This is a genomic window from Acinetobacter colistiniresistens (assembly GCF_024582815.1).
In the GTDB taxonomy this organism is placed as follows: Bacteria; Pseudomonadota; Gammaproteobacteria; order Pseudomonadales; family Moraxellaceae; genus Acinetobacter.
Window position 1 is genome coordinate 633,777 of sequence record NZ_CP102099.1, and the last position, 57,671, is coordinate 691,447.

Genomic DNA, 57,671 nt, shown 5'->3' on the forward strand with positions numbered 1-57,671 from the left:
TTAAATGCTTTCGATAAAGCTTCAGCATTTTGAATTGGAACGAGTTTCCCTGTTGTTCCCATAATTTCAGAACTTCCACCACAATCAGTTGCAATAACATAAGTTTCACATGCCATGGCCTCAATCACAACAGTTGGTAGACCTTCATATTTTGATGAAAGAACAAAAAAATCCGACATATTTAACAATGCAGGGATATCATCTCTTCGACCAAGTAATATAACATTAGATTGCAAATTCAAAGTATTAATTAATGCTTCAATTTCTTTGCGAAGCTCACCATCGCCAGCAATGACTAATTTAGGTTGTTTCTCTTTAAAAATGGAGGTCTCTTTAAATATTGAAAATGCTCTTAATAAATTTGGATAATCTTTAGCTTCATGAAAACGACCAACAGACAGAAACAATGGTGTAGATTCCGAAACATTAAGTCTATTTTTCAGCCAGTTATCTTTATTATTTTTTCAAATTTACTAAGGTCTATACCATTATATACCGTCACAATCCCATTTTCAGGTACAGCTCCTAATTTTTCAAAACTAAGAGAAGCATTTTTACTTACATTCGTTGTTATATCAGAAAGATTATGAGTGTATTTGTAAGCGAGCATTCTAAACTTCCCACCTTCATTATTACTATGAGCTGAGCAGATTAAACGTGGAACTGATAAAAATTTCCTAGAAATTCGAGCAAAAATATTGGCATGAACCATATGAGCATGAATAACATCCGGCTTAAAATCTAAAATTATTTTTTTATAGTTTTTATAAGCAACTTTAACTTTTGTTAAATTTTCCAAACCTAAATAGATAAGTTCAATTTCAGTATTTTTTGGCCGAACAACGACACTACCCTTTAGATAAGCTATTTTTACACAATGACCGAGTTGTGACATTTGATCTGCCAAATCCATGACTACTTTTTCAGCTCCACCACCACCTAACCCAGTGATTAAATATAAAATTTTCATAATCTTTTTAAAAACATCCAAATTAAAAGTGTTAAAATAAAACCTGATGAATAAATAAAGTTATTAAAATTTGTAGAAAGAGAAACCATGAAAATTGCGGAATAGGAGTATATTGCCAAATTGCTTGCTGTCTTTGCTCTCTTATATATATAAACACAACAAAAATAGATAATAGCAGCACACCAAATAGGAGCAACAATTACACCTAAAACACCAAAATTAGCCCAAGCCCCTTGTATAATAAAGCTATTTACATTTTTCCATAAATTATTACTATACAAATCTGGATAATAGTATTTAACCAACTCCTCAGACGTTTGCATTGTCGGAATATTTCCAAGCAAGCCATCCAACCGAAATAAAACAGCATCAAAATATTTAAATGATTGAACAGCCCCATAATACTCAACAGACAAATAGGACCCAGCAATTTGCGCAATAAATAATCGCCCAGACAATAACTCTAAAACCTCACTCAGCTCATTATTATAAAACAATAGAAACATCATGAATAAAATAAAAAATAAACCACCACCTATAGGAATTAATCGACCAAAAGACAAATTATAATCTTTAAAATTGTTTTTAAGAAAAAATACCGATAAAATCAAATATAGCAATGGAGCTTTCTCAGTACTATAACCCAGTATAATAATCGCGTTTATTACACTTAAAAATACCACCCAATTAGGAATACTAACATTCCGCTTTAAGGCCAAAACATACAATAAAAAAATAGGAAGAAAATAAACCAAAACCCTTCTAAAACCATAAACCCAACCTGGTAAATCAAAAGCAGATTCAATCCTTGAGTTCATAATAAACTCGCTTCCAGCCCCAATATGCAATATAGGAATAACTGGAAGCAAGGCTAAAAAAATCAACAACAGAACAGTGTTTAAAATAGATATTATTACAACATTATTAATAGTCGTTTTATAGCTATTATAATGAACAAAATCTTTTGTTTGTACTCCACAATTAAATCATAAATCTTCTGCTTAAATATCAAATCTAAAACCACAATAGTTGCAGGGAATGCAAATATACACCAAGCAATAAAATATGAGGTCAAATAAATTGTATTTTCAGAAACTGGCTGTAATGCAAGATCAGTTCTAATCCCAACAAGGATAGCTATAGCACCTGGCACAACTAAAAGAATACATTGACAGATGTATTGAAAAGACAATAAATTCCAATATTTAAAACCAATTGGTAAAGCACGGCTTAATAAAAAATCCCCGAGAAGCATGATGCCAATATAATTAATATTACAAAAACTACCATTTCAACGACCTTAAAATTAATTTCAGCATGTATTTAATAGAGCCTTTTGAAATCAACTGCTCCTTCATAAATATGAATTTCACATATAGACTCCAAGATTTTCTTAAATCCACATTTAAATACTCATTAGCTGAAACCAAATAAATACAGGCTAAAGCAGCATCAGAAAAATCACTCCTATCAAACATTTTAACTATATCCAGCCTACCTTGATGCATAAGCTCTAGCTGGTTTGATGTATTATTATCATGCCTTCTATATTTAACAAAAATCTCATCTATATAATCAAGAGAGTAACCAAGTTCTGTGATTTTCAACCACATAAACCAATCTTCAATAACAATTCCTTCTACATATCCGCCGATTCTATTTATCACGTCCATTCTTAATAACTGAGTAGGCGCTGGCAATTCGTGTTTATGTAAAAATATATCTTTAAAATTATACCTTTTATTGTTTTTCTTCTTACATTTCCCACAGAACCATTTTGATTAATGACTTCAAAAGCCCCAAATACTCCTGCACATTCAGAATTCTCTTTTAAATATTCTATTTGCTTTATAATTCTATCACTTATCATTATATCATCCGAAGCAAATGAACAATAATACTCCCCTCACACCATTCCAATGCTTCGTTCAATGTTGCACATAAACCTTTATTTGGCCTATATCTAAATTCAAAACGTGTAAACCTTTTTTACACGCTTCAAGCATTTCTTTTATTTTTAAAACAGAATTATCTTTTGAACCATCATCAATAATAATTAGTTCAATATTTTGGTAAGTTTGACTTATTACGCTTTGAATACAATCTTGAACGAAATCCCCATGATTATAACAAGGTATAACAACAGAAACTAAAGGCTGGCTGCCACTATTCATACTGCACCCCTTTCTTTTAAACTTTTAAAAACAAAAATACTCATAATTATCCAATATACTCCGTAGTTAACCAAATGGGCGATAGACACCCCTTCAAATCCAAAGAGATGGGTACACAGATAAGTTAATAATATTGAAGTTATTGCAAATAAAATTTCAGTTGTCACAAATAATTTAGTCATAGCCTTACTTAACATTAAATATGCAAGTATCCAACTACCAATTTTTAAAGAATCGCCGATCATCTGCCAAAGAAATAAGTCACGCATTGGCAAAAAATTTTTAGTAAAAAGAATAGCTATAATCCAGTCTCTAAAGAAATATACAACCAGACCTCCCATAACAGCCAAAGGAAAGATAAATTTATATCCTAAGTAAACTTCTGACTTAATTTTCTCAATTTTCGATAATTCTGAAAGCCTTGGCAAATAATATACACCCAGTGTTGTAGTGACTAACATTAGATATGCTGCACTTAAGCGTATCATCGCCTCCCAGTAGCCTGCATAAACCACACCATACTCATGTGTTAGATAACCACGAATAATCATTTGAGAAAGAGGAACACAGACTGCGCTAACTAACGCCATCAAAGCAAAAGCTGCAAATTTTTTAGCAATCGCTTTATCTATTTTTCCAAATAGATAAGACAACTTAAACCAGTTAGCTTTGTAACATAAAAATAGCGTTATTAAGAAAGCTAAAGACTGATAAATTGAAAGTGCAACCAAGGCACCATATAAACCGTATTTTATTGCCAAAAGGCTTGTTACAGCTAAAGAAAAAATACTACCTACAATATTTGCGGCTACCAACCTCAGAACTTCTTTTTTCCCATTTAAAATAGCCAAAAAAAGAGCATTGAAAGTAAAAAAGGTCAAAAATAAAGCAAACCAAACAAAAATACTTTGATAAAGATCAGTATGGAAGATATAAACTGAAAGTTGTTTTTGAAAAATTAATATAATTAATGAAAAAACAAGCTAAAAAGTAAGATGACACTTCCCGCTGTTTTCCATATATTTCGCTGTTTAGTTTCATCCTCATAATACTCAGCTGTATACTTAATAACCGCAGTATTAATTGCACTTCCAGCAAAAGTTGTCACCATTTGTATAAAATTTTGAAACTGACCAATTGCTGCATAACCAGCAGGGCCAACATAAACAGCCAAAATTTTATTAAGTAGAAACATAGTTGCTGTTTTAATTAAAACAGCAACTCCATTTAACTACACTTGTTTTAAGTAAATTCATTTAAACTTTAAAACTATTGCAAAGCTGAATTACTTTCTCAGCCTCTTCCACACTTAAAGTAGGGCTAATAGGTAAGCTCATTACCTCAGCATGAATCTGTTCAGATATAGGGTAGTTTAAATCATTCCATTCTTTATAAGCCTGCTGTTTATGCGGCGGAATAGGATAATGAATTAATGTTTGTACAGCTTGTTCTGCCAAGTACTTTTGTAAAGCCTCACGATGCTCAGTACGAATCACAAATAAATGCCAAACATGCTGTTGATATTTCTCAGCATCTTTATGTTCCAATGGCAGCTTAATTAAAGGATTTACTATATTCTGTAAATACAATTGTGCAATTTTACGGCGATGAGCTACTTCATGATCCAAATATTTCAATTTAATATCTAGCATGGCAGCCTGCATCTCATCAAGGCGGCTATTTACGCCAGGCACTAAATTTTTATATTTTTCGTGGGAACCATAATTTCGAAGTGCGCGTAACATCTGCGCAAGCTCTTCATTATTCGTCGTTACAGCACCTGCATCTCCTAGCGCCCCCAGGTTTTTGCCAGGGTAAAAGCTAAAGCCTGAAGCATCCCCCCAATTTCCAGCTCTTGTTCCGTTGATTTCAGCGCCATGAGACTGTGCTGAATCTTCTAAAACAAGCAAATTATGTTGATTTGCAATTGTCATAATTTCAGGCATTTCTGCCAATTGTCCGTATAGATGGACGGGTAAAATGACTTTTGTTTTTGGAGTGATTGCCGCTTCAATCTTTTTAGGATCGATATTATAAGTATTAATATCTGGCTCAACCAAAATCGGGGTCAGATTGTTTGCAGTAATCGCCAAAATACTCGCAATATAAGTATTTGATGGGACAATCACCTCATCACCATCTTTCAGTTTCCCCAACTCTTTCCATGCACGAAGGGTCAGAATCAAGGCATCTAAACCATTTGCCACACCAATTGCAAATTTCACTCCACAATAATCCGCAAAGTTTTGCTCAAATTGGGCTAACTCATTACCACCTATATACCATCCAGAGTCTATAACACGAGTACAAGCTTCAATTAACTCTGCACGATATTGGCCATTGATATTTTTTAAATCTAAGAAGGGAATCATTATTTCACATAGCCTTTAATAATCGCAGGATTTCCTACCACAATTGCTTTTTCTGGGACATCTTTGGTTACGACTGCACCAGCACCAACCAATGCATTCTGACCAATTCTTATCCCTGGCAAAATAGTAGCATTGGCGCCTATACTTGCACCTTGTTCAACTACAGTCTTTAAGAATTCATCAGGATATTGTTTTGAGCGAGGAGTTTTATCATTTGTAAAAGTAACGCTAGGGCCAATAAAGACATTATCTTCTAATGTAATCCCATCCCAAACGTAAACACCAGATTTGATTGTAACGTTATCGCCGATTTGTACATCATTTTCGATCATCGTATGTGCACATATATTACAATTTTCGCCAATAACTGCTTGTGGGAAAATCACACTATATTGCCAAACTTTTGTTTTTTGACCAATGTTCTTAGATTTAACATCTGATAATGGATGAATATAAGGCTGATTTACAACCTGAAGAAATTCATTATAATTTCGAATATAATCTTGTTCTGTAAAATGTTCACTCGCCAGCACCAACAACACACAATCTTCTGAAAAATCATGCATTTCACGCCAGATTAGCCCTTCAATAACAAGGCCTTGAGTGGGGTTATCTAAAATAACGTCTTCTTTGACAAACCCATTATCCAAAATGAATCTGCAACTGCCTTTCAAACATATTGCAACTTGTCTTAGATCAATATGGGCATGAAAACCACGCGGTTTTGTTGAGGTTTTAAAGATGTAATACAAACGTTTTACATCAAAAGGAATTGATTGATTAGATTCAATCGCAACCAAGCCACCTCTTTCATCGCCAAAGCTTGGCAAGTCAATTAATTTTACAAGGCTCATTTTATTCAGTTACCAACGAAATCAAATACTGTCCATAGTCATTTTTACTCATACTTTGGCCAATTTCTAACACCTGAGCTTTCGTCAACCAACCATTATTTAAAGCAATTTCTTCGAGACAAGCGACCTTATAACCCTGACGCTTTTCAATGGTTTCAACAAACTGTGCTGCTTCAAGCAGACTGGCATGTGTACCTGTGTCTAACCAAGCAAAACCACGTCCAAGTAACTCAACATTAAGATCACCACGGTCTAGATACATTTGGTTCACTGTCGTAATTTCCAGTTCACCACGATCTGAAGGTTTCACTTGTTTAGCAATTTTTACGACGTCATTATCGTAAAAATAAAGACCTGTAACCGCAAAGTTTGATTTTGGCTGTTTTGGTTTTTCTTCTAATGAAATAGCTCGTTTTTGCTCATCAAACTCAACAACACCAAATCGCTCAGGGTCTTTTACTTGATAACCAAAGACAGTTGCACCTTTTTGGCGTGCCACGGCTTGACGTAGCATTGGTGTAAAACCTTGTCCATAGAAAATGTTGTCGCCAAGCACTAGACAGACATTACTTTCGCCAATAAATTCTTCACCAAGAATAAATGCTTGAGCCAAACCATCTGGGCTTGGTTGAATCGCATAGCTTAGCTCAACACCGAACTGTGAGCCATCACCCAGTAGGCGCTTAAAACCCTCTATATCTTCTGGGGTACTAATGATGAGAACCTCACGAATACCAGCCAACATCAACACAGACAGTGGATAATAAACCATTGGTTTATCATAAATGGGTAACAGTTGTTTTGAAACGCCTTTTGTGATGGGGTACAAACGTGTCCCTGAACCACCAGCTAAAATTATACCCTTTGTATTCATTATGCTCTTACACCTAATCTTTCTCTTTGGTAACTGCCATCTTGTACCCGACGACACCATTCCAAGTTATTTAAATACCACTCAACAGTCTTTCTAATACCTGTTTCAAATGTTTCCTCTGGCTTCCAGCCTAAATCTTTTGCAATTTTTGAAGCATCAATTGCATAACGTAAATCATGTCCTGGGCGATCCTTTACGAAAGTAATTAATGTCTCATAAGATTGGTGATTATGTTGTGGTTTTAATTGATCTAAAATTTTACAAATTGTTTTTACAACTTCTATATTTTGCTTCTCATTGTGACCACCGATGTTATAAGTTTCTCCGACTTTTCCTTCAGTCACAACTTTATACAACGCCTTGGCGTGATCTTCGACGTATAGCCAATCACGAATCTGATCACCCTTACCATAAATAGGTAAAGCCTTGCCGTCCAGCGCATTTAAGATCACTAGCGGTATCAGCTTTTCAGGGAAATGGTACGGCCCATAATTGTTTGAACAATTCGTTACCACTGTTGGTAAGCCATACGTTCTATACCAAGCACGCACTAAATGATCAGAGCTTGCTTTACTCGCTGAATAAGGTGAACTTGGCGCATATGAGGTTGTTTCAGTAAATAAGTCCGTTGTACCCTCTAGATCACCATAAACTTCATCTGTTGAGATATGATGAAATTTAAAAGAAGTTTTCTTCTCTTCATTTAATTGTAACCAGTACTTACGTGCAACCTCTAATAGCGTATAAGTTCCAACAATATTAGTTGTAATAAACTCAGCAGGGCCATCAATAGATCGATCAACATGTGACTCAGCAGCAAGATGCATAACAGCATCCGGTCTAAAATCTTCAAAAATTTCTGTTAAACGGTCACCATCACAAATATCAACTTGTCGAAAATGATAACGTGGATCCTGATCAATTTCTTTTAATGATTCCAAATTCCCAGCATAGGTGAGCTTATCTACATTGAGTACTTCATCACCCGTATTTTTTATAATGTGACGTACCACAGCAGAACCAATGAATCCAGCCCCACCAGTTAATAATATTCGCATACTTCTACCATATCTTAAAATTTGACCGCATCTTAAGCTTTAAACATTAAATTATTGAGACATTAAAGTTGCACAGTTTTAGCAGTCGAGCCCTATTTTGCTGCATCATATAACAAATTTTGTCACTTTGTTAAGATAACTTTTTATAGTTTTATTAGATTCAGTCATTAGGGTCTTCTAGGAGTCCGTACTGCACAGTTTCACTTTCTGATACTAACTAATTATATAAATTAAAGATAAAGCTAATTTCTATAAAAGAAGACCATTTTTCGTATCATGTACAGCAACTACTTCATACATGATTGGCACCACAACAATTATACAAACCAACTCTCTAAATAATTCTAGACAAACGCTGTAAACAGCAAAAATTAAAAGAATACAGATAACGGAATAGCTTATATAAAATTAAAACCTACTTTTCAGATACTTATATTAAAACGACATTAAGAACTTCTGTAAAAATACCACCATATACTGTTTTATCAACTGTTTAGAAGCCCTAGAATCTTTAAATACATTGAACATTTTTATAACTTTTACTAACGAAAAGAGTGTTATGATTTTCGCTGCTTTTCAGCTAAAATCGGGACACTTTGTGTTCTCTGATGATTGGCAATAAAGAATCAGGGTTTAACAGATAAAATATAATTAAGGGTTTCATGTGAAGTACAAACAGCTTTTCTCAATTCTTGCAATCAGTCTTAGTACTGTGAGTTGCGCAATAACTTCTGGTCTCCAAACCTATGATTTACCAAGTGAGGGAAGCTATAAGACCGACCAAGGTGCCAATATTGCCGTTGTTCAACTTACGCAAGAAAACTTACTCAATCAAATTAATGAGAATAATTCTCCTCAAAAAAATCTCGGCCCCTTATTTAATACACAGCATTATCAATATCGTTTAAGTGCCGGCGATGTGCTTTCTATTCAATTATGGGCTTATCCAGAAATTACTCCGCCAGTCAATAATATTAATAATACTGAATCGGCTCAAGCAAGCGGATACCCAATTGATACCAATGGAAATGTGCAGCTTCCATTAGTCGGCCAAGTGCATGTCGCAGGAAAAACACTCCCTGAGATTAATCGCTTTTTACATAGTCAATTCGCAAAATATTTAAAAGCACCAGATATTGTAGTTCGTGTTCTATCCTACGAGGGCAATCGCTATTTTGTGAATGGTCAGGTGATGCGTAGTGGTCAATATACGTTAAAAGACCAACCGATTAGTTTATATACCGCATTAGGTATGGCTGGAGGGATCAACACTCAATCTGGCGATACCACTTCTATTCAACTTATTCGGAATGGCCTTACCTACGATTTAAATCTTATTGCCCTTGAAAAAAATGGCTATTCTTTACATAAGCTCTTGATTCAGCCGAATGATACTATTTTTGTAAATACCAAGCAAAATCAAAAACTTTATGTCATGGGTGAGTCGAGTCGTAGTCAAGCAATCAGTCTGCGCGACCAAGGTATGACCTTAAGTGATGTGCTTGGAGAAAGTGAAGGTATTAATCCGTACTCAGCAAGTGCAGCACGTATTTATGTGATGCGTACAGACCTCAGCACTCATAAATCTACTGTCTATCATTTAAATCTTAGTAATTTCGGCAACTTGGCATTAGCCAATCAATTCGCAATGCAGAAAAATGATATTGTTTATATTGATGCAACTGGTCTCACTCGCTGGCAGCGCATCATGAGTCAAATCATTCCTTTCTCTAGTGCCTTATATAGTTTTGATCGATTGGGTAAAAACTAGAATGCAATTACAAAATATCTTAGTTGTCTGTGTCGGTAATATCTGCCGAAGTCCAATGGCAGAGTATTATTTAAAAGTCCAACATCCAACTTTAAACATTTCATCGGCGGGTATTGCAGCACTTGTCGGAAATCCAGCTGATGCCAAAGCAATTCATTGTATGGATCAAGTGAACATCGATATGCGGGCACATGTTGCTCGCCAGCTCAATGCTGAACTCATCAAGCAAAATGATCTCATTCTGGTCATGAGTAATAATCAGCAAAAGCATATCGAACAAACTTGGCCATTTGCAAAAGGGAAGGTTTTCCGGTTAGGACATTGGCAAGAAAAAAATGTGCCTGACCCCTACCAACATGACCAAGCATTTTTTGATCAAACTTGTCATAACATTGAAAGCTATGTGCAAGATTGGCGTACCCGATTATAATTCTGTATTAGTTGTAAACCTATGAATCAAAATTCTAAAATTAGTGAAGATACGATTGATTTAAAAGAGTTATTCTTTTCGTTGATCGCGCAATGGAAAATTATTGCACTTTGTGTAATTTTAAGTTTAATTTGCGCAATGCTGTATCTACGCGTCACATCAGATATATATGCTGTAGATGCTATGGTACAAGTTGAAGATAGTAAAGGCGCAGCATCGGCAGCACTACTGGGTGATCTCTCTAAAGTGACTGGTGGCTTAGGCCAAAAGTCACCTGCAGATGCTGAAATGGAAATTTTACGCTCTAGAATGGTTCTAGGTCAGGTGATCCACAACCTTAATCTTGATATTACAATCAAAGATAATACATCAAGCGTCGTGGATAAACTTTTATCCCAGACTAAAAGCAAACTTACATATCAACATGATGCTGTAACATATACAAAACAGCAGAATAGCCTAATTATTAAAAGACTGGCTGTACCGGAATATTATTTAGATAAACCATTGAAATTAGAATTTAAAGATGCCAATCATTTTAATTTTATCTATAAAGACCAAATTGTATTTAATGGTAAGCTCAATCAAAAAAATAGCTTAGAAACAAATAAAGGCTTATGGGACGTCGAAATTAAAGTACAAGGTGAACTGCAAAAACAGAGCTATACTTTATCTAAGCTTGCTCTACCAACTGCAGTTAAAAATTTTAATGACATATATTCTGTTGCAGAAAAAGGAAAAATGACAGGTGTTATTGGTATCAACTATCTGGGGCAGGATCCAGAACAAATCACTCAAATCCTCAATAATGTCTTAAGCGTATATCATCAACAAAATATTGAACGCAAGTCATTAGAATCTAAACAAACTTTGGTTTTTTTAGAAAAGCAACTCCCAGAGCTTAGAAAACAGTTGGAAGACTCTGAGATTAAGTTTAACCAGTTCCGTGAAAAATATAAAACAGTTGATGTAAATACTGAATCAGAGCTGTTACTGAAACAAAATATTGACCTAGAAAAGTTAAAAATCGAATTACAGCAAAAACAAGCTGAACTGTCTGCCAAATATACCAATGATCATCCATTAATTCGTCAAATTGATGCGCAGGTCACTGAGCTGAATAAAAAAATTGCTGATCTAAACAACCGTCTTACTCAGCTTCCTGAAACACAACGCCTCTATTTACAACTGTATCGTGATGTAAAAGTAAATACGGAGTTATATACCTCATTACTCAACTCATACCAACAATTGAAAATTGCCAATGCAGGTGAAATTGGCAATGTACGGATTATTGATACGGCTGTAGAACCTGTTAAACCGATTAAACCACGAAAACTGATTGTCTTAATTTTATCAATTTTTGTTGGTGGATTTATTGGCGTGTTAATTGCTCTGATTCGGAAGATGTTTCAAACAGGGGTTAAGGATTCTGCTCAAATCGAAAATGAGTTTGACCTACCTGTTTATGCCACTGTACCTCGCTCACCTATTCAGGAAACTCGTATGAGTATCCTGAAAAAGAAAAAATCGATTCCTATTTTGGCAGTTAAACATAGTGATGATATTGCCATTGAAAGCTTGAGAAGTATTCGAACCGCAATCCATTTTGCTTTGAGCAGTGCCAAAAATAATATCATTATGATTTCTGGTCCAGCGCCAGAAGTTGGTAAATCCTTTGTCTCGACCAACCTTGCAACAATATTCGCGCAAAGTAATAAACGCGTATTACTGATCGATGCCGATATGCGTCGTGGCTATATGCATAAATACTTTAACCTAGAGGTAACGCCAGGCCTATCAGAACTGTTAAGCCAACAAGTTAGCTTAGAACATGTTCTGCATAAAACGAATGTTGAAAATTTAGATGTGATTAGTCGGGGTAAAAGTCCAACCAATCCATCTGAAATGCTAAGCTCAACCTTCTTTAAAGAGCTTTTAGAAACACTGAGCCCGCTCTATGATCATATCATTATTGATACACCACCCGTTTTAGCAGTTACTGATGGGATTATTATTTCACAATACGCTGGTGTCAATTTAATGATTGCTCGCTACGCAAAATCTCAAATGAAAGAACTAGAACTGAGTGTTAACCGTTTTGAGCAAGCTGGGGTTAAAGTCAATGGCTTTATTCTCAATGACATTCAACGTTCGAGTGCCGGAGGTGGATATAACTATGCTTATGCCTACACGGCGCAAAAAGATAATTAATATCTTCTAATTGAATGTGCAAAGCCAGATCTCCGGATCTGGCTTTTTATTTGACACCTGCAAACATAAATCTTATAAAAAACACACGCATTTTTGCGGTTAATTATTCAATGCCCTAGCCTATACATGCTAAGATCAATGCCATATTTTTTATCAAAATCTCACTTTGGGACATCTCATGAGTAAAGCTTTACCTTTCGTTGTCGCGGTCGTTTTAGGCGGTGCAGCGCTCGTTCCTGTATATTATGCGACTAAACATCCGGCAACTGAACTTGGGGCCAAAGCTGATAAAAATGCAGCGCCTGTCGCGAAAATCAGTTATGCATTGGGCTATGAAGTTGCTAAGCAAACACCACCTGAATTAGAAACCAGCGCCTTCATTACCGGTTTCCGTGACGGACATGGACAAAAACCTGCTGCTTATACAGAAGAGGAACTACAAGCCGCTTATGTTGAGTTCCAGAAAGAAATGCAACAAAAACAGCTCAATGACAGTAAAAAAGTTCAAGCAACTAACAATAGCTTCCTAGCAGAAAATGCGAAAAAAGAAGGCGTGAAAACTACGGCTTCTGGTTTGCAATATAAGATCACCAAAGAAGGTACAGGTAAACAACCGACGGCCAGTTCTGTGGTAAAAGTTCACTACAAAGGCCAGCTCACCGATGGTAAAGTCTTTGACAGCTCTTATGACCGTGGTGAGCCAATTGAATTCCCACTGAACCAAGTCATTCCAGGTTGGACTGAAGGCTTACAACTAATGAAAGAAGGCGGTAAGGCCACGCTTTATATTCCTGCAAACTTAGCTTACGGTGAGCAAGGTGTTCCTGGTTCAATCCCACCAAACAGCACATTAATTTTTGATGTAGAATTAATCGCGGTAAAATAAATTGATATAAGGAGAGCTTGTGCTCTCCTTTATTTTTGGAAGAAAGAATGAAAAGACTCGGTTTAATTTTAATTGCCTCAACCATCGGAACGGTTTACGCAGCACCTATTACACAAAAAAGCCCACAAAAAGATCAGCTTGGCTATAGCTATGGTTATCTGATGGGTCGAGGTAATGCTGAAACTTTAAAAGATTTGAATATGGATGCCTTTGTACAAGGCTTAAAAGAAGCGATTCAAGGGAAAAATGCCTCCTTAACGGATGAGGAAATGGCCAATGTTCTCAGCCAATATAAAAAGCGCTTGGAAGCAAAGCAACTGGTTGAGTTTCAAGAACAGGCCCAAAAAAATGATCAGGCAGGTAAAGCCTTTTTAGCTGAAAATGCGAAGAAAGCAGATATCGTCACAACCAAATCAGGCCTGCAATATCAAGTTTTACAGCAAGGCAAAGGCAAAACACCAAAGGCTACATCTACAGTGAAAGTAAATTATGAAGGGCGTTTGCTTGATGGTACCGTTTTTGATAGCTCTATTGCACGCAACCATCCGCTTGAGTTTAAGCTTAGCCAAGTGATTTCAGGCTGGACCGAAGGTGTGCAAACCATGAAAGAAGGGGGCAAAAGCCGTTTCTTTATTCCTGCCAATTTAGCATATGGTGATGTTGGCTCTGGTGATGCAATTGGCCCCAACAGCACTTTAATTTTTGATATTGAACTGCTCGAAGTTAAATAATAAAAAAACCCTCCTTCACGGAGGGTTTAATTTTTCAGTCATATCCTTAAGCTTTTAAATGTCGAGGACGGAAACCGGTCACCAACAATCCAATCACATAAGCCATTACGCCGACCACACACAAACCGACCACCTCTGCGATACGTAACCATTGCGAGATATCGCCTTGGTACCACGTTAAACCATACCAAAGTGCAGCGATCATGGTGATATTGGCCACGGCATATTGAAATGCTAATTTCTTCCAGTGCCCACCAAAACGATAAATATTGCGTTTATGTAAATAGAAATACAGCATCCCTGCATTCACCAAAGCAGAACCTGAAGAAGCAAGCGCTAAGGCCATATGCTCTGCATGCCAATCAATCAATTTAAAGAAGCCAATAAAAATCACGTTTAAAATAGCATTGGCTGCGACCGCCATTAAACCGACACGAACGGGTGTTTTGGTATCTTGCTGTGCGTAAAAACCTGGTGCAAATACTTTGATTAACATAAACGAGATCACCCCCGCACTCATACATTGCAAGGCCAATGCTGTCATTCGGGTATCTTCTAAAGTGAACTCACCTCGTTGGAACAAGGCCTGAATAATTGGTGTCGAGAGCATAAACAGCGCAATACTCGATGGAATCCCCACCAACAAAATAATCTTGGCAGCCCAATCAATCATATTTCTAAATTTAGCTTGATCTTGTTCCGCATGACGCGCAGACAGCGAAGGTAAAATCACAGTACCAATTGCCACACCAATCAAACCGAGTGGCAGTTCAGTCATACGTTCCGCACTGTACAACCAGGACACCGAGCCATCCTGCATGAATGAAGCCCAAATGGTGTTCAGTAATAAATTAATCTGCGTGACCGAAACACCAAACAAAGCAGGAAGCATTAATTTTAAAATGCGATCCACGCCTTCATGCTTGAAGTCCACTTTAGGCGGAATCAGTAAATTCTTCTTCCATAATTCAGGAATCTGGATCGCCAACTGTAAAACACCTGCAACCACGACAGCCCAACCTAAGGCCATAATTGGTTCCGCCATATACGGCGTCAGCCACCACGCCCCTGCAATCATCGCGACATTCAGCAACACTGGTGAAAATGCAGGTGATGCAAATGAGCCATAACTGTTTAGGATACTGCTGGCAAAAGCCGTCAATGACATAAACATTAAGTAGGGAATGGTCAGGCGGAACATATCCACAGCAAGCTCAAACTTCTCTGGATCGTTATGGAAACCTGGCGCATAAATATAAATAATTGCGGGTGCAGCCACCATCGCCACAAAGGTCAGCAATGACATTGCCGTCAGCAAACAACCAAATACCCGACTAATTAAAATCTGGACTTCGGCGTGCGCTCGACTGGTTTTGTATTCCGTTAAAACAGGAATGAAAGCCTGAGAGAAAGCCCCCTCGGCAAATAAGCGCCTGAAAAAATTGGGAATACGAAAGGCAACGACAAAAGTATCGAAGTCCTTACCGGCACCAAATACATTGAGCAGCACCACATCACGTACTAAACCCAACACTCGAGATAACATCGTCATTGCACTGACAATTACAGTCGATCGCCACAATGCCATCGCATTCACCTACGGCTTATCTTTTAAAAAGCGTTATTGTAATGAAAGTCCAAATAAATTTTGTTATCAAATCATAAATCCGATGAGATTTTTTTAGATAACTTTTGTTTAACCAACAAGTTTCGGAATAATTGCCAATCAAAATATTCACCTGGATCGGTTTTACGATTTGGCGCAATGTCCGAATGGCCTGCAAGATGCTGTTGAATCTTTGGATAAGCCTGTTGCAACGTGCTGACCACTTCAACTAAAGCTTGATATTGTTCAGGCTCGAAAGGTAAATCATCACTGCCTTCTAGCTCAATCCCAATGGAATAATCATTACATTCTTTCTGAGCAAGATAACTAGAACGCCCTGCATGCCAAGAACGATCATTAAAATTTACAAACTGAATCACCTCCCCTGTCCGCAAAATTAGCAGATGAGTAGACACTTTCATTCCTTCAATCGTTTGAAAATAAGGATGCACAGACCAATCCAGTTGATTCTGAAAGAATTGCTGAATATAACCACCACCGAACTGTGAGGGTGGCAAACTGATATTGTGGATGACAATCAGTTGAATCTCGGTATCGGCAGGACGTGCATTAAAATTGGGCGATGCAATCTGTGTTGCGCCGACCAATACACCGTCTTGTACTTGAGCAAATCTAGCGTGTTGCATGAGGACTCGAATCAGCAATTTAATCTTTACAGCAGCCATTCTGCCATGCTTTATCTAGAATAATCGAGATGAAATGCTTATTTTTTACGATGGGAGTGCTAATATAACGCACACGTTTTTTAGTCAAACATACACTGGAACTGGTATGAGTATCGCCCAATCTTTGCTTGAACACTCTATTCAAATCAATATTCAACAAGCATTACAAGAAGATATTGGGGACGGCGATATTACCGCCATGCTTACACCAGTTGATGAACAAGCCACTGCGACTATTATTAGCCGTGAAGAGATGGTGCTGGCAGGCCAGCCTTGGGTCAATGCCTTAATTCAGACTTATGACAGCTCAGTTGAGGTGACTTGGTTAAAACAGGAAGGTGATGTTGTTGCCGCCAATGAAGCCTTTTTAAAACTGGCTGGTTCAGCACGCAGTTTGCTCACGGTAGAACGCCCAGCATTAAATTTCATTCAAACCCTGTCCGCTGTTGCAACGAAAACAGCAAGCTATGTCAAACAGCTTGATGGTTTACATACCAAACTACTGGATACACGTAAAACCTTGCCGGGTCTCCGTATTGCTCAGAAATATGCAGTTGCGATCGGCGGCGGTCAAAATCATCGTTTAGGTTTGTTTGATGCCTTCTTAATTAAAGAGAATCACATCATGGCCGCAGGCGGTATTGCGCAAGCGATTCGCAAAGCGCATGACATTGCACCAGGTAAACCCGTCGAAGTGGAAGTCGAAACTTGGGATGAACTGAATCAAGCGCTTGAAGCGGGTGCTGATATTGTCATGCTGGATAATTTCAGCCAGCAGCAAATGATTGATGCAGTCAAGCATGTAGCAGGTCGTTGCAAACTGGAAGCCTCAGGCAATATCACCATCGACAATTTACGTGAAGTTGCGACCACTGGAGTCGATTACATCTCTATGGGGGTATTGACGAAAGACGTACGTGCAGTTGATTTATCAATGCGTTTTAACGCTTAAGCCTGATCTTGTTCTTGCTTTACAGGCTGTTGCTGAGCAACAGTCTCTGTTTGAATCGATTGCGTTGTTGCTACTCGCTCACCCCACGCTGATTTGGCCTCGGTCGAATTAGCTGGTCGTGGATCCGCAGCCATTAAAACAAATGTAACTGCCGTAAGTAAAACCAGAAAAATTTGTAGCATCATTATCCCTTTATGATCTTCGTTTCAATTTTTGCCTAATCTATCAAAGTAAAATGAGCCAAATCTGAGGACTGTGTAACAGCATGCAACCGCACCGTGATCTCTTGTTGAAGATAATAGGGTTTTGTCGGCATTGGTTAAATGTATGTAAAGCCACATCAAGAAACAGGTCTATTCATTCAGCACGAAGCAGCCCAAACCTTCTTGGGCTGCTCTTGGTTCAACTGGATTGAACTGCTTTTATGAATCCGTAAATCCCATATATGGATCAGAAATAGAGTCCTCATTGGTCTCCATACGACCCGCAAAACGGCGGCTATAACTTGGATCATTTTCAATCGTGACAGTAAAATCATACCAGCCACCAAATTCAGACATATCCCAACTTAGTTCTTTTTCAGTTGCAGCCGTTTCAATTTGCCAGATCTTCTTCGGTAAGTAAGCATTGGCTTTAATGACCAGTTTAGCGGTTTGGGCCGCATCATTACGGACCTTTAACAACAGCTTCGGATCACACGCTTCCATACAGACACGAATTTCTGGCAGCGCCTGAATCTGTACTGCCTGCGTCAGCTTACCCGCAAAACTGCGATGAAACCCATTTGGCCCCAATACCCACAAATCATATTGATTGTCTTTACTCTGCCAAACATCATCCAGTTGCTTGCCTGCCTCCACCATATAGCGGCGTGGTACAGCATCTAGATTCAACTTATCATAGACATGGAAAACTGCAGCATGTGTGCCTGTATTCGAGAACATCAGTTTGACGGTTTTCGCTGTGGCATCGACTTTGGCACTGGTGTGTAAGACATAAGGCAATGCACGCGATGGGCGAATCCCCATCTCTTGTACAGGATAAGTCTGAGTTAAAGGACGGCTGACCTGTGCTAAACGCTCCTGCGCTTTACGAATCGCATCTGCTTCAGCCTGACTCTTTTTACCAGATAAGTCTGGTACAGGCAGTAAATTAGGTGTTTTAAAATTAAATGCCGAGGTTAAATCTCCGCATACAGCACGACGGTATGGGCTAATATTCGGCTCTTGTACCCCAAAACATTGCTCCAGAAAACGAATCACAGAGGAATGATCAAAGACTTGTGAATTCACCCAGCCACCGCGGCTCCACGGTGAAATGATATACATCGGCACACGAATCCCTGGTCCATAGACCCCGACACCATTACTGACTTTAGGATCAGTAAAGTTCGGTTGTCCCGTAGAGGCTTTGGCATGCGTTGCATATTCATAGGACATTTGTTCTTTGCTCAGCGTCGACTTGCCATAGACCGTGCCTGCTGTATCCATTGACGGTGCACTTGGTGAAGGCACATGGTCAAAGAAACCATCATTTTCATCAAAATTAATCAAGAAAACCGTTTGGCTCCAAAGTTCTGGGCGTGCAGTGAGGGCATTCAGGACTTCTTGGATATACCATGCCCCTTGTACAGGGCTCGATGGACCAGGATGTTCACTATAGGTCGCAGGTGCCACCAACCAGCTCACTTGTGGTAATTGGTCCTTGGCAATGTCTTCTTTAAATGTTCCGAGAAAACCGCCATCGGGCATGGTATTGGCAATGCCTTTATACAGCGGTTGGCTGGCATCAATCGCTGGGTCATAGGCTGGGCAAATGGTGCTGTTATTCACGGGCTTGCCAGATAACTCATTGGCACGACGATACTGTTTAAACCCTGCCAATGGGTTATCGGTAAAGTTGTCGGGCATGTTCTGATAAACTTTCCAGCTCACGCCAGCTTGCTGCAAACGCTCGGGATAAGTAGTCCAGTCATAGCCTGTAGTCGATGGACCAATCTCATCGAGATCATTGACTACACTGGCCACATTGGCTCCTGTTGGACCATTAGTTCCTGTCCAGATAAACATACGGTTGGAATTGGTACCGGTATGCATGGCACAGTGATAAGCATCACATAGGGTAAAAGCATTAGCCAAGGCAAACTGGAATTCAACTTCCTGCTGTTTGTAATAACCCATCGATTGGGGTTGCTTGTATTGTACCCAGTTACCCATGCGCCCATGATCCCAGGCATATTGCCCATCAGTCCATGAATGCGGTGTACCGCTCACCCGTTGCGCGTTGCCACGGCTACTGTCCAAATGATAGGGATAAACTTTATTCTGCTTGGCGTCGTATTGTTCCCACACTTTTCGGCCTTGGCTCAGCGGAATAGTGAAACGATCACCGAAACCACGTACTCCCTTCAACGTACCAAAATAATTATCAAAAGAGCGGTTTTCCTGAGTCAAGATCACCACGTGTTTGACATCTTTAATGGTGCCAGTTTCTACCTTGGCATCAATCGCAAGCGCTTTTTGAATACTCATTGGGAAACTGGTCAGCGCGGCTGTACCAAATAAGGCTTTGGTTGAATTTAATAAAAAGTCACGACGATTCATTTATAAATTTCCTTATTTTTATTGTTAGGGTGCACAGTGGATTTTGCAGCTGGGCTGTGGCGGCTGCGGGTTTGACGTTGAATTATTATTGTCGTCACTATCGTTACAGGCACTCAGTAACAAGCAGCTCCCAGCAAGTAACGCTAAAAAGAAATTTCGCATTTGACTATCCGTTAAATATCAGTGCAGATAGTCAATACAATCTAAATGACAGTTCGATGATGATTTGATCGCAATTCGATGACAAAAAACAGATAAAAAAAGGCGGTCTAAAAAACCAGACCGCCCGCACTATCAACTGGAATTTACCAACCGAGTGCCTGCTGTTGCTTTTGAATCAATTGCGCGATTCCTTTTTCGGCAAGCTCTAACATGGCATTGCACTGCTGGCGCGTAAACGGTTTATCTTCTGCCGTTCCTTGAATTTCAATAAATTCACCCGCCTGTGTCATCACCACGTTTAAATCAGTTTGGCAATTTGAATCTTCTTCGTAGCATAAATCGAGTAGTACTTCGTCTTGATACATCCCGACTGAAATTGCTGCGACTAAGCTTTTTAATGGATCTTGTTTAATTTTCTTATTGCTGAGCAATACATTCATGGCATCAACCAAAGCCACGGCTGCACCCGTGATCGCTGCAGTACGCGTACCACCATCGGCTTGGATCACATCACAGTCGATGGTAATCGTGTTCTCACCCAATTTCTTCAAATCCACCATGGCACGCAAGCTACGACCAATCAGGCGTTGAATTTCCTGAGTACGACCCGTTTGCTTTCCACGCGCCGCTTCACGATCGCTACGGGTATGAGTAGAACGCGGCAACATGCCATATTCCGCAGTGACCCAACCTTGACCCTGACCTTTGAGGAAACGAGGTACTGAGTTGTCAATGCTCGCGGTACACAATACTTTGGTATGACCAAACTCAACCAAAACCGAGCCTTCTGCGTAACGAGTATAGTTACGGGTAATCTTGACCTCACGTAATTGGTCTAATGTTCTTTGGTCAATACGCATAACAATTCCTTAAAACTATGGCTCAAATATCATTGCGCCATAGTATAGCTCAATTACACGTGCTTTCAGTTTTACTTATTCGTTACAATTCACCGAATTAAGCAAACTTGAACTTGGCTTTGAGTTGGCTCCAGCCTTGTCCCAACTGTGCTGACAGATCATTTGGCAATGAACATTTGGCTAAGCGTACCCACACCGTCCAGAACTGTTTCATGAAGTTCGCTTCGTTATAGTTCACCCCATATTCAGCACATAAAGCCCTGATTTTTGGTGCGACTTGTTCATAACGATTGGCTGGCATATCTGGGAACAAATGATGCTCGATCTGATGACTCAAGTTACCACTCATAAAGTGCATCCATTTGCCACCCGTGAAGTTACTTGAACCCCGAATCTGGCGAAGATACCACTGCGCCTTGGTTTCGTTCTCGGTATTATCCGCTTCAAAGGTTTCAGCATCTTCAGTAAAGTGACCATTAAAAATCACCGCAGATGACCACACGTTGCGCATGATATTCGCCACTGCATTGCCTGCTAATACCGGAATAAAGTTAATGGTGGCAATCGCTGGGAAGAACACATAGTCTTTCAACACTTGGCGTCTGGCTTTTTTTCGGAACTCGGCCGCATCCGCCCAGACCTGTTTCCAGCTTTTGGTTTTATACACCAGTGCATCTTCTAAATGCAGATTTTGTACACCAACATACCACTGGAAAAAGAACATTAACTGCAAGGCCAATGGGATATTGGCCAAATGACGTACTTCCCACTTTTGATCTTCAGTCACGCGTAAAATGCCATAGCCCACGTCGTGATCCTTACCAACAATATTGGTATAGGTATGGTGCATGTAATTATGCGTGTAACGCCAGTCATTACCCGAACAGGTATTGTCCCAATCGTAGTCTTCGCCACGCAAGCTTGGGTCATTCAGCCAGTCAAACTGACCATGCATCACATTATGGCCCAGTTCCATATTCTCGACGATTTTAGAAACACCGAGCATCGCGGTTCCCAACAACCATACCGGTGGAATCCAGCCACCGAACATCAACATGCCACGTGACGCAATTTCGGTATAACGAACAAAATTACGGACTTTATAGATATATTTTGAATCCTGTTCGCCGAGATTCTGCATCACCTCTAAGCGAATTTGCTCAACACGGCGACCAAATGCCTCAACCTGTTCAGGGGTTAAATGCGCTGACTTTGATACGGTCTTAAATTCTAATGCCATATTCATGGTGTTCATCCTCAAATATCTTTGTTTTTATAGATCAATGGTGACTGGGCTTAAGGCCTGGCTGACACATAACTTGATCGGACGATTTGGTTGGTCATCAATTTCACCCGTGATGACGTTCTGAGTAACGCCACTGACTTTGGTACAGCTACAGCGGTTACATACGCCCATGCGGCAACCATGTTGTGGACGTAAACCGGCTTGCTCTGCACTACTCAGCAGATTGGTCGTGGCAATAAAATTTTGCTGTGCGCGACGGAAACTAATCGGTTGAGCCTCACTGGAATGCTCGATTTGTACAGGTTGGAAAAATTCTTGATGGAAGTTTTCCGCGGCACCCTGCTGTGCATAAATGTCTTGTGCTTGGCGCATCATACTGTGATGACCACACGCATACGCTTTTAGATCTTTAAAATTCGGAACTAACTTTTCTAACAATGCAGTATCTAAATGTTGTTTTTGTTCAGCAGTATTAAAGAAGTGATAGTGCAACTGCGGATATTGTTCAGCTAAAGCTAAAATCTCTTGATGAAACACTTCAGCGCGATTGAAGTACAACACATGAATTTCTTCGAGTTGCTGTTGTAATGCTTGTTGCAATAAAGAATAGATCGCGGTAATGCCTGAACCCGATGCAATCAGCACGGCGGGTTGCTGCCCCTGATGTAAGACAAAGTCACCCTGTGCCTGAGAAATCTCAAAGTGATCGCCAACACGAAGTTGCTGAGCAGCTTTAGACACCACCCCTTGGACTTTGATGCCCAAGCGAATTTCGCCTTGAGACGTCACATCAATAATTGAATAACTACGTTGCTGATACACCCCATGAATCATCAGCGTAATCAACACGCTTTGCCCCGCTTGGACTTGGCGAACATCAAAATTATGATTGGGCTTTAAGGTCAATAACACCATATCTGCACTGAGTGGCTGTACCGCAGTGACTTCTGCAAGCGTACGCTTCCAAGCAAAGGTTGGTTTGATTTTTTGCAAAATAAAATCAACAAAATCTTCACGAATCCAATGGGGTTGATAACTTAACTCTGCGTTCATACGTTCCTCGTTTTGTATCTGGCTATTTATATTGAGTGAACAAATGTTCATATAGTGAACATATGTACACTATATTTATTTGTGTTCACTGAGTCAACACTTGTTCACCAGTTTTTTGGATAATTTTTATACTTTTTGATAAGCCATTTAAAATAAGGAAAAAATAAAGAAATTGACGCATGCATCAAGCTCAAAGCCCAACCTGTGCTGATCAGTGAAAGATCAAAAACATTGGCATTTTGCAATGGACAAAGACTAAAAAGTTTCTGTTTTTTTTGCTAGACTCTGCTGTACGGTTTCAATGAGTCTTATTCATGTCGATTAGAGATGAACGAAAACAACAGAGTCGGCAGGCTCTACTGGATGCAGCACTTCACCTCAGCACTGCTGGGCGCTCATTTAGTAGCATTAGTTTGCGCGAAGTTGCTCGCGAAGTAGGTTTGGTGCCTACGGCGTTTTATCGTCATTTCCAAGATATGGACGCACTTGGGCAAGAGCTAGTTGACCAAGTCTCTTTACATTTAAAAAGTTTGATTCATCAATTGGGACAAAGCTACTTACAGCATAGTGGTTCTGCCAAAACCCGAACCAGTATTGAATTGTTTGTACAAGCCGTTAATCATAGCCCGCAACAATGGCAGTTTATGATTGCAGAACGCTGGGGTGGTTCAGAGACGGTACGTATTGCCATTGCCCGTGAAATTGAGTTTTTAATTGAAGATCTGGCCATTGATCTGTGCAAACTGGAAACCTTTAAACATATTAAAGAGGCCAAAGACTTGCAGGTACTGTCGACCATTTTGATTAATATGTCGTTTACATGGGCCATGACCTGGATCAATCTGCCGAAACAATTCACCATTGATCATTTACTTGAGCAACAGAACCTGTTTATTGACAATGCCGCGACTCAAGTCCGCTTATTATTCAGTGGGATCTCGAATTGGGAACCCCAAAACGCCTGACCCGATCCAAACCAAAGTTTGATATATAAAAGCATTGCTTAGCGTTATGATGAATTAGACACCAATGCAAATGCAGTGTAGAACACTATGAGGAGCTTATAAGCATCATGAATCCTGATCGTCATACTCAGTTCTTAATTCGTAAAGAAAAAATTTTGCAGGTTGCGGAAAAGCTGTTATTAGAAAACAACCAAGAAATGACCCTAGATGAACTGGTGGCTGAGCTGGATATTGCCAAGGGAACCTTATACAAACATTTCCGCAGCAAGAATGAATTGCTGCTGGAGCTCATTATTCAAAATGAAAAAGAAATTTTAAAGATTTCAGATAAATATAACACTGATGTCAAAGAGTATGCGCCACGCTATATGCTTTATCATTTAACCTCACCGAGCCGTACCATTCTGCTACATCAGTTAGAAGAACACCTCACCATGACCGAGTCGAAGTTAAAGCATCTATTTGATGAACTTTACGCCATTCGTCAGCAACGCATTGTGTCATTAAAAGACATGACCGAAAAATATTTAAAATCACAAAATTACGATATGTCGATTCGGGACTACCTGTCTTATATCTGGTCACTGACCTATGGTGCAGCCTTATTACTGAACTCAAGCTATTACCAGCGTTCAATCGGCTCACGTGAGAAGTTAATCAACCTCTATGTCAATCAGGCCCTGTCCCTACCGACACAAAAAGTTCAGATTGATTTAAAAGACTTACAGATCGATCAAAACTAAATCAAAAAAGGACTGCAATCGCAGTCCTTTTTTGTTGGAGACAGCTCTAGATTATTTCGCTTGACGCTCTTTTTCCAATAAATAATCAACCACCTGGGTTACTTTTCCATCTTCACCCTGCACTACATATTTACCATTCACGACCACGGCTGGCACGCCCGTCAACTGGTATTGCTGCGCCAGTTTATTTGATTCGGCAATTTTTGCCGTGATCGGGAATGAGTTAAACATGCTGTTAAATTTCTGCTCTGGCACACCGTAACGCGCAAAGAATTTTGCTTGCGACGCTTGGTCAAAAATCTGCTGACCGCCGTCATGAATCGCATGGAATAACGGAATATGGGTTTTCTTGCGCACACCCAGTGCTTCAGACACATAGTAACCGCGTGCCCCTTGTTCCCAGACCTTATTCATTGCCGCAGGTGTACGGAGGAAATAAACATCTTTTGGAATTTGCTTTAACCATGTTTGCATATGTGGCTCAAGCTTGAAGCAGTGCGGACAGCCATACCAGAAGAACTCGCGCACTTCGAGTTGTCCAGCAGGTGCTGAGGTTTTGCCTGGATTGGCAATCACGGTATAGTCTTTACCAGCCACAAAATCTGCTGCCATCGCATTCATTGAGAATGCCAATGCAACTGCACTTAAACCACCTAATACTAACTTTTTCATTGGCTTTGCTTTTCCTCTAAGCATTTTTCGTAAGTTTATATGCTAAATATAAAACAAACACGAGCAATTCGTTTTGCTTCTGTGAAGTTTTTTATTGGATTTATCGCTTTTTTTACCAGAATCGCTACACTAAGCTAAATTCAGACTCAAAACATTCTCTGAAACTAGATACTCGACAACGTCATCTGCAACCTGCGGGCTATCTACAATATATTGTTTTTGCAATAGATTGGATAAATGCAAGAAGTGAACAGGTTTTGCAGATGACAATGGTTTTGCCTACTTTTCCCGAAAGAAAAGTAGGTCGAACCGAAGGTCTATCCTGAAGCTGGATGAGAACTCAGCAAGACACTGCAGAGTTTAGTATTCTAGGATTCGATCAACAACACATCTCCATAAAATATTGATAGAGGTACTTCCATGTCGCAATTGAATGTTGACCCGCAAGAAATCGCAAAATTTGAAGCATTGGCTGCCAAATGGTGGGATCAACATTCTGAATTCCGCCCACTTCATCAAATCAATCCCTTACGTCTCAATTGGGTCGATGAACGTGTTGGTGGCTTGGCGGGCAAGAAAGTGCTCGATGTCGGCTGCGGTGGCGGTATTTTGGCTGAAAGCATGGCGCGTCGTGGTGCCGATGTCCTCGGTATCGATATGGGTGAAGCCCCTCTTGCTGTCGGTCGTTTGCATGCGCAACAAGACAATGTGCAAAACATTGAATATCGTCAAATCCCGGTTGAGCAACTGGCGCAAGAGCAAGCAGGTCAATACGATGTGGTGACCTGTATGGAAATGATGGAACACGTGCCTGATCCGGCCTCAATCGTGAAAGCCTGCCAAACGCTGGTTAAGCCAGGCGGTCATGTGTTCTTCTCGACCATTAACCGTAACCCTAAATCGTATTTATTTGCGATTATTGGGGCGGAATATGTGCTGCGTTTATTGCCTAAAGGCACGCATGACTATCATAAATTCATCCGCCCTTCAGAAATGGCGCATGATATTCGCAATGCCGGGCTTAGCCTGAAAGAAATGACGGGCTTACATTATAACCCGATTACCAAACACTACTGGTTAGCACCGAATGTGGATGTGAATTACATGGTGCATACCACCAATGCAGGTGCCCAATGAAAGCGGTTTTATTTGACCTCGATGGCACCCTGATCGACACCGCTGCGGACTTTATTCGTATCATCCAGCAAATGTGTCGGGATGAACAACGTCCCATGGTCGATGCCGATACCATCCGCACTCAGGTGTCGGAAGGCGCACGTGCCATGGTAAAACTGGTCTATCCTGAATTAGAGGTCACAGATCCGGTATTTTTAGCACATCGGCAACGCTTTTTAGATGTGTATGGTGACAATATTGTGGTCGATACCGACCTGTTTTCAGGGATGTATCCTTTGCTTGAGGAACTTGAAGCACATCAGATTCCGTGGGGCATTGTGACCAATAAACCGCGTGGTTTAAGTGAATCGTTATTGGCCAAACTGGATCTGACTGAACGCTGTGCGGTCTTGGTCTGCCCAGAAGATGTCAGCAAAACCAAACCCGATCCTGAACCCATGTATTTGGCTGCCAAACAGCTCGAAATCGATGCTCAAGACATTATCTATGTCGGTGATCATCCACGAGATATTGATGCAGGTCGCCATGCCGATATGTATACCATCTTGGCAGCCTACGGTTATTTACCGGTAGAATCACGTGATGATCTTGCTGCTTGGCAGGCGGATGCCATCATTCATAGCACTGCTGAACTGCACCAACTGCTTAAACAGAAAATCACGGTGTTGTCAGAAAATCAGGGTATGATGGGCTCAATTTAAATTTTTGTAGATAAGAACAGGAGGCATAACAATGAACTATTCAGAATATCAACCTCGTCCAGATTTACTGAAAGATCGTATTATTCTCATTACAGGTGCGGGTGATGGGATTGGCCGGGCTGCAGCGATGAGCTATGCCTTGCACGGCGCAACGGTGGTCTTGCATGGCCGTACGTTAAATAAACTTGAAGTGATCTATGATGAAATTGAAGGCTTAGGTGCACCGCAGCCTGCGATTTTACCCTTACAGCTTTCAACTGCATCAACCCACGATTATGAGCTGTTGGTGAGTACCCTAGAGCAACAATTCGGTCGTCTGGATGGTATCTTGCATAATGCGGGCATGCTGGGTGATCGGGTTGAGCTGGCCCATTACCCTGTTGATGTTTGGGATGATGTCCTGGCTGTGAATTTACGTGCCCCTTTTGCCCTGACTCAGGCTTTGTTGCCTTTACTGGAAAAATCTGAGCACGCTTCTGTGGTTTTTACCAGTTCAAGTGTTGGTCGTGAGGCACGCGCTTTATGGGGTGCTTATTCGGTCTCTAAAGTAGCCACTGAAGCCATGTGTAAAATTTTTGCTGCAGAAAATACTTATCCGAATATTCGTTTTAACTGCATCAATCCAGGAGGAACCCGTACCGCAATGCGGGCCAAAGCCTATCCACAAGAAGATCCAAAAGTTCTTCCAACGCCAGATAGCATTATGCCTGCCTATCTATACCTCATGGGTGATGATAGTTTAGAGATGAATGGGCAAAGTATTGATGCCCAAGCTTAAATTCCATCATTAGAATAATTCTAAATAACATTGGACACGGTGCCTAAAACTGCTTTTTTAAGAGAAATATGTGGAGAATCTTCATTGTTTTAATGGAATAATGAATCGATCTTCACAGTTTCTCTGCATTTTTAACGTACAGTAGTTCACATGAGAGACATCCGAAGTCAATAAGGTGCATCATGAAAAAATTTTTCATTATCTTGGTATTAGGTTCGACAACCCTGTTCAGTAGTCTGGGGACTTTCGCAGGTCCACATGATCGCGACGATGATTCTCGTGGCGGCTGGCAAGGTGGTGGTCGTAACTTTGATCGCCCAGATGGTGAAAATCGTCAACGTGAGCGTCGTATGCGTGAAGAACGTGGTGTTGAGCGCTTAAAACAACATCGTTGGCAAGAAGGCTATGTGATGCCGCAACATTACCGTGGTAACGGCTATAAAGTCGACTATAAAGACAACAATCTACCTCGGCCAGGTCGCAACGAACAATGGTATAAAATCAATAACGACTATATTTTAGTCAACTCAGATGACAACAGTATTATTCGGATCATGGGTTTTTAGAGCGTTTTCAACACCGTCACGAAAGAAAGTTGAATGCTCGCTTTACGAAGAGATTTATCTTTTCGTTTTTTTCGTTAGAATCAAAGCAATTGATGTACATCTGAGAACCCCATGGCGAACCAAATGATTGAAACTTCACATAGTACAACCCAAGATTATGTGCATTGGTTTCGCCACTCCGCTCCTTACATCAATGCACATCGTGATAAAACCTTTGTGTTGATGTTTGCCGGTGAAGCGGTTCAGCACGAAAATTTTCAACATATTATCCATGATATTGCCCTGCTGCACTCTTTGGGCATCCGCCTGATCTTGGTCTATGGCGCACGTCCACAAATCAATCAAAATCTGCGTGATTGTCATATCGAAGCTCCATTTCACCACAATCGTCGTGTCACCACACGTGAATCCCTGCGTGCCGTCATGAATGCAGTCGGTTCGATCCGCCTAGAGATTGAAGCATTGTTATCGATGGGTTTGGCCAACTCTCCCATGTACGGCGCTCGCATTGATGTGGTCTCTGGTAATTTTGTCACGGCGAAACCGTACGGGATTCGGGATGGTATTGATTTCCAGCTCACTGGAGAAGTCCGTTCAATTGATACCGATGCCATTCAGCGCCATTTAGATAATCATAATATTGTCTTATTGGGACCAACAGGTTATTCAACTACGGGAGAAGTCTTTAACTTACTGGCAGAAGAAGTTGCCACCAAAACAGCCATCTCCTTAAAAGCAGACAAGTTGATTTTTCTTGGTGAAAAACAAGGGCTTATGAACTCTCAACAACAATTGCTGCGTGAATTAAGTCCACGCCAGCTGGAGCCCTATATTCAGCAGAATCAGCAACAATATCCCGAGTTCGCTTTACATCTCAAACAAGCGCAACAAGCTTCTTTATCTGGTGTGCATCGCGTGCATTTAATCTCTTACACCTATGACGGTGCCTTGATTGAAGAGCTGTTTACCCGTGATGGTATTGGGACATTAATTACCGATGCACACTATGAAGAAGTGCGTATCGCCAATATTCACGATGTTGGTGGCTTGATTCATCTCCTTCGACCACTGGAACAAGAAGGCATTCTGGTTTATCGCTCACGCGAACGCCTTGAAAGTGAAATTGAACAGTTTGCTGTCATTGAACGAGATGGCATGATCTTGGCCTGTGCAGCGCTTTATCCAATCCCAGCAGATAGCAGTGAAATCCGTTCTGCTGAAATCGCCTGTGTTGCAGTCGATTCAAGTTATCGAAAATCCAATCGCGGCAGCCAAATTCTGCAATTTTTGGAAAGCAAGGCCAAACAACAAGGAATTCAACAGCTGTTTGTCCTCACCACGCGAACCGCACACTGGTTTTTAGAACAAGGCTTTATCCCTGCCAGTGTGGATGATTTACCGAATGCACGTCAGGCCCTATATAACTATCAACGTAATTCGCTAGTATTTAAAAAGAGACTGCGCTAAATATCCAGCATGATGAAGAGATATGTTTATTTTTGATAAAGATCTCTCTTCATCATCATTATCTCTGCTTAAGTCTGTATAAAGAAAAAATTTATTAAACAGAAAAATCATAAAATATAAATAAAAACAAATATTTAACATTGTTCACTTTTTAACACTTATTCCATTTATTGATAAGATTATGCAATCTTCTATTTTGCACTTTTCATCATAAGCAAAGCCTGATTACTTATTTTTTATGCAATAAAAAAAGCTTTAGCTTAATTGCTCATCTTATTTAAATCTTTTTGATTTGTCGGGGAGCACAACCAACATGGCTATTTCCATCCAGCGTTCATGGACAACATCAGCCCTCATTGCGGCAAGTCTTGCCAGTGTAATTGGTGTTACAGGTTGTGCAAAAAAACCAGAGCAGCAAGCAACAACAAAACAAGAAACCACAACATTAAATATCGGCTTTCAAAAGTATGGCATCTTGCCGATTCTCAAAGCAAAAGGTGAATTAGAAAAAAACCTTGCTGCTCAAGGTGTAACCGTGAAATGGGTGGAGTTCCCAGCGGGACCACAACTGTTGGAAGGACTCAATGTCGGGAGTGTAGTGTTTGGTGAAACAGGGGAAGCCCCGCCAATCTTTGCTCAAGCAGCCAACCGCAACTTGGTCTATATTGCCAACCAGCCTGCAGCAGCAACTGCTGAGGCTTTGATTGTTCCAAAGGATTCTCCGATTCAATCAATCCAGGATCTGAAAGGTAAACGGGTTGCGTTGAATAAAGGGTCAAATGTTCACTATCTGTTACTTAAATTACTCGAAGCCAATAATCTGACCTTAAAGGATATTCAGCCTGTTTATCTGCCACCCGCAGATGCACGTGCTGCTTTTGAAAAAGGTGCAGTGGATGCTTGGGTAATTTGGGATCCATTCCTTGCCGCAGCGGAGCAGCAAATTCATGCACGTCAGATTGCCAACGGTGAGCACTTGGTCAGTAACCATCAATTCTATCTGTCTGATCGTCAATTTGCGGAAAGTCATCCTGCAGTTCTTAACACCTTGGTCACGACGCTCAACCAAACTACAGATTGGGTCAAAGCCCATCCTGATGCAGCTGCACAATTGTTAGAAAAACCCACTGCACTTGAGCTTGATATTTTAAAAACATCCATTTCCCGCATGGGTTTTGGCGTTCTACCCATTTCTGAAAAAGTTGCAAAAGAACAGCAGTATGTTGCTGATGCCTTCTACGCTCAACAACTCATTCCAAAACAGCTCGTCATTCAAGATGCCTTATTGACCCCCAAAAAATAATTGACCTTTCATCAGTACATACGAGTTCAAGGAGATTGCAATGCAACAACAAGCCCACCGATTCAAATGCCTCATCGCCTTGACGAGCCTGGGTATGCTGCTTTCTACTCCGGTTTGGGCGGTTGATCCAACGGTCAAACAACTACGCATTGGTTTTCAAAAAAGCTCGATTAACTTTGCAATCGCCAAACAACAAAAACTATTGGAACAAGAGTTCCCAAATGCCAAGGTCAGCTGGAATGAATTCCCCGCAGGTCCACAGATTTTAGAAGCGCTCGCAGTCGGTTCAATCGATGTCGGTGTGACTGGAGATGCACCTCCAGTTTATGCGCAGGCGGCAGGAAAACCGCTTTACTATATCGCTTATGAAACGGCAAAACCTTTGGCTTCCGCTATTTTAATTCCAAAGAACTCAAACTTGAAGCAACTGAGTGAGCTTAAAGGTAAACGTATCGCTCTACAAAAAGGTTCCAGCGCACATTTCTTATTGGTACAAGCCGTACGTAAGGCAGGATTGAAGTGGAGTGATATTCAGCCGATCTGGTTAACCCCGGCCGATGCACGTGCCGCTTTTCAAAAAGGGGCTGTCGATGCTTGGGCCATTTGGGATCCTTATTATGCATCGACCCAGTTAGAAGATCAGGCCAAAGTCTTGGCAACAGGACAAAATCTCAGTCCAAATTATACGTTTTATCTGGCTGCACCAAATTTTGTGCAGCAATCACCTCAAGCCGTTGCAGCTCTCTTAAAACAAATTAACCAAGCAGATCGTTGGGTACAACAACATCAAAGCGAAACAGCCGACCTGATTGGGAAAGCTACTGGCCTGAAACCGACGGTTAGCAATTTATTTGTGCAGCGCCGCCCACGGTCTTCTGCTGCCGCACCACTCAATGCCAAAGTGATTGCGGAGCAACAGCAGCTCGCCGACATTTTTACCCAGCAAGGCATTATCCCGAATAGCATCAGCATCAAACAAGCTGTTTGGCAAGCCAAATAATTTCAACATATAGGTAAGCATATGAATATTTTCTGGTTTATTCCCACTCATGGTGACAGTCGTTATTTAGGCACCAGCAAGGGTGCTCGTCAGGTCGATCATGCTTATATGAAACAGATTGCCGTTGCCGTAGACAATCTGGGATATGCAGGGGTACTCATTCCAACAGGACGCTCTTGTGAAGACCCTTGGATCACCGCTGCCAGCCTGATTGATGCCACCAAACAGCTTAAATTTCTGGTTGCACTGCGTCCCGGTATCACCACACCAGCACTTGCAGCACGTATGGCCGCCACCTTTGATCGCCTGTCGAATGGTCGTATTTTATTGAATCTGGTGACTGGTGGGGATGAGCAGGAACTTAAAGGCGATGGCCTGTACGAAGATCACAGCACCCGTTATCAGACCGCCTCCGAATATGTCAAAATCTGGCGTGAAATTCTCACCCGTTCACACACAGGGGAAGCTTTTACTTTTCATGGTGAGCGCCTAAGCGTCGATGATGCCAAATTACTTTATCCACCAGTGCAACAGCCTTATCCCCCCCTCTGGTTTGGGGGATCTTCAGAAGCAGCAACTGAGCTGGCGGCTGAACAGGTCGATACCTACTTGACGTGGGGCGAGCCTCCTGCTGCAGTCAAACAGAAAATTGAACATTTACGTGCCAAAGCAGCAGCCAAGGGCCGTATCCTGAATTATGGGATTCGCTTACATGTGATTGTACGTGAGACCAATGAACAGGCTTGGGCTGCAGCGGATGAACTGATTCAATATCTAGATGACGCAACGATTGCTGCCGCTCAGAAAAAATTTGCGCAAATGGATTCGGTTGGTCAGCAACGTATGGCCGCACTGCACGGCGGACGTAAAGACCAGCTGGAAGTTTCTCCAAACTTATGGGCAGGCATTGGTCTAGTTCGTGGTGGCGCAGGAACAGCCTTGGTCGGTGATCCTGAAACTGTTGCTGCAAGAATTCAGGAATATGCTGATTTAGGCATAGATACTTTTATTTTCTCAGGCTACCCACACTTGGAAGAATCCATCCGTTTTGCCGAACTGGTGTTCCCATTACTGCCTCTTAAAACTCGTGAAAAACTGGCGCAGCCTCATCTCACAGGCCCATTCGGAGAAATCATTGCCAATAACTATGTCCCTGAGACCAAGGAAACAAAAACCTTGATCAAGGAGGACGCATGAGTGCAAAACCTTTTTTGAATGATGTTTCACGTGGAACACAAAATATAAGCAAAGTTCTGCTGCCTTGGCTATTCCCGATTTTGCTCCTTCTCGTCTGGCAAGCAGCCTCAAGTTCCGGTCTTTTACAAAGTCGCGTTTTACCTGCCCCAACCGCTGTGGTGAGTGCCTTTTGGCATTTGTTACTGAGCGGTGAACTTTGGCAGCATGTCAAAGTCAGTGCAGGGCGTGCCTTGCTCGGTTTATTGATTGGTGGCGGGCTCGGTCTGGTTTTAGGACTGCTCAATGGTTCATCGCGTTTGGCTTCAACTTTACTGGACACCACCCTGCAAATGATTCGTAACATCCCTGCACTGGCGCTGATTCCACTGGTGATTTTATGGTTTGGGATTGATGAAACGGCCAAACTGTTTTTGGTCGCTGTTGGGGTGTTCTTTCCAATTTATATCAATACCTATCATGGGATTCGCTCGGTTGACCCACAATTGATCGAAATGGGCAAAAGCTATGGACTGAATCGCTGGCAACTGTACAAAGACATTATTTTACCAGGAGCGATGCCGTCCATTCTAGTTGGACTCCGCTTTGCACTCGGTCTGGTCTGGGTACTGCTGATTGTTGCTGAAACCATTTCCGCGCAGTCTGGCATTGGTTATATGACCATGAATGCTCGCGAGTTTTTACAAACCGACATTGTCTTGGTTGGGATTTTACTCTATGCCCTGCTGGGTAAATTAGCCGATGTTTTGGCCCAGGCTTTAGAGCGTTATTTATTACGCTGGCATGCAGGCTACCAAAAATAAAAGGAGATCACGATGAGTAACCTCAATTTAAATTTTTATGACAACAATCTCATTCAGCCGATTGCTGAGCCAGAAAGCACAACGACACCCGCCAATGGCGCAGATATTCTGATTGAGCAACTGTATAAATTTTATGGCGACGTTAAGGTACTTGAAGACTTAGACCTGAATATTCAAGCAGGTGAGTTTTTGGCAATCGTTGGACGTAGCGGTTGTGGTAAAAGTACGCTGTTGCGCTTGATTGCCCAACTGGAAAAAGCCAGTTATGGCGAAATCAAATTCCAGTCTGCCCGTCATTTCCGCGAAGGGATTACCAATGCAGATATCCGTGTCATGTTTCAAGACCCTCGCCTTCTGCCTTGGAAAAGTGTTTTACACAATGTACAACTGGGCTTGCCGAAAGATCAGCAGCAGCTTGCCGCAACGCTATTAGAAAAAGTAGGTTTAAAAGAAAAAGCCAATCACTGGCCAGCACAGCTTTCTGGCGGACAACGGCAACGTGCTGCACTGGCACGTGCCTTATCCCATGCCCCACGTATTTTACTCTTAGACGAACCTCTGGGTGCCTTAGATGCGCTGACTCGCTTAGAGATGCAAAATTTGATTGAACGTTTATGGAGAGAACAAGGTTTTACTGCGATTCTGGTCACCCATGATGTCAGTGAAGCGGTACAACTTGCTGATCGAATTATTCTGTTAGATCAGGGGCATATTGCGCATAGCTTTCAGGTCAATCTACCCCGCCCTCGCAAAAAGAGCATTGCCTTTGCACAACTTGAGCAACAAGTACTTGAGGCGGTTTTAGCCACCTAAAACCCGCAAACAAGTCCGTTTAGCTTTATGAACAATTGATGAATTATTTACAAAATATGTATGCGCTGTTTTAGATTTCAATAATTATCAAATACATCGTCACCATTGGTCTAAGAAGCATAGCTTTTTCGATAAAAAAATTATGTTACTGTGCACAAATCCAACAATTTATCTTACAATGTCAAAGACATTTTTTGAATTAAGCTCGCAGATGGAACAGAAAAAAAGTACACAAAAGCGCAATCAACTGCTGAATGCTGCCCTCGATGTTTTTTCCGTCTATGGGTTCAGTGGTGCCAGTCTGGATGAGATTGCGCAACTGGCAAATATGCACAAATCTAATATTTTCTACTACTATGAAAATAAAGAATCACTTTATGTCGAAGTGCTCACCACGGTCTTACAAAAATGGCTTGCACCCTTGCAAACCCTAGAGTCAGAGCTTGAACCAACAGAAGCACTCACGCATTATTTAATTCAAAAAATCGAAAGCTCACGTGACCAACCCAAAGCCTCACGTTTATTTGCACTTGAGATCATTCAAGGCGCACCACATATTTTACCGATCTTAAAAGGCCCTCTGAAAAAGCTGTTTAAACGTAAAGCCAAAGTCATTCAAACCTGGCAAGAACAAGGCAAATTATCAGCAGATATTGATCCAGAACTTTTAATTCTGAATATCTGGGCCATTACACAGAATTATGCGGATTTCTCAACCCAGATTGAAATGGTGACAGGGAAAACCTTACGTAACCGTAGTATGTTCCAACGTACAATCGAACATACTGTACATGTGATGTTATACGGCGTATTGCCACGCTAAACACTCAAAATATTGTCCAAGAAGCCCATCGATTTGATGGGCTTCTTGATTTAAAAATGTGCCTGATACAGCGCCAGTAATTTTTGTGCCCCAAGTAACAGGTTTTCTTCCCAATCTAAATGAGCCGTATCATTGGCACCATCTGTAATATATTTGACCGAGATTAAACGCACTCCTAGCTTTTGACAGACTTTGGCTAAAGCGTAGGCCTCCATATCCACCAAATTACAGCTCACTTTCGGTACGCCTGTTTCAAACGAATCGCCTGTACCACAGATCCCTTTGGGTAAAAGCTCAAAATGGGGCTGGGTATGAATCTCTGCAGGAATTTCGTCATCCATCGGGGTCACTCCAACTGCAAAACCGAGTGGAGACACATCCATATCGCGCTGTACAAAAGTAACCACCTCAACCAGACTGTGCGCGTCGAAATGTGAACTACCTGCACTACCTAGATTGATCAGCGTTTTACAGCCTGTCTTTTGAATCACTTCAAATGCCTTGAATGCTGCATTAATTTTGCCGATGCCACTGTAATGAACGTCAATACCAGCTTGTTCAAACAACCCTTTAGACTCATTCGGCAAAGCCATAATCAGAGCAACATCAGCATTCATAAAAAGACTCGTTCAAATAAAAATAGAGACATAAACAAGGTGTGCTTTAGCACACCTTGATATTATTGCATCTTCTGCTGTAAGGCGACCAAACAAGGAGAGAAAAATAGTTGACCGCTATAGGCTCCTGCCAGCGTTTTCTTCATCACCAATGCCCACAAACCCACCAGCAACACGCTTAAAACCACTGCTACATACTGTAACAAGTCGAGATGTAGTTGATGCGCCAAGTTAAAGATCGCCAAGATAAACACACCGAATGGGAAAGTCAGCCCCCACCAACCCAAGTTAAATGGAATTCCAGTACGCATATGACGCAGTGTGGTCAAAATCGCAATCCCAAACCACCATAGACCAAAACCTAATAGCACCAAACTTGCCACAATGCCCAAGGCTGGCAGTAATGTGGCTAAGCCTTCGAAACCCATCGCCTGCATGATACGTGGCGCTTGTTCACCGAGTAGCAATAATGCCAATGCCCCTGTTCCAATCGGTCCTAAACATAACCAGCTAGAAATCGCGACTTCTTTCTCAGGTAATTGATGCAAAGCCAGACGTAGCATCAAAATGGTTAAGATCGCAAAAGCAGGTAGTACAGAAATGCCCCACAACACATAGCCTGTGATCAAGATGGTTAATGCATGCTGATCTGCTGCTAAATGTTGCAATAGCAGCCCCGCAGAGCTGGCAGCGACTTCACAGGCCACGATCGGGAGTAACCACACTGCGGTCATGCGATGTAATTGATGATCTTGGCAGCTAAACATACAAAACGGCACCGCCCATGCAATCACCACTGCCAGAAACACATCCAGATACCAGAGATAGGTCGCAATCTGGATGGCAATATCACCATATAAATGAGTCCCAAAACTGAGAAAACCATTGGCAATCGTCGCTAAGCCCATCGGAATCGCACCGAGGAATAAGCTCATGTTGGAATGAGTAAAAATCTGCTTAGCTTCAGCCGGAAATAAAATCCAGCGTAAGATATAGAGCACACTAAAGGTGCTAAATAACAGAATATTAAACTGCCATAATTTGGTCGCAAGCATAAATAAGATCGATGAAGCGAAAGGCAGCTGTGCTAAAATCATTGCCACCACACCCGTACCCATAGTTGCAGTAAACCAGTTTGGGGTAAAATGGCGAATCACATCGGTGCTCTGCTCTAGTTGATAAAACGGCTTTTTCATCTCTATCTCGATATCAAGCGACTATGAAACTATTTTAGATCAACCTTTAAATAAGAAAAATTGATTTATTTTTATTTAATGAATCAATTTAATTGATATAAAAACTTTAAATATTGAAATTTTTCTGTGTAAAAACACAACAACAAGACGAAACGCTGAGAATATGGCAATATATAGCCTTTGCAAAAATCACTGTATTTAACGCCCATGAAGTTGCTTCGTCTCAACGCATTATCGCCAGACTTTCAGTTACCCCCAACTGCGGTAACGATTGGCAATTTTGATGGTGTCCATCTTGGCCATCAGGCGATGATCAGCCAATTGAAAAGTCTGGCTGAGGCACAAGGCCTAAAAACACTGGTGATGATTTTTGAGCCACAACCGCTTGAATTTTTTAAAGGTTATGAAGCGCCACCACGGATCAGCTCACTCAGAGAAAAAGTAGAATATTTAACTGAGCTGGGTGTGGACTACATTGCTGTTGCGAAATTCGACCAATATTTTAGAAGTTTAAATGCTACTGAATTTGCTGAACTACTCAAATTAAAACTTAATGCACAAAGTTTGGTACTCGGCGATGACTTCCATTTTGGCAAAGACCGCCAAGGCAACAGCGAATTTTTACGCGATTATGGCTTTGACGTGACCAATTTAAATACCGTCGCTTTAAATGGTGAACGTGTCAGTTCAACCCGTATTCGTCAAGTTTTACAAGAAGGTGATCTGGCATTGGCAGCCAAACTATTGGGTCGCCCTTATAGCATCACAGGCCGTGTGCAATATGGCGATCAGATTGGTCGAACCCTTGATTTTCCAACCATTAATGTTCGTTTAAACCGTCACAAACCATGTTTAAACGGGATTTATGCGGTGGATGTAGTCTGTGAAAATGCATCCTTGAATGCAAAAGTAAAACATGTCGATCCTGCCCTGAACGGGATTACAGGCTATCAAGCCGACAGTTTATTTGGTGCAGGTCATGTGGGGACACGCCCAGCCATCAAACAAGTCCATCCAGAATGGCGATTAGAGGTACATTTCCCTGATGTTTCTGCTAATCTGTATGGCTTATTGATGCGGGTCACTTTCCTTCACTATTTACATGGTGAACTGAATTACCCTTCGCTTGAAGCCCTCAAAGCTGGAATTAATCATGATGTGCAACAGTTACGAGACTATCGGACCAGTACACCAGAATTTCCATTTTAAATTTAATTAGTAGGGTTTGTTTACACTTCACAATGCTTGCGACAGAGGAGTTTTTTAGACGATACAAGGCATGACTTGCGAAATTTAGTCATTCTAAATGAGCCAAGTTATAACGCAGTAGCGGCAAAAAATATCCCTGTCCCGAAGGGTTATAGCTAAAACTGCCCCAAACATCGTTATGAGACTTGACAAGGGGATCGCCATTGCCTACGTTTCATGCCTTGTTTGTGTGGTTTTAGCCAATAACGCAAGGCATGGCTGAAGTGTTAACAGACCCTAAAGTAATACATGTCAGTTTACAAACTGATCAAACTGGAAGAAAACTTGCATGAGCGATAAGCAAACTCCTGAAAATGCAGTGGATTATAAAGCCACACTCAATTTGCCAGCGACTGAATTTGCCATGAAGGCAAACTTGGCTGTGCGTGAAGCCAAATGGTTAGAAGAGTGGTATGCCGACAACATTTATCAGCAGATTCGTGAATCGCGTATTGGCAAGAAAAAATATGTACTGCATGATGGCCCTCCCTATGCCAATGGTCAAATCCATTTAGGTCATGCTGTCAATAAAGTCCTCAAAGACATCATCATTAAAAGCCGCGTTTTAGACGGCTTCGATGCACCGTATGTGCCAGGTTGGGACTGTCACGGTCTGCCAATCGAACTGAAAGTCGAAGAAAAAGTCGGTAAAGTGGGCGTTAAAGTCGATGCTTCAACCTTCCGTAAAGCTTGTCGTGAATATGCGTATACCCAAGTCGAACTACAAAAGAAAGACTTTGTGCGTATGGGTGTGTTCGGTGATTGGGACAATCCGTACCTGACCATGAACTTCAAGCAAGAAGCGGATATCGTGCGTGCACTGGGCGCTATTGCCAAAGCAGGCCATATCGAACCGGGTTTAAAACCTGTGAACTGGTGTATGGACTGTGGTTCTTCTCTGGCTGAAGCTGAAGTTGAATACGAAGATAAAAAATCAGATGCGATTGATGTTGGCTTTACCGTGGTTGATCTCAAAGAGCTCAGCGCACGTTTGAATGTTGATGTTCAAGATGCCACGGATATCGTGATCTGGACTACCACACCATGGACCTTGCCTGCCAACCAAGCCGTGGCGCTACACGCTGATATCGACTATCAATTGGTTCAAGTGACCACTGAACGTGGTACGCAAAACTTTATTCTGGCCAAGGATTTGGTTGAATCTGCAATCGAACGCTACAAACTGGCAAATCCAGTTGTACTTGCTGATTTCAAAGGGGCTGCGATCGAAAACCTGTTATTGCAACATCCTTTACTGGCCGATCGTCAAGTGCCTGTGATTTTAGGTGAACACGTGATTGCGACCAGCGGGACTGGTGCAGTACATACCGCACCCGGTCATGGTGTGGACGATTATAAAGTTGGCTTGCTGTATCAATTAAAAGTTGAAAATCCTGTCGGTGGTAATGGTGTTTATTTACCAACATCACCTATTTTTGCAGGGGAACACATCTATAAAGCCAATCCTCAAATCATTGAGGCCTTGGGTGCAGTTGGTCGTCTATGGGCACATCAGCCAATCAAACATAGCTATCCGCACTGCTGGCGCCATAAAACTCCAATTATCTTCCGTGCAACACCACAATGGTTTATCAGCATGGATGCCAATGGTCTGCGCCAAAATGCCTTGAATGCAATTGAAAACGAGATCGAATTTGTGCCTGATTGGGGCCAAAGCCGTATTCAGTCGATGATCGAAGGTCGTCCAGACTGGTGTATCTCACGTCAACGGACTTGGGGTGTGCCAATCCCATTCTTCGTACACAAAGACACCAATGCCCTGCATCCACGTACCCCTGAATTGATCGAAGAAGTGGCTAAACTGATCGAACAAGAAGGCATTGATGGCTGGTATAACCGTGAAGCTAGCGAATTCATCGGTGCTGATGCTGAGCAATACAATGCCATTCGTGACACCTTAGATGTCTGGTTTGACTCTGGAACTACACATTATGCCGTGTTACGCGAGCGTGATGATCTGCAAGAGCCAGCAGACCTCTATCTGGAAGGTTCAGATCAACATCGTGGCTGGTTCCAATCATCGTTATTAACCTCTATTGCCATCAATGAACGTGCGCCATATAAAGGTCTGCTCACGCATGGTTTCGTGGTCGATGAGAAAGGCCGCAAGATGTCTAAGTCATTGGGGAATATCATTACCCCACAAGACATCATTAAAGATATGGGTGCAGATGGCTTACGTTTCTGGATCGCATCTGCGGACTATCGCTATGAAATGACGGCTGGTAAGGAAATCTTTAGCCGTGCCTCTGATGGCTATCGTCGTATCCGTAATACCTTACGTTTCTTGTTGGCCAACTTAAATGGTTTCAAACCATCGACAGATGCTTTACCAGTCGACCAACTGATTGCCTTGGATCAATACATCTTGCAACGCGCTGCTGAGGTTCAAAAAACCATCCAGCAAGCCTATGAAGAGATGAATTTCCATATTGTCACCAATGCATTGACCAACTTCTGTATTAACGACTTAGGTGGTTTCTATCTCGACATCATCAAAGATCGTCAGTACACCACTAAAGCAGATTCTCAAGCACGTCATTCTGCACAAACAGCGCTATATCACATCGTACAAGCCTTTGTACGCTGGATGTCACCAATCTTGAGCTTTACCGCACAAGAAGCTTGGCCATTGATTCCTGAACAAACCGGTAAATATGTGTTCACGGCTGAATGGTATGACATCCCAACCGCATCAACAGCAAACTTACTGTCTGAAGCAGATTGGCAAACATTGATTAGCGTAAAATCAGCAGTAAATAAACAGATCGAAGCCGCACGTAACGCTAAACTCATCGGCAGTAACTTATCTGCCAAAGTTGAACTTTGGGCAGATGAAGCCTTACAGACATTGTTAAACCAATTGGCTGATGAATTACGTTTTGTCTTGATCACCTCTCAAGTCATCGTTCACCCTTATGCTGAACAAGGTGAAAGCACGGATCTTGCAGGATTACGTGTCCAAGTCTCCGCAGCAGATGGTGAAAAATGTGTACGTTGCTGGCATGTACTGCCTGATGTAAATACACATGTTGGCCATCCTGGTTTATGCGCTCGTTGTATTATCAACGTCACTGGCAGTGGCGAAGTGAGAAAATATGCATAATTCTGTGCAAACTAGCCCAGCAAAAAAAGGCTTATTCCAATTTTATCCGCATAACCTGCTTTGGCTTGGACTTTCAGTCCTCGCCATTGTGTTGGACCAATGGACTAAATGGATTGCCAGTTCACATTTAAATTATGCAGATCCTGTTCCAGTACTGCCCTTTTTAAATTGGACCTTGTTGCATAACTATGGTGCAGCATTCAGCTTTTTGTCTGATGCAGGCGGCTGGCAACGCTACTTCTTCACCTCTTTAGCAGGTGTGGTATCGCTCATTTTCATTTTCTGGCTGATGCGTATGCCAAAGAAAATGATCGTGTTACCAATGGCGATCGCGTTGATTCTCGGTGGTGCAATTGGCAATCTGATTGACCGTGTCAGCTTAGGCTATGTGGTCGATTTTATTCATGTTTACTATCAAAATAGTCATTTTCCAGCCTTCAATCTTGCAGATAGCTCAATTACGCTAGGCACGATTTTGCTGCTGATTGATACCTTCTTCCTTGAGAAGAAACGTAACCAAAACGTGGATGCATAACATGACTGAAATTATTCAACCAAACGAAGAAATTCGTATTCAAGATGGCTCAAAAGTTGAATTACACTTTTCCGTCTCTATTGAAAATGGTGTTGAAATCGATAACACTCGCGGTCGTGAAGAACCAGTCAGCCTTGTGATTGGCGATGGTAACTTACTGCCAGGATTTGAAAAGGCACTCTTTGGTTTACGTGCAGGCGACCGTCGTACCGTACATTTACCACCAGAAGATGCTTTTGGTCCTTGGAATCCTGAAAATATCCAAATCTTTGATACGGTTAAATTTGAACAACGCCCAATCGTGGGTCATATGATTGAGTTTGAAGACAAGGCCAAAGCTACACTGTTTGGTATTGTAAAATCGGTCAATGATGACACCACAGAAATCGATTTTAACCATCCACTCGCAGGAAAAAATATTACCTTTGAAGTGGAAATCTTCAAAGTCACCCCTGCGGGTCAGCAAGGCATCAAATTGATGTAACAAAAAAGCTCTCAAATGAGAGCTTTTTTTATCGCCTAAAAAAAGTATAAGATCATTTAAAGGCATTCATTTTAAAATCAAAGCAATAACACAGGAATTTAAACATGCTCATTTATATTATTGTTGGTAGTGTACGCGAAGGGCGTACCGCGATCAAAGTCGCAAATTGGGTACAACAAGCAACAACTGAACTCGCATTAAAAGATATTCAAACTGAAGTTGTTGATCTTAAGGAATGGGACTTACCGCTATTTGCAGGTTCTCATCCACCAGCAACAGGCATCTATGATCAGCCGAAACAACAGCAATGGGCAGATAAAATTGCGCAGGCACAGGCATTTATCTTCATTAGCCCTGAATATAATCATGGCTATAGTCCAGCACTCAAGAATGCCTTGGATTATGTCGGTAAAGAATGGCAAGGCAAACCTGCAGCCTTTATCGGCTATGGTTCAACCAATGGCTCACGTTCAATCAGTCAAATTCGCCAAGTAACCTCAAGCTTAGGCCTCGTTGATCCCAATGCGGTGATTGAAATTCGTGACATCTTTAAACGTAATAAAGACGAGAACTTTGAAGCCAATGAGTTTGAAGTGAAAGGATTAGCAGCGCTGATTGCTAAATTACAGAAATATAATCTCGCTTAGTTGTACGCCTAAGCGTACATTGATCAGGTAGATTTGCGTCTGTTCCACTTTCGACTTAATCGCTAATATATGAAACATAGAGAGACAGGAAGTCTCATTGAGAATAATAAAACACACAGGACGTGGTCGTTAATAGGATATCAACGACATAAACTGAATATAAAGAAGCCCCGTCAGGATGATGGGGCTTCTTTTTTTATCCGCGATTTAAAGACTTTTTAAATACGCAATCATTTCGGTATGATCCGCACAAGGTTGGAATAGTAAATACAGATACTAACCTCTGTTTGGCGAACAAGTAAAAGAAATCGCTACGAGATCTTTTACCTACTAAAACTGTTCTACAACGTAAATCCCTCCAACATCATTTACGAGCTCATATACTTGTTTGTCGGAAAAATCTTGGTGGCTTACCTCTATACTTTCTCTCTTCAAGCTCAATGCATGCAAACATTCCTAGAGAGCTTAATAATCCAGCCACAACTACTGCGTATATACCGAGTCCTAAGCCAATAGAAATACTTAAATCAAATTTATCGTTAACTAGTTGAGGAAAGACTAAAAAAATAAAAGCACTCAAAGCAGCACCGACGAATAAGCCCGTTTTTCCTGCCTCAGCTCGTTCATGTCTCGTCGCTGAATATGCAACATCTGCATGACATACTCTACATACGGTTTGCCGATGTTCAACAAAAGAACGGCAATGCCCACATATCCAACCGTCTTTTATAGGATATTCAATAGGTGATTTACCTTCTAGCTCTCGACGGGTGTTTTCTTCTGAGACTTGCTTCCATTGTAGTAATAAGCTTACAGCGTAAACTTTCTCATCATTATCAATAAGTTTTGCGCAGTTTTGGCAAAGCCAAATACCATTTGATATATGGGACCTTTTGTCTTTCGTTAATAAAGAATCGAAACGTGGACCACCTTCTGAAGCTCCAGTAATATGAGCAGCTACACCAATTCTTGTTGCCTTTTCCTCATTGGAATTTGGTCCAGACGTCAAACATCGACATTCCGGATTAGAACAACGGTTTCCAACTCGTTCCTGTAATGTTCTCTTTGATTCTTTATTAAAATCATCTCTACTATTCAAAAGTAAATTTCCTATAAATTAAAGTTTTTCCCGAAAACTGACTAAATTTATAAAATCTAACTACCATATAGCAAAAAACTGGATTGGCTTTTCATTTAAATTAATATCAACTATTGGATTTATCTAATAATTATCTTTATGCTTTTAGTTATAAATAGAATAATCTCTTCCCACTCATAAAAGTTAACCAATCAGGTCAATATTTCTAACATTTCATGCTTTTTCTTCTTATTCCTTTTCCTCCGCGCATAAAAAAACACCCCCAACTGTTATGTTGGGGGTGTTTATTATTTAAAAGCTGGCGATGACTTACTCTCACATGGCAAGTGCCACACTACCATCAGCGCTAAGAGGTTTCACTTCTGAGTTCGGGAAGGGATCAGGTGGTTCACTCTTGCTATTGTCGCCAGCAAACTGTTGTGGTGCTTTCGGGTCTTAATCACGATGTATTCATCGTATGCCTTACTTACGGTCCAAAGAGTTATTAACGGATTAGTTTAATCGAGTCGGTATTGTAACTAGTTTTCACACTAAATCAAGTTATGTATTGAATTTACCTTGAATACAACAACTGTTTGGGTGTTGTATAGTCAAGCCTCACGAGCAATTAGTATTGGTCAGCTTCACACGTCACCGTGCTTCCACACCCAACCTATCAACGTCCTAGTCTCGAACGGCTCTTTAGAGGAATAAATTCCTAGGGAAATCTTATCTTGAGGTAGGCTTCCCGCTTAGATGCTTTCAGCGGTTATCCCTTCCGAACATAGCTACCCGGCGATGCGACTGGCGTCACAACCGGTACACCAGAGGTTCGTCCACTCTGGTCCTCTCGTACTAGGAGCAGATCCTCTCAAATTTCCAGCGCCCACGGTAGATAGGGACCGAACTGTCTCACGACGTTCTAAACCCAGCTCGCGTACCTCTTTAAATGGCGAACAGCCATACCCTTGGGACCTGCTTCAGCCCCAGGATGAGATGAGCCGACATCGAGGTGCCAAACACCGCCGTCGATATGAACTCTTGGGCGGTATCAGCCTGTTATCCCCAGAGTACCTTTTATCCGTTGAGCGATGGCCCTTCCATACAGAACCACCGGATCACTAAGACCTACTTTCGTACCTGCTCGACTTGTGGGTCTCGCAGTTAAGCGCGCTTTTGCCTTTATACTCTACGCGTGATTTCCGACCACGCTGAGCGCACCTTCGTACTCCTCCGTTACTCTTTAGGAGGAGACCGCCCCAGTCAAACTACCCACCAGACATGGTCCTCGCCCCGGATTACGGGGCAGAGTTAGAACCTCAACATTACCAGGGTGGTATTTCAAGGACGGCTCCATTAGAACTAGCGTTCTAACTTCAAAGCCTCCCACCTATCCTACACAAGTAAGGTCAAAGTTCAATGTCAAGCTGCAGTAAAGGTTCACGGGGTCTTTCCGTCTAGCCGCGGGTACACTGCATCTTCACAGCGATTTCGATTTCACTGAGCCTCTGCTGGAGACAGCGCCGCCATCATTATGCCATTCGTGCAGGTCGGAACTTACCCGACAAGGAATTTCGCTACCTTAGGACCGTTATAGTTACGGCCGCCGTTTACTGGGGCTTCGATCAAGAGCTTCGCTTACGCTAACCCCATCAATTAACCTTCCAGCACCGGGCAGGCATCACACCCTATACGTCCACTTTCGTGTTTGCAGAGTGCTATGTTTTTAATAAACAGTTGCAGCGGCCTGGTTTCTGTGGCTGCCAATAGCTCAGGGAGCAAGTCCCATCACCGTCAGCAGCGTACCTTCTCCCGAAGTTACGGTACCATTTTGCCTAGTTCCTTCAGCAGAGTTCTCTCAAGCGCTTTGGTCTACTCGACCTGACCACCTGTGTCGGTTTCGGGTACGATTCCTGTGTAACTGAAGCTTAGAGACTTTTCCTGGAAGCATGGTATCAGCCACTTCACTGTACAAGTACAGCTTGCTATCAGCTCTCAGCATAGAGCACCCCGGATTTGCCTAAGATGCATGCCTACTGCCTTCCACCTGGACAACCAACGCCAGGCTGACTTAACCTTCTCCGTCCTCTCATCGCATTACACAGAAGTATTGGAATATTAACCAATTTCCCATTGACTACGCCTCTCGGCCTCGCCTTAGGGGTCGACTCACCCAGCCCCGATTAACGTTGGACTGGAACCCTTGGTCTTTCAGCGAACGGGTTTTTCACCCGTTTTGTCGTTACTCACGTCAGCATTCGCACTTCTGATACCTCCAGCATACTTCTCAATACACCTTCATCGGCTTACAGAACGCTCCCCTACCACTTGACTTAAAGTCAAATCCGCAGCTTCGGCACATAGTTTTAGCCCCGTTACATCTTCCGCGCAGGCCGACTCGACTAGTGAGCTATTACGCTTTCTTTAAAGGGTGGCTGCTTCTAAGCCAACCTCCTAGCTGTCTATGCCTTCCCACATCGTTTCCCACTTAACTATGATTTTGGGGCCTTAGCTGGCGGTCTGGATTGTTTTCCTCTTGACTACGGACGTTAGCACCCGCAGTCTGTCTCCCGGATAGTACTCATTGGTATTCGGAGTTTGCATCGGTTTGGTAAGTCGGGATGACCCCCTAGCCGAAACAGTGCTCTACCCCCAATGGTATTCGTCCGAGGCGCTACCTAAATAGCTTTCGGGGAGAACCAGCTATCACCAGGCTTGATTAGCCTTTCACCCCTATCCACAAGTCATCCCCTGGCTTTTCAACGACAGTGGGTTCGGTCCTCCAGTTAGTGTTACCCAACCTTCAACCTGCTCATGGATAGATCGCCTGGTTTCGGGTCTATACCCAGCAACTAAACGCCCTATTAAGACTCGATTTCTCTACGGCTCCCTATGCGGTTAACCTTGCTACTGAATATAAGTCGCTGACCCATTATACAAAAGGTACGCAGTCACCGAACTAGTCGGCTCCCACTGCTTGTATGCATGCGGTTTCAGGATCTATTTCACTCCCCTCACAGGGGTTCTTTTCGCCTTTCCCTCACGGTACTGGTTCACTATCGGTCAGTCAGGAGTATTTAGCCTTGGAGGATGGTCCCCCCATATTCAGACAAGGTTTCACGTGCCTCGCCCTACTCGTCATCATTGTGTGTGCCCTTTCGTGTACGGGAATATCACCCTCTACGTTCGCACTTCCCAGAGCGTTCCACTAGAACACACACAACTTAATGGGCTGCTCCCCGTTCGCTCGCCGCTACTAAGGGAATCTCAATTGATTTCTTTTCCTAAGGGTACTGAGATGTTTCACTTCCCCTCGTTCGCTTCATAAGCCTATGTATTCAGCTTATGATACCCGCCTTGTAGCGGGTGGGTTCCCCCATTCAGAAATCTCCGGATCAAAGGATATTTGCCGCCTCCCCGGAGCTTTTCGCAGGCTATCACGTCTTTCATCGCCTCTGACTGCCAAGGCATCCACCACATGCACTTAATTACTTGACTATACAACCCCAAACAGTCGTTACACCTACAAGTGGGTGTAGCAACAGAATCAATGTAAACATTAATTCATACAGCTTGTTGTTTCGTGAACTTAATCACCGTACAGCTTCAATCTAAATTCATATACCAAAACGCTTGATTCAGTGTTTTTGCTAGTTCTCAGATTAACTCTTCATCTAACTGAAATACTTACGTATTACCGTTAGTGTCAAATTAATCGAGTTTGAACAATTTATTTCAGACTCAATTCTACTAATCTGTTAATGATTAACTACCACCTCGTCGGTGCGTAGTAAACTGTGATAAATCACAGAGATTAATAAACCAGTCAACTTGGACTGTATTCACTAAACTCTATAATCTTCTTAGCTTTGAATTAATTTCGTTCTTACAAACTCTTTTAATTCATGGTGGAGACTAGGAGAGTCGAACTCCTGACCTCCTGCGTGCAAAGCAGGCGCTCTACCAACTAAGCTAAGTCCCCAGCTTATCACTTAATGAACGACATATCTTTTAATCTAAGCTTCAGCAATCAGATTTGGTGGGTCTGACAAGACTTGAACTTGTGACCCCACGCTTATCAAGCGTGTGCTCTAACCAACTGAGCTACAGACCCTCAGATACATCTTCGAAGAACAACTTGTTGTGGATTCTTACCAGTCACCAATCTTTCGTTAAGGAGGTGATCCAGCCGCAGGTTCCCCTACGGCTACCTTGTTACGACTTCACCCCAGTCATCGGCCACACCGTGGTAAGCGTCCTCCTTGCGGTTAGACTACCTACTTCTGGTGCAACAAACTCCCATGGTGTGACGGGCGGTGTGTACAAGGCCCGGGAACGTATTCACCGCGGCATTCTGATCCGCGATTACTAGCGATTCCGACTTCATGGAGTCGAGTTGCAGACTCCAATCCGGACTACGATCGGCTTTTTGAGATTAGCATCCTATCGCTAGGTAGCAACCCTTTGTACCGACCATTGTAGCACGTGTGTAGCCCTGGCCGTAAGGGCCATGATGACTTGACGTCGTCCCCGCCTTCCTCCAGTTTGTCACTGGCAGTATCCTTAAAGTTCCCGACATTACTCGCTGGCAAATAAGGAAAAGGGTTGCGCTCGTTGCGGGACTTAACCCAACATCTCACGACACGAGCTGACGACAGCCATGCAGCACCTGTATCTAGATTCCCGAAGGCACCAATCCATCTCTGGAAAGTTTCTAGTATGTCAAGGCCAGGTAAGGTTCTTCGCGTTGCATCGAATTAAACCACATGCTCCACCGCTTGTGCGGGCCCCCGTCAATTCATTTGAGTTTTAGTCTTGCGACCGTACTCCCCAGGCGGTCTACTTATCGCGTTAGCTGCGCCACTAAAGCCTCAAAGGCCCCAACGGCTAGTAGACATCGTTTACGGCATGGACTACCAGGGTATCTAATCCTGTTTGCTCCCCATGCTTTCGTACCTCAGCGTCAGTATTAGGCCAGATGGCTGCCTTCGCCATCGGTATTCCTCCAGATCTCTACGCATTTCACCGCTACACCTGGAATTCTACCATCCTCTCCCATACTCTAGCTTCCCAGTATCGAATGCAATTCCCAAGTTAAGCTCGGGGATTTCACATCCGACTTAAAAAGCCGCCTACGCACGCTTTACGCCCAGTAAATCCGATTAACGCTCGCACCCTCTGTATTACCGCGGCTGCTGGCACAGAGTTAGCCGGTGCTTATTCTGCGAGTAACGTCCACTATCCTAGAGTATTAATCTAAGTAGCCTCCTCCTCGCTTAAAGTGCTTTACAACCATAAGGCCTTCTTCACACACGCGGCATGGCTGGATCAGGCTTCCGCCCATTGTCCAATATTCCCCACTGCTGCCTCCCGTAGGAGTCTGGGCCGTGTCTCAGTCCCAGTGTGGCGGATCATCCTCTCAGACCCGCTACAGATCGTCGCCTTGGTAGGCCTTTACCCCACCAACTAGCTAATCCGACTTAGGCTCATCATTTAGCGCAAGGTCCGAAGATCCCCTGCTTTCTCCCGTAGGACGTATGCGGTATTAGCATTCCTTTCGGAATGTTGTCCCCCACTAAATGGCAGATTCCTAAGCATTACTCACCCGTCCGCCGCTAGGTTAGGTAGCAAGCTACCCTTCCCCGCTCGACTTGCATGTGTTAAGCCTGCCGCCAGCGTTCAATCTGAGCCATGATCAAACTCTTCAGTTTAAAATCATTAGTAGCTTATGGCTACAAATCTTGGCTCATCAATTTTCTGACTAAAAATTCGCTCAAATAAACTTCGAGAAATTTCTACTCTTCAATCAATGAAATATTTTCGATTGATCAACTAGTAAAAATCCACACAAGTTGTTCTTCTATTCTCTTAATGATCTTTTCACCACCTCGTCAGCGGCAAATCAACGCAATAAATATTTAACAACTTAACCAGTAAAGCTAAGTTATTTTTGCTTCATCGCGTCGGGATGAGTGCATTATAGGAGATTTTTTTTAGGGTGCAAGCTTTTTTAAACCCTTGTTTTATCGAGTGTTCTTTTTTTACACACCAATATGTTCAACAAAGCAGCATAATTCTTGTAAGCATATAAAATTAAAGCAGAAATATATTTTAAATATTTCTGCTTTGTTTTTACTTGTTGCTCTTTATCTGAACACTAATAATTTTAATCGGTTGTTTTGGTACATTTTGATGCATTCCATAGTTACCTGTGGGTACATTGACAATCTTATCGACAATATCCATCCCTTTGGTCACTTTACCAAATACAGCATAACCCGCATCCATTGCTGATTTATTTAAAAAGCTATTGTCCGCCACATTAATAAAGAACTGGCTGCTTGCTGAGTTCGGGTTACTGGTACGTGCCATTGCTAAAGTACCGCGTGTGTTCTTCAAGCCATTGCCCGACTCATTCACGATTGGTGCTTTGGTTGCCTTCTCAATCATATTGGCATCTAAACCACCACCCTGCACCATAAAGCCAGGAATCACACGATGGAAGATCGTGCCTGTATAGAAGTTGCTTTTTACATAGCTTTCAAAGTTTTTTGCCGACACAGGTGCTTTATCATCAAAAAGTTCGATTTCGATGTTGCCCATACTGGTTTTCATATCAACCATAGTATTTGCAAATAAATGGCTGCTTGCCAAAATTAAACCTGTTGTCATGAACAACTTTTTCATCATTGCTTTTCTCGGCTTGAACATAGATTTGTTGTGAATGCTCATCTTAGTTTTGCAAATTCAATTTTGCTATTTCTATTTGTTATCTTTCATAAAGAAAACCGATGTTTCACGTGAAACATCGGTTTGAGGATTTGGCCTGTAGATAATTAACTATGTTTATCCCAGAACTTTCTAAAGTTTTTCGCTACTTCAATGGTATTGCGTTTTGCCTTACTTGAGATTGGTGTCAGATTAATAAAGCCATGGGTTTGATCGGGATAATCGACATATTGCACTTTAACGCCATTTTGTCTGAGTTTATGACTATAGATTGCACCTTCATCATGCAGCAAGTCATGCCCCGCAGTAATGACATAAGCAGGTGCCAGTTTTTTAAGGCTGCCATAAGTCGGTGAGATCAATGGATCATCGAGTGCAACATCGTGCTGTGTTGCATAATAGTCCGTCACATAATCCACATCTTTACTGGTCAGCACCAAGCCCTCTCCATAGGCATAAAACGAAGGATGGCGGCTTTTGAAATCAACTGCTGGATAAATCAATAGCTGTGCTTGTGGTGCATAGGCTTTACCCACGGAGTGTTGCGCAACCACGGTGCTGATATTACCCCCTGCACTATCCCCTGCAACAGCAATACGGTTCTTATAAATTTTGAGCTGACGGCGGTTTTGATATACCCACGCCAATGCATCTTCACAGGATTTAATCAATAACTGTGGTGATGCTTCTGGTGCGAGTGGATAATCAATACTGAGCACCTGTACTTTTGCATACTTGGCAATCAGGCGACAGGCTTCATCATGGGTATCCAGACCGCCTACGACAAAACCACCACCATGATAGAATACAATCATCGGTAACTTTTTGTTGGGTGCAGGATGATAATGTCTGGCAAAGACGGTCCCACTTTGCAGTGGAAGGCGGATATCTTCAACCGATTCAACTGAAGTCGGCTTATTGATAATCGCCAACATCTGCGTATCAAACTGACGGCGAGATTCAATGGGATCATCACCAATAAAGCCTCTCTGGCCCTGTTTAATTTGGACGGCCATCAAACATTTAGTAAAAGAATCTAAATCTGGGTATTGATGTGGATAAGCGAGAAGCTTGGCCAGAGACTCTTGTATGATTTTAGGGAGCTTATCAAGCGCTCGTGCAGCAGGGCCTTGCCCTTTGTCTAAAATTGTTTGAATTTTTTGAGGTAATGCTGTCACTTCTGTCCCCTTGTTCGCTCTGTCCATAATTCTTGTTGTCTTCGACTATATGCTTTTCTAAAGTCTTAGATCAAGTTCAAGATTTGAAAAATATGTCGTACGCTAAAGGGCTATTATCAAAAAGTCATTAACCATAGTGCTTATTTATACCTACTTTTTATGCCAGTTAAATAATGTTTTAACACTTGTTGTTAAACCATAAAACTAGAGTCAACCAATTCACCCTAGTTTTATAGCATTTCAAAAGTGTCATTTTTATGAATCAAGTCAACTTCGCACAATGTATAGCAGTACATCAGTAAGATTGCATGTGGCATCGTGTGTTCAATCTTATGCGAAGCCAACTTCACCCTCAAAAATTATTGTGCAGTCGTACCCGCTGAACCAGAGACAGAGCCCGATACATCAGCAGAAGCACCGCCAGGTTGAACATCAACGGATGATCCACCATGGACACCAACCCCACCTTGTACACCCGTTGGGCTTGCACTTGTAGTTTGAGCTGAGCCAGAGGCGTCTAAACCACCCTGAGTTGAACAACCAACAGCAGTCAATGCAACACCAGTGATCACCATAGAGATCAATGCTAACTTTTTCATTGTGTATTTCCTTTCATTATGACGAAAAGCAAAGTTATCTTTGCGTTGCCTATGATTCACAATTTTTTTCTTGGACGTGATGCGGATTAGTTGCAGTTTGTTATGTAAGCCGCATTGTTTTGCAATTTTTCTTAAACCAACAATTCTTAGCTTTCACATAATTTTAAAGACATGAACAATCGCTAAGGTCTTATGATCGAAGTGATTTCAGCTTTATTTGATCTGTTAAATAGCACTTATCTTATTTTTTTATAATTCATAGAAATACTGCATAAGCCGCTTAAAAGATTACAATTGCGTAATTTTGGTTAAAAATAAATGTAGCAAGCATAAAAAAACCGTGACTTTTCATCACGGTTGTTTGAGCTAAACATTCGGTTTTAAGGCCATTTCATCTCGCCTTTCACCACTTTGGCACCTAGGTCCAAACTACCCGACTCACCCAATGCAGGATATTGTTTTCGCATCATTTGGCTCAGTTCAGCTGAGTTTTTGGTGAGCTTAACGGCTTTCTCATATTGCTTTAAATAGTCAATCGAGAAGTTCACCGCATCCAGACCTTCCGCGGCACCAGCCTTCATATGTGCCGGCACCACCACTTGCGGATTTAGGGCCTTAATACTTTCTAAAGCCTGTACCACTTCTGCACGATCTTTAGCTGTCGGAGTATCCGCAGTCCAAAGATGAATCCCTGAGGATACCGGAATTCCACCGACTACCGCTTTAGCACTTGGAATCCATAGATAAGTGAGTTCTTTTTTACCTTTAATTTCGATATTTTCATTTTCTAATTTTAAGGTTTTAGCCGTATAGGCTTGCGGAACAATAATTTTGCTCGGTGCATTGGCGCCCATTTTCGGTCCCCAATAGGCAACTTTCAGCGCTTGCGTATCTTGAATATGTTTAACCGTTTCAGGCGTCGCAATAATTTTCACATTTGGGAAGTACTGTTTAAACACATCTAAACCGAAATAGAAATCTGGATCACCATAGCTGACAAAAATGGTGTTTAAGGTTTTACCGCTATCTAAGATATCTGCTGCAATACGTAATGCTTCTGATTTAGAAAATTGGGCATTCACCAATAATACTTCTTTATCGCCTTCAATTAGGGTCGAAGTCACACCGAAGTGCTCAGGTTGAGCCAGAAAATTCTGGATTTTTAAGTCTTGTGCAAAAGCAGTTGATGTTGCCGCTAAAGTAGATAAAGCAATGATATAAGGTTTGGTATTCATCTTATCGTCTCCAATCTGATAAGCAACACTTTAAATTGCAATTCTTGCTGAATAAACACCCTAAATTAAGATAAAATATTGCATATCTTGCAACAATGATAATAAACATGGATACCTTAAAAGCCATCCAAGTCTTTGTCTGTATCGCGCAGCAAGGCAATCTCAGCAAAGCGGCCGAACATCTGGACTATTCTAAAGCCATGGTGTCACGTTATTTAGAGCATCTGGAGCAAACCTTCTCTACCCGACTGTTTCAACGCAATACCCGAAAAGTTTCACTCACCCCTGCGGGTGAAAAAGCCTTGGTCTATTGTGAGAATATTTTACAGCAGCAACAGTTGCTTGAAGGCTTAGCCGCGCCTGAACAGCACAGTGGCACGATTCGTTTTACCTGTGGCCTGTTTCTGTTTCAGCTCGGCGTGAATGAATGTATTAAACAGTTTAAAAAACGTTATCCCCATATTCAATTTGATGTCTATCTCACTGAAAATACCGTCGACCTGATGGATGCCCATGTTGATCTGGCGCTACGCATTACCCAAAAAGTTGCAGACGGTCTGATTGCACGGCCGGTCTGTCAAATTGAATCTATCTTTTGTGCACATCCCCATTACTTACAAGACCACACCCCCCTGTTACATCCCAGTCAACTGATTCAACATGAATGCATTGCACATCATACCCATAATCAATATTGGACCTTGTTTGATACAGATCAGCAACCGCAAAACTATCCATTAAATGTTACGTTTAAAAGCAATGATGTGATTGCGCTTTATCAAATGTGCCTCAAGGCGCAAGGGATAGCCATGTTGCCCACTTTACTGGTGCGCAAGGACATTGCGCAGCAGCATTTGCAACAGGTGTTTACAGATTTTTCTGCACCCGACCTGACTTTGTCCTTAGTCTATGCTTCTAGGCAACACTTACCGAAAATTACCCAAGAATTTATTGCTTTTGTCATCGAAAACTTAAATTTTTACTTAAATCAGCAAAATTAAAAGATTTAAATTGACCTGAACGCTTGAATTTTGTCGCCTTGCCCATACTTCATCCCTATCTATGAATGACCAAGATGTGGCAGTTCGGGTTTAACCCTATGAGCATTCACGCCAAAAGGACTGTACATGTTTAAGAACCTTTTTCAACGGAGATCATCAATGGCTAATGAGCACAATGAGCAAGCTCAAGACATTCAAAATGAGCAACAGACTGAACAAACTCAAGCTGAAGGTGTAGAGCAAGCAAACGAGCTTAGCGTTGAAGATTTACAAGCGCAAATCACCAAACTTGAAGAAAGCTTGAAACTAGAAAAAGCACGCACTGCCAATGCTGTTTATGAAGCGCAGAAAAGTGTTGAGCGTATCCAACGTGAATCTGAAAAGCACAAAGACACCGTGCTGGAAAAATTCGCCAAAGAATTACTGGATTCGGTCGACAACCTTGAACGTGCGATTCAAGCTGCGGGTGAAGAACAAAGCCCTGTGCTTGAGGGTGTTAAGCTGACTTTGAAATCACTTCTTAGCACACTGGAAAAATTTGGCGTGGTGGAAGCAGATACTCAAAATGGCTTCAATGCGGACTTACACCAAGCGGTTGGTATCGATCCAAATGCCAAAGCCAATGAAATCGGGACTGTTTTACAGAAGGGTTATACCTTAAACGGTCGCCTACTTCGCCCAGCAATGGTAATGGTGGGTCAATAATCCGTACGAGCAGAGTACTTATCTGCTCAAAATGCAAAAAAATGAGAGTTTTTTGATTTTTTTTCATAAAAATGCTTGAAAAATACCGATTAACTCTCATATCGAATAACAAGCAAAACATTGCAACAAAATTTTAGAGGAACACAATCAATGGCAAAAATTATTGGTATTGACTTAGGTACTACCAACTCATGTGTTGCTGTACTTGAAGGCGATAAAGTAAAAGTAATTGAAAACGCTGAAGGCGCACGTACAACTCCATCGATCATTGCATATAAAGATGGCGAGATCCTTGTTGGTCAAAGCGCAAAACGTCAAGCGGTAACAAATCCGAAAAACACATTATTCGCCATCAAGCGTTTAATCGGTCGTCGTTATGAAGATCAAGCAGTACAAAAAGATATCGGTCTTGTCCCTTACAAAATCATCAAAGCAGACAATGGCGATGCTTGGGTTGAAGTAAACGATAAGAAATTAGCACCACAACAAATCTCTGCTGAAATCTTGAAAAAGATGAAGAAAACTGCAGAAGACTACTTGGGTGAGACAGTAACTGAAGCAGTGATTACTGTTCCTGCTTACTTTAACGATGCGCAACGTCAGGCGACTAAAGATGCAGGTAAAATTGCAGGCTTAGATGTTAAACGTATCATTAACGAACCAACTGCTGCGGCACTTGCGTTCGGTATGGACAAAAAAGAAGGTGACCGTAAAGTTGCAGTTTACGACTTAGGTGGTGGTACTTTTGACGTATCAATCATTGAAATCGCAGACCTTGATGGCGACCAGCAAATCGAAGTGTTATCAACCAATGGTGATACTTTC

At 41.8% G+C, this 57,671-nt stretch carries 50 protein-coding genes, 2 tRNA genes, 3 rRNA genes and 2 pseudogenes (2 of these 57 cut by a window edge); 27 read left to right on the top strand and 30 right to left on the bottom strand.

Annotation, left to right across the window (positions count from 1 at the left end):
* The 10 genes and pseudogenes from NQU59_RS18725 to rfbB form a co-directional block, all read right to left on the bottom strand.
* Nucleotides 1-407, bottom strand: the 5' portion of a protein-coding gene (locus NQU59_RS18725) for a glycosyltransferase (protein WP_306436577.1). Its footprint begins 124 nt before the window's first position; the window shows 407 of its 531 coding nt (coding positions 1-407); the start codon lies at nt 405-407; its stop codon lies off the left edge, out of view.
* Between the two features lie 32 nt (nt 408-439).
* Entirely contained in the window at nt 440-970 is a 531-nt protein-coding gene (locus NQU59_RS18730; RefSeq protein ID WP_306436578.1) for a glycosyltransferase, read from the bottom strand.
* Entirely contained in the window at nt 967-1,839 is an 873-nt protein-coding gene (locus NQU59_RS03020; RefSeq protein ID WP_257064961.1) for a hypothetical protein, read from the bottom strand. The genes NQU59_RS18730 and NQU59_RS03020 overlap by 4 nt, the downstream gene beginning before the upstream one ends.
* 414 nt (nt 1,840-2,253) lie before the next feature.
* Complete coding sequence (locus tag NQU59_RS03025; RefSeq protein ID WP_257064962.1) at nt 2,254-2,637, bottom strand: hypothetical protein; 384 nt, start codon at nt 2,635-2,637, stop codon at nt 2,254-2,256.
* Between the two features lie 261 nt (nt 2,638-2,898).
* A complete protein-coding gene (locus NQU59_RS03030; protein WP_257064963.1) occupies nt 2,899-3,144 on the bottom strand; it encodes a glycosyltransferase family 2 protein in 246 nt (81 codons plus the stop codon).
* Nucleotides 3,141-4,400 (bottom strand): annotated as a pseudogene (locus tag NQU59_RS03035) (O-antigen translocase). The gene NQU59_RS03030 and the pseudogene NQU59_RS03035 overlap by 4 nt, the downstream one beginning before the upstream one ends.
* On the bottom strand, nt 4,401-5,516 hold the full coding sequence (locus NQU59_RS03040; protein ID WP_257064965.1) for a DegT/DnrJ/EryC1/StrS family aminotransferase: 1,116 nt from the start codon (nt 5,514-5,516) through the stop codon (nt 4,401-4,403).
* The gene (locus NQU59_RS03045; protein ID WP_257064966.1) at nt 5,516-6,370 is read right to left on the bottom strand and encodes a WxcM-like domain-containing protein; all 855 of its coding nucleotides are present in this window, start codon (nt 6,368-6,370) and stop codon (nt 5,516-5,518) included. The genes NQU59_RS03040 and NQU59_RS03045 overlap by 1 nt, the downstream gene beginning before the upstream one ends.
* Nucleotide 6,371: 1 nt before the next feature.
* A complete protein-coding gene (gene rfbA / locus NQU59_RS03050) occupies nt 6,372-7,244 on the bottom strand; it encodes a glucose-1-phosphate thymidylyltransferase RfbA (RefSeq protein ID WP_257064967.1) in 873 nt (290 codons plus the stop codon).
* The gene (gene rfbB / locus NQU59_RS03055; RefSeq protein WP_257064968.1) at nt 7,244-8,302 is read right to left on the bottom strand and encodes a dTDP-glucose 4,6-dehydratase; all 1,059 of its coding nucleotides are present in this window, start codon (nt 8,300-8,302) and stop codon (nt 7,244-7,246) included. Before rfbB ends, rfbA begins: the two co-directional genes overlap by 1 nt.
* Before the next feature lie 664 nt (nt 8,303-8,966).
* Between rfbB and NQU59_RS03060 the strand changes: the two genes are divergently transcribed.
* The 5 genes from NQU59_RS03060 to NQU59_RS03080 all read left to right on the top strand — a co-directional run bounded on the left by NQU59_RS03060 (nt 8,967) and on the right by NQU59_RS03080 (nt 14,334).
* Nucleotides 8,967-10,073 (top strand): polysaccharide biosynthesis/export family protein, encoded by a 1,107-nt coding sequence (locus tag NQU59_RS03060; RefSeq protein WP_257064969.1) that lies wholly within the window; start codon nt 8,967-8,969, stop codon nt 10,071-10,073.
* 1 nt (nt 10,074) lies between these two features.
* Nucleotides 10,075-10,503, top strand: a complete 429-nt coding sequence (locus NQU59_RS03065) for a low molecular weight protein-tyrosine-phosphatase (RefSeq protein ID WP_257064971.1) — start codon at nt 10,075-10,077, stop codon at nt 10,501-10,503.
* Between the two features lie 21 nt (nt 10,504-10,524).
* A complete protein-coding gene (locus NQU59_RS03070; protein WP_257064973.1) occupies nt 10,525-12,717 on the top strand; it encodes a polysaccharide biosynthesis tyrosine autokinase in 2,193 nt (730 codons plus the stop codon).
* 178 nt (nt 12,718-12,895) lie between these two features.
* Entirely contained in the window at nt 12,896-13,603 is a 708-nt protein-coding gene (locus NQU59_RS03075) for an FKBP-type peptidyl-prolyl cis-trans isomerase (RefSeq protein ID WP_005240609.1), read from the top strand.
* Between the two features lie 47 nt (nt 13,604-13,650).
* A complete protein-coding gene (locus NQU59_RS03080) occupies nt 13,651-14,334 on the top strand; it encodes an FKBP-type peptidyl-prolyl cis-trans isomerase (protein WP_257064976.1) in 684 nt (227 codons plus the stop codon).
* A gap of 46 nt (nt 14,335-14,380) precedes the next feature.
* Here the strand turns inward: NQU59_RS03080 and murJ are convergent, their stop codons facing one another.
* On the bottom strand, nt 14,381-15,931 hold the full coding sequence (gene murJ / locus NQU59_RS03085; protein ID WP_171057849.1) for a murein biosynthesis integral membrane protein MurJ: 1,551 nt from the start codon (nt 15,929-15,931) through the stop codon (nt 14,381-14,383).
* Nucleotides 15,932-15,993: 62 nt separating this feature from the next.
* Nucleotides 15,994-16,587 carry a 1,6-anhydro-N-acetylmuramyl-L-alanine amidase AmpD gene (gene ampD / locus NQU59_RS03090; RefSeq protein WP_257066134.1) on the bottom strand — a complete coding sequence of 198 codons (594 nt, stop codon included), beginning with the start codon at nt 16,585-16,587 and terminating at the stop codon, nt 15,994-15,996.
* Between the two features lie 145 nt (nt 16,588-16,732).
* Here ampD and nadC point away from each other — a divergent pair, with 145 nt between their 5' ends.
* The gene (gene nadC / locus NQU59_RS03095; RefSeq protein ID WP_257064981.1) at nt 16,733-17,578 is read left to right on the top strand and encodes a carboxylating nicotinate-nucleotide diphosphorylase; all 846 of its coding nucleotides are present in this window, start codon (nt 16,733-16,735) and stop codon (nt 17,576-17,578) included.
* Here nadC and NQU59_RS03100 read toward each other — a convergent pair.
* From NQU59_RS03100 to NQU59_RS03120, 5 genes are all read right to left on the bottom strand, one after another.
* Nucleotides 17,575-17,760, bottom strand: a complete 186-nt coding sequence (locus tag NQU59_RS03100) for an ABZJ_00068 family colistin stress protein (RefSeq protein ID WP_005240618.1) — start codon at nt 17,758-17,760, stop codon at nt 17,575-17,577. The genes nadC and NQU59_RS03100 overlap by 4 nt on opposite strands.
* Before the next feature lie 240 nt (nt 17,761-18,000).
* On the bottom strand, nt 18,001-20,181 hold the full coding sequence (locus tag NQU59_RS03105) for a phosphocholine-specific phospholipase C (RefSeq protein ID WP_005240619.1): 2,181 nt from the start codon (nt 20,179-20,181) through the stop codon (nt 18,001-18,003).
* 305 nt (nt 20,182-20,486) lie between these two features.
* Nucleotides 20,487-21,203, bottom strand: a complete 717-nt coding sequence (gene rph / locus NQU59_RS03110) for a ribonuclease PH (RefSeq protein WP_005240621.1) — start codon at nt 21,201-21,203, stop codon at nt 20,487-20,489.
* 97 nt (nt 21,204-21,300) lie between these two features.
* Complete coding sequence (locus NQU59_RS03115) at nt 21,301-22,443, bottom strand: fatty acid desaturase family protein (RefSeq protein WP_171057850.1); 1,143 nt, start codon at nt 22,441-22,443, stop codon at nt 21,301-21,303.
* Nucleotides 22,444-22,476: 33 nt separating this feature from the next.
* Entirely contained in the window at nt 22,477-23,502 is a 1,026-nt protein-coding gene (locus NQU59_RS03120) for a flavin reductase family protein (protein ID WP_257064984.1), read from the bottom strand.
* A 314-nt stretch (nt 23,503-23,816) separates the two neighbouring features.
* On the opposite strand from NQU59_RS03120, the gene NQU59_RS03125 reads away from it, so the two are divergent.
* Nucleotides 23,817-24,467, top strand: coding sequence for a TetR family transcriptional regulator (locus NQU59_RS03125; RefSeq protein WP_005240627.1), 651 nt, complete (start codon nt 23,817-23,819; stop codon nt 24,465-24,467).
* Between the two features lie 107 nt (nt 24,468-24,574).
* Entirely contained in the window at nt 24,575-25,210 is a 636-nt protein-coding gene (locus NQU59_RS03130; RefSeq protein ID WP_004801761.1) for a TetR/AcrR family transcriptional regulator, read from the top strand.
* Nucleotides 25,211-25,261: 51 nt separating this feature from the next.
* Here NQU59_RS03130 and NQU59_RS03135 read toward each other — a convergent pair whose 3' ends face one another.
* Complete coding sequence (locus NQU59_RS03135) at nt 25,262-25,882, bottom strand: thiol:disulfide interchange protein DsbA/DsbL (RefSeq protein ID WP_005240629.1); 621 nt, start codon at nt 25,880-25,882, stop codon at nt 25,262-25,264.
* 420 nt (nt 25,883-26,302) lie between these two features.
* Here NQU59_RS03135 and ubiG point away from each other — a divergent pair, with 420 nt between their 5' ends.
* The 11 genes from ubiG (at nt 26,303) to NQU59_RS03190 (ending at nt 36,467) form a co-directional block, all read left to right on the top strand.
* Nucleotides 26,303-27,019, top strand: a complete 717-nt coding sequence (ubiG, locus tag NQU59_RS03140; RefSeq protein ID WP_257064989.1) for a bifunctional 2-polyprenyl-6-hydroxyphenol methylase/3-demethylubiquinol 3-O-methyltransferase UbiG — start codon at nt 26,303-26,305, stop codon at nt 27,017-27,019.
* A complete protein-coding gene (locus NQU59_RS03145; protein WP_005240633.1) occupies nt 27,016-27,720 on the top strand; it encodes an HAD family hydrolase in 705 nt (234 codons plus the stop codon). The genes ubiG and NQU59_RS03145 overlap by 4 nt, the downstream gene beginning before the upstream one ends.
* 31 nt (nt 27,721-27,751) lie before the next feature.
* Nucleotides 27,752-28,498 carry a YciK family oxidoreductase gene (locus NQU59_RS03150; RefSeq protein ID WP_005240635.1) on the top strand — a complete coding sequence of 249 codons (747 nt, stop codon included), beginning with the start codon at nt 27,752-27,754 and terminating at the stop codon, nt 28,496-28,498.
* Nucleotides 28,499-28,680: 182 nt separating this feature from the next.
* Nucleotides 28,681-29,064, top strand: a complete 384-nt coding sequence (locus NQU59_RS03155; protein WP_005240638.1) for an RcnB family protein — start codon at nt 28,681-28,683, stop codon at nt 29,062-29,064.
* A 111-nt stretch (nt 29,065-29,175) separates the two neighbouring features.
* Entirely contained in the window at nt 29,176-30,531 is a 1,356-nt protein-coding gene (gene argA / locus NQU59_RS03160) for an amino-acid N-acetyltransferase (protein WP_257064992.1), read from the top strand.
* A 313-nt stretch (nt 30,532-30,844) separates the two neighbouring features.
* The gene (locus NQU59_RS03165; RefSeq protein ID WP_257064993.1) at nt 30,845-31,834 is read left to right on the top strand and encodes a sulfonate ABC transporter substrate-binding protein; all 990 of its coding nucleotides are present in this window, start codon (nt 30,845-30,847) and stop codon (nt 31,832-31,834) included.
* Nucleotides 31,835-31,928: 94 nt separating this feature from the next.
* The gene (locus tag NQU59_RS03170; protein WP_373462997.1) at nt 31,929-32,834 is read left to right on the top strand and encodes a sulfonate ABC transporter substrate-binding protein; all 906 of its coding nucleotides are present in this window, start codon (nt 31,929-31,931) and stop codon (nt 32,832-32,834) included.
* Between the two features lie 21 nt (nt 32,835-32,855).
* Nucleotides 32,856-34,031, top strand: a complete 1,176-nt coding sequence (gene ssuD, locus NQU59_RS03175; protein ID WP_005240646.1) for an FMNH2-dependent alkanesulfonate monooxygenase — start codon at nt 32,856-32,858, stop codon at nt 34,029-34,031.
* Entirely contained in the window at nt 34,028-34,831 is an 804-nt protein-coding gene (ssuC, locus tag NQU59_RS03180; RefSeq protein ID WP_005240648.1) for an aliphatic sulfonate ABC transporter permease SsuC, read from the top strand. The genes ssuD and ssuC overlap by 4 nt, the downstream gene beginning before the upstream one ends.
* A 12-nt stretch (nt 34,832-34,843) precedes the next feature.
* Nucleotides 34,844-35,644, top strand: coding sequence for an ABC transporter ATP-binding protein (locus tag NQU59_RS03185; RefSeq protein WP_257064995.1), 801 nt, complete (start codon nt 34,844-34,846; stop codon nt 35,642-35,644).
* Between the two features lie 211 nt (nt 35,645-35,855).
* Nucleotides 35,856-36,467: a TetR/AcrR family transcriptional regulator gene (locus NQU59_RS03190; RefSeq protein ID WP_004773426.1), complete on the top strand. Its 612-nt coding sequence runs from the start codon at nt 35,856-35,858 to the stop codon at nt 36,465-36,467.
* A 50-nt stretch (nt 36,468-36,517) separates the two neighbouring features.
* Here the strand turns inward: NQU59_RS03190 and NQU59_RS03195 are convergent, their stop codons facing one another.
* Both NQU59_RS03195 and NQU59_RS03200 read right to left on the bottom strand, forming a co-directional pair.
* Complete coding sequence (locus NQU59_RS03195) at nt 36,518-37,084, bottom strand: phosphorylase family protein (RefSeq protein WP_144583536.1); 567 nt, start codon at nt 37,082-37,084, stop codon at nt 36,518-36,520.
* Nucleotides 37,085-37,146: 62 nt separating this feature from the next.
* On the bottom strand, nt 37,147-38,280 hold the full coding sequence (locus NQU59_RS03200; RefSeq protein ID WP_005240654.1) for a TDT family transporter: 1,134 nt from the start codon (nt 38,278-38,280) through the stop codon (nt 37,147-37,149).
* Nucleotides 38,281-38,487: 207 nt separating this feature from the next.
* Between NQU59_RS03200 and ribF the strand changes: the two genes are divergently transcribed.
* The 5 genes from ribF (at nt 38,488) to NQU59_RS03225 (ending at nt 44,321) form a co-directional block, all read left to right on the top strand.
* Entirely contained in the window at nt 38,488-39,489 is a 1,002-nt protein-coding gene (ribF, locus tag NQU59_RS03205; protein ID WP_005240655.1) for a bifunctional riboflavin kinase/FAD synthetase, read from the top strand.
* A gap of 328 nt (nt 39,490-39,817) precedes the next feature.
* Nucleotides 39,818-42,655, top strand: coding sequence for an isoleucine--tRNA ligase (gene ileS / locus NQU59_RS03210; RefSeq protein ID WP_257064998.1), 2,838 nt, complete (start codon nt 39,818-39,820; stop codon nt 42,653-42,655).
* A 4-nt stretch (nt 42,656-42,659) separates the two neighbouring features.
* Entirely contained in the window at nt 42,660-43,190 is a 531-nt protein-coding gene (gene lspA / locus NQU59_RS03215) for a signal peptidase II (RefSeq protein ID WP_162130233.1), read from the top strand.
* A gap of 1 nt (nt 43,191) precedes the next feature.
* Nucleotides 43,192-43,674 (top strand): FKBP-type peptidyl-prolyl cis-trans isomerase, encoded by a 483-nt coding sequence (locus NQU59_RS03220; protein ID WP_257065001.1) that lies wholly within the window; start codon nt 43,192-43,194, stop codon nt 43,672-43,674.
* A gap of 104 nt (nt 43,675-43,778) precedes the next feature.
* The gene (locus tag NQU59_RS03225; protein WP_257065004.1) at nt 43,779-44,321 is read left to right on the top strand and encodes an NADPH-dependent FMN reductase; all 543 of its coding nucleotides are present in this window, start codon (nt 43,779-43,781) and stop codon (nt 44,319-44,321) included.
* Between the two features lie 376 nt (nt 44,322-44,697).
* Here NQU59_RS03225 and NQU59_RS03230 read toward each other — a convergent pair whose 3' ends face one another.
* The 10 genes from NQU59_RS03230 to NQU59_RS03275 form a co-directional block, all read right to left on the bottom strand.
* Complete coding sequence (locus NQU59_RS03230) at nt 44,698-45,420, bottom strand: hypothetical protein (protein ID WP_257065005.1); 723 nt, start codon at nt 45,418-45,420, stop codon at nt 44,698-44,700.
* Between the two features lie 296 nt (nt 45,421-45,716).
* A 5S ribosomal RNA gene (gene rrf, locus NQU59_RS03235) occupies nt 45,717-45,831 on the bottom strand.
* Between the two features lie 175 nt (nt 45,832-46,006).
* Nucleotides 46,007-48,897 (bottom strand): 23S ribosomal RNA (locus NQU59_RS03240).
* Nucleotides 48,898-49,305: 408 nt separating this feature from the next.
* Nucleotides 49,306-49,381: transfer RNA gene (locus NQU59_RS03245), tRNA-Ala, on the bottom strand.
* A 55-nt stretch (nt 49,382-49,436) separates the two neighbouring features.
* A tRNA-Ile gene (locus NQU59_RS03250) sits at nt 49,437-49,513 on the bottom strand.
* Between the two features lie 59 nt (nt 49,514-49,572).
* A 16S ribosomal RNA gene (locus NQU59_RS03255) occupies nt 49,573-51,110 on the bottom strand.
* Together the 16S, 23S and 5S rRNA genes with 2 tRNA genes alongside form the textbook arrangement of a ribosomal RNA operon.
* 421 nt (nt 51,111-51,531) lie before the next feature.
* The gene (locus NQU59_RS03260; protein ID WP_144583616.1) at nt 51,532-52,089 is read right to left on the bottom strand and encodes a peptidylprolyl isomerase; all 558 of its coding nucleotides are present in this window, start codon (nt 52,087-52,089) and stop codon (nt 51,532-51,534) included.
* Nucleotides 52,090-52,235: 146 nt separating this feature from the next.
* Nucleotides 52,236-53,306 (bottom strand): alpha/beta hydrolase, encoded by a 1,071-nt coding sequence (locus NQU59_RS03265; RefSeq protein ID WP_257065007.1) that lies wholly within the window; start codon nt 53,304-53,306, stop codon nt 52,236-52,238.
* A gap of 359 nt (nt 53,307-53,665) precedes the next feature.
* The gene (locus tag NQU59_RS03270) at nt 53,666-53,905 is read right to left on the bottom strand and encodes a hypothetical protein (protein WP_005244740.1); all 240 of its coding nucleotides are present in this window, start codon (nt 53,903-53,905) and stop codon (nt 53,666-53,668) included.
* A gap of 380 nt (nt 53,906-54,285) precedes the next feature.
* Complete coding sequence (locus NQU59_RS03275) at nt 54,286-55,140, bottom strand: MBL fold metallo-hydrolase (protein ID WP_005244743.1); 855 nt, start codon at nt 55,138-55,140, stop codon at nt 54,286-54,288.
* A gap of 107 nt (nt 55,141-55,247) precedes the next feature.
* On the opposite strand from NQU59_RS03275, the pseudogene NQU59_RS03280 reads away from it, so the two are divergent.
* From NQU59_RS03280 to dnaK, 3 genes and pseudogenes are all read left to right on the top strand, one after another.
* A pseudogene (locus NQU59_RS03280) lies at nt 55,248-56,155 on the top strand (LysR family transcriptional regulator).
* A gap of 145 nt (nt 56,156-56,300) precedes the next feature.
* Nucleotides 56,301-56,846, top strand: a complete 546-nt coding sequence (gene grpE, locus NQU59_RS03285; protein WP_257065010.1) for a nucleotide exchange factor GrpE — start codon at nt 56,301-56,303, stop codon at nt 56,844-56,846.
* Nucleotides 56,847-56,996: 150 nt separating this feature from the next.
* Nucleotides 56,997-57,671, top strand: the beginning of a protein-coding gene (dnaK, locus tag NQU59_RS03290; RefSeq protein ID WP_005244748.1) for a molecular chaperone DnaK. Its footprint extends 1,269 nt past the window's final position; 675 of the gene's 1,944 nt are visible here — the first part of the coding sequence; the start codon lies at nt 56,997-56,999; its stop codon lies off the right edge, out of view.

What these genes read in the sequence shown, in the direction of transcription:
- NQU59_RS18730 (WP_306436578.1), bottom strand. Translation starts at nt 970, where the DNA reads ATGAAAATTTTATATTTAATCACTGGGTTAGGTGGTGGTGGAGCTGAA.
- NQU59_RS03030 (WP_257064963.1), bottom strand. Translation starts at nt 3,144, where the DNA reads ATGAATAGTGGCAGCCAGCCTTTAGTTTCTGTTGTTATACCTTGTTAT.
- NQU59_RS03040 (WP_257064965.1), bottom strand. Translation starts at nt 5,516, where the DNA reads ATGATTCCCTTCTTAGATTTAAAAAATATCAATGGCCAATATCGTGCA.
- NQU59_RS03045 (WP_257064966.1), bottom strand. Translation starts at nt 6,370, where the DNA reads ATGAGCCTTGTAAAATTAATTGACTTGCCAAGCTTTGGCGATGAAAGA.
- rfbA (WP_257064967.1), bottom strand. Translation starts at nt 7,244, where the DNA reads ATGAATACAAAGGGTATAATTTTAGCTGGTGGTTCAGGGACACGTTTG.
- rfbB (WP_257064968.1), bottom strand. Translation starts at nt 8,302, where the DNA reads ATGCGAATATTATTAACTGGTGGGGCTGGATTCATTGGTTCTGCTGTG.
- NQU59_RS03065 (WP_257064971.1), top strand. Translation starts at nt 10,075, where the DNA reads ATGCAATTACAAAATATCTTAGTTGTCTGTGTCGGTAATATCTGCCGA.
- NQU59_RS03070 (WP_257064973.1), top strand. Translation starts at nt 10,525, where the DNA reads ATGAATCAAAATTCTAAAATTAGTGAAGATACGATTGATTTAAAAGAG.
- NQU59_RS03075 (WP_005240609.1), top strand. Translation starts at nt 12,896, where the DNA reads ATGAGTAAAGCTTTACCTTTCGTTGTCGCGGTCGTTTTAGGCGGTGCA.
- NQU59_RS03080 (WP_257064976.1), top strand. Translation starts at nt 13,651, where the DNA reads ATGAAAAGACTCGGTTTAATTTTAATTGCCTCAACCATCGGAACGGTT.
- ampD (WP_257066134.1), bottom strand. Translation starts at nt 16,587, where the DNA reads ATGCAACACGCTAGATTTGCTCAAGTACAAGACGGTGTATTGGTCGGC.
- nadC (WP_257064981.1), top strand. Translation starts at nt 16,733, where the DNA reads ATGAGTATCGCCCAATCTTTGCTTGAACACTCTATTCAAATCAATATT.
- NQU59_RS03100 (WP_005240618.1), bottom strand. Translation starts at nt 17,760, where the DNA reads ATGCTACAAATTTTTCTGGTTTTACTTACGGCAGTTACATTTGTTTTA.
- NQU59_RS03105 (WP_005240619.1), bottom strand. Translation starts at nt 20,181, where the DNA reads ATGAATCGTCGTGACTTTTTATTAAATTCAACCAAAGCCTTATTTGGT.
- rph (WP_005240621.1), bottom strand. Translation starts at nt 21,203, where the DNA reads ATGCGTATTGACCAAAGAACATTAGACCAATTACGTGAGGTCAAGATT.
- NQU59_RS03115 (WP_171057850.1), bottom strand. Translation starts at nt 22,443, where the DNA reads ATGGCATTAGAATTTAAGACCGTATCAAAGTCAGCGCATTTAACCCCT.
- NQU59_RS03120 (WP_257064984.1), bottom strand. Translation starts at nt 23,502, where the DNA reads ATGAACGCAGAGTTAAGTTATCAACCCCATTGGATTCGTGAAGATTTT.
- NQU59_RS03125 (WP_005240627.1), top strand. Translation starts at nt 23,817, where the DNA reads ATGTCGATTAGAGATGAACGAAAACAACAGAGTCGGCAGGCTCTACTG.
- NQU59_RS03130 (WP_004801761.1), top strand. Translation starts at nt 24,575, where the DNA reads ATGAATCCTGATCGTCATACTCAGTTCTTAATTCGTAAAGAAAAAATT.
- NQU59_RS03135 (WP_005240629.1), bottom strand. Translation starts at nt 25,882, where the DNA reads ATGAAAAAGTTAGTATTAGGTGGTTTAAGTGCAGTTGCATTGGCATTC.
- ubiG (WP_257064989.1), top strand. Translation starts at nt 26,303, where the DNA reads ATGTCGCAATTGAATGTTGACCCGCAAGAAATCGCAAAATTTGAAGCA.
- NQU59_RS03145 (WP_005240633.1), top strand. Translation starts at nt 27,016, where the DNA reads ATGAAAGCGGTTTTATTTGACCTCGATGGCACCCTGATCGACACCGCT.
- NQU59_RS03150 (WP_005240635.1), top strand. Translation starts at nt 27,752, where the DNA reads ATGAACTATTCAGAATATCAACCTCGTCCAGATTTACTGAAAGATCGT.
- NQU59_RS03155 (WP_005240638.1), top strand. Translation starts at nt 28,681, where the DNA reads ATGAAAAAATTTTTCATTATCTTGGTATTAGGTTCGACAACCCTGTTC.
- argA (WP_257064992.1), top strand. Translation starts at nt 29,176, where the DNA reads ATGGCGAACCAAATGATTGAAACTTCACATAGTACAACCCAAGATTAT.
- NQU59_RS03165 (WP_257064993.1), top strand. Translation starts at nt 30,845, where the DNA reads ATGGCTATTTCCATCCAGCGTTCATGGACAACATCAGCCCTCATTGCG.
- NQU59_RS03170 (WP_373462997.1), top strand. Translation starts at nt 31,929, where the DNA reads ATGCTGCTTTCTACTCCGGTTTGGGCGGTTGATCCAACGGTCAAACAA.
- ssuD (WP_005240646.1), top strand. Translation starts at nt 32,856, where the DNA reads ATGAATATTTTCTGGTTTATTCCCACTCATGGTGACAGTCGTTATTTA.
- ssuC (WP_005240648.1), top strand. Translation starts at nt 34,028, where the DNA reads ATGAGTGCAAAACCTTTTTTGAATGATGTTTCACGTGGAACACAAAAT.
- NQU59_RS03185 (WP_257064995.1), top strand. Translation starts at nt 34,844, where the DNA reads ATGAGTAACCTCAATTTAAATTTTTATGACAACAATCTCATTCAGCCG.
- NQU59_RS03190 (WP_004773426.1), top strand. Translation starts at nt 35,856, where the DNA reads ATGGAACAGAAAAAAAGTACACAAAAGCGCAATCAACTGCTGAATGCT.
- NQU59_RS03195 (WP_144583536.1), bottom strand. Translation starts at nt 37,084, where the DNA reads ATGAATGCTGATGTTGCTCTGATTATGGCTTTGCCGAATGAGTCTAAA.
- NQU59_RS03200 (WP_005240654.1), bottom strand. Translation starts at nt 38,280, where the DNA reads ATGAAAAAGCCGTTTTATCAACTAGAGCAGAGCACCGATGTGATTCGC.
- ribF (WP_005240655.1), top strand. Translation starts at nt 38,488, where the DNA reads ATGAAGTTGCTTCGTCTCAACGCATTATCGCCAGACTTTCAGTTACCC.
- ileS (WP_257064998.1), top strand. Translation starts at nt 39,818, where the DNA reads ATGAGCGATAAGCAAACTCCTGAAAATGCAGTGGATTATAAAGCCACA.
- NQU59_RS03220 (WP_257065001.1), top strand. Translation starts at nt 43,192, where the DNA reads ATGACTGAAATTATTCAACCAAACGAAGAAATTCGTATTCAAGATGGC.
- NQU59_RS03225 (WP_257065004.1), top strand. Translation starts at nt 43,779, where the DNA reads ATGCTCATTTATATTATTGTTGGTAGTGTACGCGAAGGGCGTACCGCG.
- NQU59_RS03260 (WP_144583616.1), bottom strand. Translation starts at nt 52,089, where the DNA reads ATGATGAAAAAGTTGTTCATGACAACAGGTTTAATTTTGGCAAGCAGC.
- NQU59_RS03270 (WP_005244740.1), bottom strand. Translation starts at nt 53,905, where the DNA reads ATGAAAAAGTTAGCATTGATCTCTATGGTGATCACTGGTGTTGCATTG.
- NQU59_RS03275 (WP_005244743.1), bottom strand. Translation starts at nt 55,140, where the DNA reads ATGAATACCAAACCTTATATCATTGCTTTATCTACTTTAGCGGCAACA.
- grpE (WP_257065010.1), top strand. Translation starts at nt 56,301, where the DNA reads ATGGCTAATGAGCACAATGAGCAAGCTCAAGACATTCAAAATGAGCAA.